Origin of the sequence: Bacillus sp. JJ664 (genome assembly GCF_036962205.1) — a bacterium.
Taxonomy (GTDB): domain Bacteria; phylum Bacillota; class Bacilli; order Bacillales; family Bacillaceae_G; genus Gottfriedia.
The window spans coordinates 1-52,674 of sequence record NZ_JBALMS010000061.1 but is presented as its reverse complement, the minus strand read 5'-3'; the positions used below and the strand labels follow the sequence as shown (position 1 = coordinate 52,674).

Annotated in this window: 54 protein-coding genes and 2 tRNA genes; 55 read left to right on the top strand and 1 reads right to left on the bottom strand. The window is 34.5% G+C overall.

Features of this window, described 5'->3' with window-relative positions; genetic code table 11:
- The first annotated feature begins 251 nt into the window (after nucleotides 1-251).
- From V7056_RS11375 to rsmI, 10 genes are all read left to right on the top strand, one after another.
- Nucleotides 252-440, top strand: a complete 189-nt coding sequence (locus V7056_RS11375) for a sigma factor G inhibitor Gin (RefSeq protein ID WP_499701997.1) — start codon at nucleotides 252-254, stop codon at nucleotides 438-440.
- A gap of 372 nt (nucleotides 441-812) precedes the next feature.
- Entirely contained in the window at nucleotides 813-2,231 is a 1,419-nt protein-coding gene (locus tag V7056_RS11370) for an aminotransferase class I/II-fold pyridoxal phosphate-dependent enzyme (RefSeq protein ID WP_499701995.1), read from the top strand.
- Between the two features lie 11 nt (nucleotides 2,232-2,242).
- The gene (tmk, locus tag V7056_RS11365) at nucleotides 2,243-2,872 is read left to right on the top strand and encodes a dTMP kinase (protein WP_499701994.1); all 630 of its coding nucleotides are present in this window, start codon (nucleotides 2,243-2,245) and stop codon (nucleotides 2,870-2,872) included.
- Between the two features lie 96 nt (nucleotides 2,873-2,968).
- Nucleotides 2,969-3,409 (top strand): YaaR family protein, encoded by a 441-nt coding sequence (locus tag V7056_RS11360; RefSeq protein ID WP_499701992.1) that lies wholly within the window; start codon nucleotides 2,969-2,971, stop codon nucleotides 3,407-3,409.
- 12 nt (nucleotides 3,410-3,421) lie between these two features.
- Nucleotides 3,422-4,417, top strand: a complete 996-nt coding sequence (gene holB, locus V7056_RS11355; RefSeq protein WP_499701990.1) for a DNA polymerase III subunit delta' — start codon at nucleotides 3,422-3,424, stop codon at nucleotides 4,415-4,417.
- Between the two features lie 3 nt (nucleotides 4,418-4,420).
- Nucleotides 4,421-5,248, top strand: a complete 828-nt coding sequence (locus V7056_RS11350; protein WP_088004002.1) for a PSP1 domain-containing protein — start codon at nucleotides 4,421-4,423, stop codon at nucleotides 5,246-5,248.
- A 12-nt stretch (nucleotides 5,249-5,260) separates the two neighbouring features.
- Nucleotides 5,261-5,620: a DNA replication initiation control protein YabA gene (yabA, locus tag V7056_RS11345; RefSeq protein WP_142283146.1), complete on the top strand. Its 360-nt coding sequence runs from the start codon at nucleotides 5,261-5,263 to the stop codon at nucleotides 5,618-5,620.
- Nucleotides 5,621-5,817: 197 nt separating this feature from the next.
- On the top strand, nucleotides 5,818-6,555 hold the full coding sequence (locus V7056_RS11340; protein ID WP_499701987.1) for a tRNA1(Val) (adenine(37)-N6)-methyltransferase: 738 nt from the start codon (nucleotides 5,818-5,820) through the stop codon (nucleotides 6,553-6,555).
- Complete coding sequence (locus V7056_RS11335) at nucleotides 6,542-6,805, top strand: GIY-YIG nuclease family protein (protein ID WP_499701985.1); 264 nt, start codon at nucleotides 6,542-6,544, stop codon at nucleotides 6,803-6,805. The genes V7056_RS11340 and V7056_RS11335 overlap by 14 nt, the downstream gene beginning before the upstream one ends.
- Nucleotides 6,805-7,683 carry a 16S rRNA (cytidine(1402)-2'-O)-methyltransferase gene (gene rsmI / locus V7056_RS11330; RefSeq protein ID WP_499701999.1) on the top strand — a complete coding sequence of 293 codons (879 nt, stop codon included), beginning with the start codon at nucleotides 6,805-6,807 and terminating at the stop codon, nucleotides 7,681-7,683. The genes V7056_RS11335 and rsmI overlap by 1 nt, the downstream gene beginning before the upstream one ends.
- 129 nt (nucleotides 7,684-7,812) lie before the next feature.
- Here the strand turns inward: rsmI and V7056_RS11325 are convergent, their stop codons facing one another.
- Nucleotides 7,813-8,100, bottom strand: a complete 288-nt coding sequence (locus V7056_RS11325) for an AbrB/MazE/SpoVT family DNA-binding domain-containing protein (protein ID WP_088004009.1) — start codon at nucleotides 8,098-8,100, stop codon at nucleotides 7,813-7,815.
- Nucleotides 8,101-8,404: 304 nt separating this feature from the next.
- Here V7056_RS11325 and metG point away from each other — a divergent pair, with 304 nt between their 5' ends.
- From metG to lysS, 45 genes are all read left to right on the top strand, one after another.
- Nucleotides 8,405-10,384 carry a methionine--tRNA ligase gene (metG, locus tag V7056_RS11320; RefSeq protein WP_499701983.1) on the top strand — a complete coding sequence of 660 codons (1,980 nt, stop codon included), beginning with the start codon at nucleotides 8,405-8,407 and terminating at the stop codon, nucleotides 10,382-10,384.
- A gap of 423 nt (nucleotides 10,385-10,807) precedes the next feature.
- Nucleotides 10,808-11,578, top strand: coding sequence for a TatD family hydrolase (locus V7056_RS11315; protein WP_499701981.1), 771 nt, complete (start codon nucleotides 10,808-10,810; stop codon nucleotides 11,576-11,578).
- 183 nt (nucleotides 11,579-11,761) lie between these two features.
- Entirely contained in the window at nucleotides 11,762-12,970 is a 1,209-nt protein-coding gene (locus V7056_RS11310; protein WP_499701979.1) for a resuscitation-promoting factor, read from the top strand.
- A 295-nt stretch (nucleotides 12,971-13,265) separates the two neighbouring features.
- The gene (rnmV, locus tag V7056_RS11305) at nucleotides 13,266-13,820 is read left to right on the top strand and encodes a ribonuclease M5 (protein ID WP_499701977.1); all 555 of its coding nucleotides are present in this window, start codon (nucleotides 13,266-13,268) and stop codon (nucleotides 13,818-13,820) included.
- Nucleotides 13,820-14,695: a 16S rRNA (adenine(1518)-N(6)/adenine(1519)-N(6))-dimethyltransferase RsmA gene (gene rsmA / locus V7056_RS11300; RefSeq protein WP_499701975.1), complete on the top strand. Its 876-nt coding sequence runs from the start codon at nucleotides 13,820-13,822 to the stop codon at nucleotides 14,693-14,695. The genes rnmV and rsmA overlap by 1 nt, the downstream gene beginning before the upstream one ends.
- A gap of 220 nt (nucleotides 14,696-14,915) precedes the next feature.
- Nucleotides 14,916-15,791, top strand: coding sequence for a sporulation peptidase YabG (gene yabG, locus V7056_RS11295; RefSeq protein ID WP_499701973.1), 876 nt, complete (start codon nucleotides 14,916-14,918; stop codon nucleotides 15,789-15,791).
- 206 nt (nucleotides 15,792-15,997) lie between these two features.
- Nucleotides 15,998-16,267: a biofilm formation stimulator Veg gene (gene veg / locus V7056_RS11290; protein ID WP_069033953.1), complete on the top strand. Its 270-nt coding sequence runs from the start codon at nucleotides 15,998-16,000 to the stop codon at nucleotides 16,265-16,267.
- A 91-nt stretch (nucleotides 16,268-16,358) separates the two neighbouring features.
- Nucleotides 16,359-16,538, top strand: coding sequence for a small, acid-soluble spore protein, alpha/beta type (locus tag V7056_RS11285; protein WP_088004024.1), 180 nt, complete (start codon nucleotides 16,359-16,361; stop codon nucleotides 16,536-16,538).
- Between the two features lie 164 nt (nucleotides 16,539-16,702).
- Nucleotides 16,703-17,572, top strand: a complete 870-nt coding sequence (gene ispE / locus V7056_RS11280; RefSeq protein ID WP_499701970.1) for a 4-(cytidine 5'-diphospho)-2-C-methyl-D-erythritol kinase — start codon at nucleotides 16,703-16,705, stop codon at nucleotides 17,570-17,572.
- 53 nt (nucleotides 17,573-17,625) lie between these two features.
- Complete coding sequence (purR, locus tag V7056_RS11275; RefSeq protein ID WP_499701968.1) at nucleotides 17,626-18,462, top strand: pur operon repressor; 837 nt, start codon at nucleotides 17,626-17,628, stop codon at nucleotides 18,460-18,462.
- A gap of 51 nt (nucleotides 18,463-18,513) precedes the next feature.
- The gene (locus V7056_RS11270) at nucleotides 18,514-18,885 is read left to right on the top strand and encodes a RidA family protein (protein WP_499701966.1); all 372 of its coding nucleotides are present in this window, start codon (nucleotides 18,514-18,516) and stop codon (nucleotides 18,883-18,885) included.
- Nucleotides 18,886-19,102: 217 nt separating this feature from the next.
- Complete coding sequence (gene spoVG / locus V7056_RS11265) at nucleotides 19,103-19,393, top strand: septation regulator SpoVG (RefSeq protein ID WP_056474486.1); 291 nt, start codon at nucleotides 19,103-19,105, stop codon at nucleotides 19,391-19,393.
- 132 nt (nucleotides 19,394-19,525) lie between these two features.
- Nucleotides 19,526-20,884: a bifunctional UDP-N-acetylglucosamine diphosphorylase/glucosamine-1-phosphate N-acetyltransferase GlmU gene (gene glmU, locus V7056_RS11260; protein WP_499701963.1), complete on the top strand. Its 1,359-nt coding sequence runs from the start codon at nucleotides 19,526-19,528 to the stop codon at nucleotides 20,882-20,884.
- Nucleotides 20,885-20,923: 39 nt separating this feature from the next.
- Complete coding sequence (locus V7056_RS11255; RefSeq protein ID WP_499701961.1) at nucleotides 20,924-21,877, top strand: ribose-phosphate diphosphokinase; 954 nt, start codon at nucleotides 20,924-20,926, stop codon at nucleotides 21,875-21,877.
- A 96-nt stretch (nucleotides 21,878-21,973) separates the two neighbouring features.
- Nucleotides 21,974-22,537 (top strand): aminoacyl-tRNA hydrolase, encoded by a 564-nt coding sequence (gene pth / locus V7056_RS11250; protein WP_499701959.1) that lies wholly within the window; start codon nucleotides 21,974-21,976, stop codon nucleotides 22,535-22,537.
- 92 nt (nucleotides 22,538-22,629) lie between these two features.
- Nucleotides 22,630-22,863: an anti-sigma-F factor Fin gene (locus V7056_RS11245; protein ID WP_499701957.1), complete on the top strand. Its 234-nt coding sequence runs from the start codon at nucleotides 22,630-22,632 to the stop codon at nucleotides 22,861-22,863.
- 125 nt (nucleotides 22,864-22,988) lie between these two features.
- Complete coding sequence (gene mfd / locus V7056_RS11240) at nucleotides 22,989-26,519, top strand: transcription-repair coupling factor (RefSeq protein WP_499701955.1); 3,531 nt, start codon at nucleotides 22,989-22,991, stop codon at nucleotides 26,517-26,519.
- Nucleotides 26,520-26,711: 192 nt separating this feature from the next.
- On the top strand, nucleotides 26,712-27,248 hold the full coding sequence (gene spoVT / locus V7056_RS11235) for a stage V sporulation protein T (protein WP_499701953.1): 537 nt from the start codon (nucleotides 26,712-26,714) through the stop codon (nucleotides 27,246-27,248).
- 376 nt (nucleotides 27,249-27,624) lie between these two features.
- Nucleotides 27,625-29,214 carry a putative polysaccharide biosynthesis protein gene (locus tag V7056_RS11230; protein ID WP_499701951.1) on the top strand — a complete coding sequence of 530 codons (1,590 nt, stop codon included), beginning with the start codon at nucleotides 27,625-27,627 and terminating at the stop codon, nucleotides 29,212-29,214.
- 18 nt (nucleotides 29,215-29,232) lie between these two features.
- Nucleotides 29,233-30,687 (top strand): bifunctional methyltransferase/pyrophosphohydrolase YabN, encoded by a 1,455-nt coding sequence (gene yabN, locus V7056_RS11225; protein WP_499701949.1) that lies wholly within the window; start codon nucleotides 29,233-29,235, stop codon nucleotides 30,685-30,687.
- 23 nt (nucleotides 30,688-30,710) lie between these two features.
- A complete protein-coding gene (locus V7056_RS11220; protein ID WP_088004050.1) occupies nucleotides 30,711-30,980 on the top strand; it encodes an RNA-binding S4 domain-containing protein in 270 nt (89 codons plus the stop codon).
- Between the two features lie 87 nt (nucleotides 30,981-31,067).
- A complete protein-coding gene (gene yabP, locus V7056_RS11215) occupies nucleotides 31,068-31,376 on the top strand; it encodes a sporulation protein YabP (protein ID WP_088004052.1) in 309 nt (102 codons plus the stop codon).
- Nucleotides 31,373-31,984 carry a spore cortex biosynthesis protein YabQ gene (gene yabQ / locus V7056_RS11210; protein WP_499701946.1) on the top strand — a complete coding sequence of 204 codons (612 nt, stop codon included), beginning with the start codon at nucleotides 31,373-31,375 and terminating at the stop codon, nucleotides 31,982-31,984. Before yabP ends, yabQ begins: the two co-directional genes overlap by 4 nt.
- Nucleotides 31,985-32,362: an FtsB family cell division protein gene (locus tag V7056_RS11205; protein WP_499701944.1), complete on the top strand. Its 378-nt coding sequence runs from the start codon at nucleotides 31,985-31,987 to the stop codon at nucleotides 32,360-32,362.
- Between the two features lie 84 nt (nucleotides 32,363-32,446).
- Nucleotides 32,447-32,917, top strand: a complete 471-nt coding sequence (locus V7056_RS11200; RefSeq protein ID WP_088004059.1) for a S1 domain-containing RNA-binding protein — start codon at nucleotides 32,447-32,449, stop codon at nucleotides 32,915-32,917.
- 189 nt (nucleotides 32,918-33,106) lie between these two features.
- Nucleotides 33,107-33,183 (top strand) — tRNA-Met (locus V7056_RS11195).
- Between the two features lie 10 nt (nucleotides 33,184-33,193).
- A tRNA-Glu gene (locus tag V7056_RS11190) sits at nucleotides 33,194-33,265 on the top strand.
- Nucleotides 33,266-33,670: 405 nt separating this feature from the next.
- Nucleotides 33,671-36,145, top strand: coding sequence for a stage II sporulation protein E (gene spoIIE, locus V7056_RS11185; RefSeq protein WP_499701942.1), 2,475 nt, complete (start codon nucleotides 33,671-33,673; stop codon nucleotides 36,143-36,145).
- A gap of 78 nt (nucleotides 36,146-36,223) precedes the next feature.
- Nucleotides 36,224-36,961, top strand: a complete 738-nt coding sequence (locus V7056_RS11180; protein ID WP_499701940.1) for a VWA domain-containing protein — start codon at nucleotides 36,224-36,226, stop codon at nucleotides 36,959-36,961.
- Entirely contained in the window at nucleotides 36,924-37,934 is a 1,011-nt protein-coding gene (gene prkT, locus V7056_RS11175) for a serine/threonine protein kinase PrkT (protein WP_499701938.1), read from the top strand. The genes V7056_RS11180 and prkT overlap by 38 nt, the downstream gene beginning before the upstream one ends.
- A gap of 72 nt (nucleotides 37,935-38,006) precedes the next feature.
- Nucleotides 38,007-39,395, top strand: coding sequence for a tRNA lysidine(34) synthetase TilS (gene tilS / locus V7056_RS11170; RefSeq protein ID WP_499701936.1), 1,389 nt, complete (start codon nucleotides 38,007-38,009; stop codon nucleotides 39,393-39,395).
- 9 nt (nucleotides 39,396-39,404) lie between these two features.
- A complete protein-coding gene (gene hpt / locus V7056_RS11165; RefSeq protein WP_499701934.1) occupies nucleotides 39,405-39,944 on the top strand; it encodes a hypoxanthine phosphoribosyltransferase in 540 nt (179 codons plus the stop codon).
- Nucleotides 39,945-40,024: 80 nt separating this feature from the next.
- Nucleotides 40,025-41,947, top strand: a complete 1,923-nt coding sequence (ftsH, locus tag V7056_RS11160) for an ATP-dependent zinc metalloprotease FtsH (protein ID WP_499701932.1) — start codon at nucleotides 40,025-40,027, stop codon at nucleotides 41,945-41,947.
- Between the two features lie 173 nt (nucleotides 41,948-42,120).
- Nucleotides 42,121-42,885, top strand: a complete 765-nt coding sequence (locus V7056_RS11155; protein WP_464961728.1) for a type III pantothenate kinase — start codon at nucleotides 42,121-42,123, stop codon at nucleotides 42,883-42,885.
- 13 nt (nucleotides 42,886-42,898) lie between these two features.
- The gene (gene hslO, locus V7056_RS11150; protein WP_499701930.1) at nucleotides 42,899-43,774 is read left to right on the top strand and encodes an Hsp33 family molecular chaperone HslO; all 876 of its coding nucleotides are present in this window, start codon (nucleotides 42,899-42,901) and stop codon (nucleotides 43,772-43,774) included.
- A 155-nt stretch (nucleotides 43,775-43,929) separates the two neighbouring features.
- Nucleotides 43,930-44,850, top strand: coding sequence for a cysteine synthase A (cysK, locus tag V7056_RS11145; protein WP_499701928.1), 921 nt, complete (start codon nucleotides 43,930-43,932; stop codon nucleotides 44,848-44,850).
- A 129-nt stretch (nucleotides 44,851-44,979) separates the two neighbouring features.
- The gene (pabB, locus tag V7056_RS11140; RefSeq protein WP_499701926.1) at nucleotides 44,980-46,395 is read left to right on the top strand and encodes an aminodeoxychorismate synthase, component I; all 1,416 of its coding nucleotides are present in this window, start codon (nucleotides 44,980-44,982) and stop codon (nucleotides 46,393-46,395) included.
- Nucleotides 46,392-46,979: an aminodeoxychorismate/anthranilate synthase component II gene (gene pabA / locus V7056_RS11135; protein WP_499701924.1), complete on the top strand. Its 588-nt coding sequence runs from the start codon at nucleotides 46,392-46,394 to the stop codon at nucleotides 46,977-46,979. The genes pabB and pabA overlap by 4 nt, the downstream gene beginning before the upstream one ends.
- The gene (gene pabC / locus V7056_RS11130; protein WP_499701922.1) at nucleotides 46,976-47,842 is read left to right on the top strand and encodes an aminodeoxychorismate lyase; all 867 of its coding nucleotides are present in this window, start codon (nucleotides 46,976-46,978) and stop codon (nucleotides 47,840-47,842) included. The genes pabA and pabC overlap by 4 nt, the downstream gene beginning before the upstream one ends.
- Nucleotides 47,843-47,844: 2 nt before the next feature.
- Nucleotides 47,845-48,681, top strand: a complete 837-nt coding sequence (gene folP / locus V7056_RS11125) for a dihydropteroate synthase (RefSeq protein WP_499701920.1) — start codon at nucleotides 47,845-47,847, stop codon at nucleotides 48,679-48,681.
- Nucleotides 48,681-49,046 (top strand): dihydroneopterin aldolase, encoded by a 366-nt coding sequence (gene folB / locus V7056_RS11120; RefSeq protein WP_088004091.1) that lies wholly within the window; start codon nucleotides 48,681-48,683, stop codon nucleotides 49,044-49,046. Before folP ends, folB begins: the two co-directional genes overlap by 1 nt.
- Nucleotides 49,039-49,536, top strand: coding sequence for a 2-amino-4-hydroxy-6-hydroxymethyldihydropteridine diphosphokinase (gene folK, locus V7056_RS11115; protein ID WP_499701918.1), 498 nt, complete (start codon nucleotides 49,039-49,041; stop codon nucleotides 49,534-49,536). Before folB ends, folK begins: the two co-directional genes overlap by 8 nt.
- Nucleotides 49,488-49,688, top strand: coding sequence for a helix-turn-helix domain-containing protein (locus tag V7056_RS11110; RefSeq protein ID WP_088004095.1), 201 nt, complete (start codon nucleotides 49,488-49,490; stop codon nucleotides 49,686-49,688). The genes folK and V7056_RS11110 overlap by 49 nt, the downstream gene beginning before the upstream one ends.
- 37 nt (nucleotides 49,689-49,725) lie before the next feature.
- Nucleotides 49,726-50,724, top strand: coding sequence for a tRNA dihydrouridine synthase DusB (gene dusB, locus V7056_RS11105; RefSeq protein WP_499701916.1), 999 nt, complete (start codon nucleotides 49,726-49,728; stop codon nucleotides 50,722-50,724).
- Nucleotides 50,725-50,856: 132 nt separating this feature from the next.
- The gene (gene lysS / locus V7056_RS11100) at nucleotides 50,857-52,338 is read left to right on the top strand and encodes a lysine--tRNA ligase (RefSeq protein ID WP_499701914.1); all 1,482 of its coding nucleotides are present in this window, start codon (nucleotides 50,857-50,859) and stop codon (nucleotides 52,336-52,338) included.
- Nucleotides 52,339-52,674 lie beyond the last annotated feature (336 nt).

Sequence of the window (52,674 nt, the reverse complement as noted above, 5' to 3'; positions counted from 1 at the left end):
TGAAAAACATCAGCTATTAAGCTGATGTTTTTTTGTGTTAACCGGCATAAATATTGTAAATGATGCCTTTTTATCAAAGTTGAGTAAAGAACATTATTATAAAAAAGCACCAATTAAAAGAATTATCATATATTACAGCAAAATGGGCCTCTAATTGTATAAAAAGTTTTAAATTTGCAAAACTAAGTAATAGACAAAATTGTTTAATCAATATGACTATTTCGCAAAAGACTTTTTAAGGAGGAATAAGGGTGAGTACAATTTTAAAATGTGTAATATGTGAAGAGAAAAAAGAAAATGGTATTCAGGTCATTCATGCATTTATTTGTGATGAATGTGAAAAAGAGATTGTTAAGACAGAAACGAATGCACCAACGTATAATACGTTCGTAGAAAAATTAAAAAGCATCAATACAAGAATCGAAGAGATTGTTAACTAGAAGAGTTGGAAATAGAGTTGAAAAGTAAATGCTCCAGTTAACATGTAAGGTGAACGATTAATAGTAGTCTAAGCATGAGTAGTAAGTTAAAATAAGAATACAAGATGAAGGACCGATTACAAAATACAAGGTACCTCTACCATATGAAGTGACTGGAGAAGACGATTTCATCGATCAGATCTTATTTCGGGAATTGGAGAGTACAAGTATAGTAAATCGGTTTTTTATTTGGAAAGAAATTGTTAAATCAATTACGATAAAATGATTAAGTAATAAAGAAAAATTAAAAGTATGCGCCATTCTTTGTTTTATAAAAATTAATACTTAGTAACTACAAATATATTACTGATTCGTATAAAGGAAGCGTTAAAGATGAAAGAAATGCCACTTGTGAATGCACTACAACATTTTATAAAAAAGGAACCAATTTCATTTCATGTCCCGGGACATAAAAATGGGACACATTCATTTATACATGAGTTAGGCATGCCTAATTTATTACAATTTGATGTAACTGAATTAAATGGGTTAGATGATTTGCATTATCCTACTGAAGTGATTGAAGCGGCAGAAGAACTTCTTTCAACTGCTTACGGATCTGATAAAAGCTACTTTTTAGTAAATGGATCCACAGTTGGAAATTTAGCATCAATATTAGCATTATGTGCTGAAAATGATGAAGTAATCGTTCAACGAAATTGCCATAAATCAATTTTTCATGGTCTATCTCTTGCAGGTGCAAAACCCATTTTTTTACCTTTAGATATTGATCAAGAGTTGGGCCAACCACTAGGTGTAAATATAGACCAATCAAATGAAATCATAAAAAAATACCCAAATGCGAAGGCTGTCATTTTGACCAATCCAAATTATTATGGGATGTCTCAGGATTTAGATGGATTAATTAATTTAGCTCATACTATGGATATACCGGTTGTAATTGACGAAGCACATGGTGCCCATTTTACGATAGGGGAGCCATTTCCTAGAGATGCATTGGCTATGGGGGCTGATATTGTCATTCAATCGGCACATAAAACACTTCCTGCTATGACAATGGGTTCATATTTACATATTAAATCATCAATTATTTGTTCTGATAAAATTAAGGAAATGCTTAGAATGCTGCAGAGCAGTAGCCCTTCATATCCAATCATGGCATCACTTGATTATTCCAGAAGCTTTGTAGAGAGTTTTACAAGTGAAAAGGTTATTAAACTAAAGAATCAAATTCATTCCTTTATGAATTTGATTCATGAGTTGCCAACTATACAAATAGTAGAAACGAATAACTTATTATACAAGCGAGATTTGTTAAAACTGATTTTGAAGAGTACAGAAGGACACACTGGAAAACAACTTCAAGCTATTTTTGAGGAAGAGGGCATATATGTCGAACTGTCAGACTGGGCGCATGTTCTATTGATCTTACCATTAGATGAAAAATGGAAATATGAAGAAAATTTTAAACACATCAAAAATGTTTCCAAAAGATTAACAAAGATTGATCAAAAATTTTACCCTACAAAAGTACCGAATATTAATAGTGCTGTGTCACATAGTTATGCCTCTTTAAAAAGAATGAAAAAAACTTTTATTGATTTAATAGAAGCAACAGGTAAAATATCTGCAGAGAATATTGTCCCATACCCGCCTGGTGTCCCTGTCTTATTACAAGGTGAAACGATTACGAAAGAACATATTGAATATATTACAGAGATTCATCAATATGGTTTAACGGTTCATAATTTAATCGAAAAAGAAGAATTACAAATTGAAGTTTATATTTAGGGGGAAATAGGTTGGAATCTTTATTTATTACGTTTGAAGGTCCTGAAGGTGCTGGGAAAACGACAATCATAAATATGGTTACGGAAGAGTTTCAAAAAAGGGGTTTACATTTTATTTCTACACGTGAGCCAGGCGGAATCCGTATCGCTGAAAGTATAAGAAATATTATTCTAGACCCAGAAAATACAGAGATGGATATAAGGACTGAAGCTCTCTTGTATGCAGCTGCTCGTAGACAACATCTAGCAGAAAAAGTCTTACCTGCTTTAGAAGAGGGAAAGATTGTACTTTGTGATCGATTTATTGATAGCTCTCTTGCATATCAAGGTGTCGGCCGAGGAATTGGAATTGACGAAATATATCAGATTAATGAATTTGCAATTAATGGACTAATGCCGCATGTAACAATCTACTTCGACTTAGACCCGAAAATAGGTTTACAAAGAGTACATCAAGCAGATGAACGAGAAATAAATAGATTAGATCTAGAAGAACTAGATTTTCATTTAAAAGTACAAAGTGGGTATTATGAAATCATAAATAGAGATCCAAATCGTTTCAAAGTAATTGATGCTTCTAAATCAATTGAAGAAGTATATGAAGCAACTTTACAAGCCATTTTAGAAAAAATTGGTCATTAAAAATAAATAAATTTGTTAAATCATTACATGAACATAAATTTATTGAACTGGTATAATAGAGTATAAGTAAGTTTTCTACTTAATGGAGGTTCTTAAGTGAAAATCGATCAAAACTTAGTAGCGAAGTTAAATAATGAAAGAAAAGATTTAAAACAAATTCAATCTAATTCTGCTAATTTCCATACTTTAGTTAAAAAGAATGAATCAAAGCTTCAGATAGAGCAGTTGAATCGTTTAATCGGAGAGATTGAGGTTCAAGGAGAACGTTTAGCAAAAGGAAAAAATTTACGAGATTTGGCTCGTTTTAAACAATTAGTGAAACGTTTCTTAAAAGAATCAGTAGATTATGGCATGGAAGTATCTGAGCAAATTAGCTGGGGTGCAGGAGGTTCTATGTCTTCGCTACAAATTGTAAAATTAATCGATGAGAAGTTAATTGAATTAACGAACGATATGATGAAGAACGAAAGAGATAGTATCCATTTATTGAATGCAATTGGAGAAATAAAGGGACTATTAATTAATTTATATACATGAGTAGGTGTAAAGATGAAGACGTCTTGGGAGGAGTTAAGCGAGCGACAACCAGTTGCCACTAAAATGTTGAAAAATGCAGTATTAAAAGACAGAGTGGCTCACGCTTATTTATTCGAGGGCCCAAGAGGAACTGGGAAAAGAGAACTTGCTTTGTATTATACAAAAGTATTATTATGTGAAAATGTAATAGATGCAAATCCATGCGGTAACTGTAGAAATTGTAAGCGTGTTGATTCAGGTAATCATCCAAATGTTTATATAATCGAACCAGAAGAAACTTCTATTAAGAAGCATCAAATTCAACAACTTCAAGAAGAGTTCGCAAAAACGGCTGTCGAATCGAATCGAAAAATATATATAATCGATCATGCTGACAAAATGACCACTAATGCCGCTAACTCTTTATTGAAATTTTTAGAAGAACCAGTTTCTATTACAACGGCATTTTTATTAACAGAACAGGTACAACAAATCTTACCAACAATCCAGTCACGATGCCAATCGATACACTTTAATCCGCTACCGGTGAGATTTTTTGAGGATCATTTACATCAAAAAAATTTACAACCTGCGCTAATCCCTTTGCTAGCAAGAATCACCAATAGCGAACAAGTTGCTGTTCAAATCGCACAAGAAGAATGGTTTGCACAAGCAAGAGCTTTAGTGATAGAATTATATGAAGCATTAGTAACAACTAAAAAAGATAGTCTTTTAGTTATACAACAAAATGTTCCTAAACATTTTGATACGAAAGAACAAGTACAATTAATGCTTGATATGCTTGTATTAGCCTTTAAAGACATGTTATATATATATGCTGAACAAGATAATAATATAGTTTTTCGCTCTGAAGAAGCTTTAATGAGACAAGCATTAAACCGCTATTCATTAGAAAAGATTACTACTTGTTTGGAAAAGATTCTTGATGCTAAAAAACGATTAACATCTAATGCAAATATGGTGTTAGTTTTAGAGCAAATGATTATAGAGTTACAGGAGGGATTGTAGGTTGTGTACGAAGTAGTTGGGGTACGGTTTAAAAAAGCAGGTAAAATCTATTATTTCGACCCAAATGGATTAGCAATCCCTAAAGATACTTTTGTCATCGTTGAAACGGTGAGAGGGATTGAATTTGGAAAAGTAGTTGTTTCAAATAAAAAGGTCGGAGAAAATGACGTAGTCCTTCCATTAAAAAAAGTTATGCGATTAGCTGATGAGCATGATCGTATGATAGTAGAAGAGAATAAACAATCAGCTAAAGAAGCTTATGAGGTTTGTTCTAGCAAAGTTATGCAACATGAACTAGATATGAAACTAGTTGATGTAGAATATACGTTTGACCGAAATAAAGTCATCTTTTATTTTACAGCAGATGGTAGAATAGACTTTAGAGAGTTAGTAAAGGATTTAGCAGCTGTATTCCGTACGCGAATTGAATTAAGACAAATTGGTGTTCGTGATGAAGCTAAAATGCTTGGTGGAATTGGCCCATGTGGAAGAATGCTATGTTGTTCTACGTTTTTAGGCGATTTTGAGCCAGTTTCTATTAAGATGGCTAAAGACCAAAATCTATCTCTTAACCCGGCAAAAATTTCAGGACTATGCGGTCGATTAATGTGCTGCTTGAAGTATGAAAATGATGAGTATGAGGCAGCTAAAGAACAGCTACCAGATTTAGAAGATATCATTGAAACTTTGGAAGGCCCTGGAAAAGTAGTAGGATTAAACATCTTAGAACGAGTTATTCAAGTAGAATTGATTAAAAAAGAACGCGTTGTGGAGTATACCCTGGATGATTTAATTCACGAGGGAGTCGTTTCAATACAAACCACAGATTAAGAGGTGGTAAGATTGGACAAGAAGAATATATTCTTATCTCTATCCAATATGGAAGAACAAATTCAAGATTTATCAAAACAGCTTAGTGAGTTAAAACAGTATATTGCTGAGCTTCTAGAAGAAAACCACTACACTAAAATTGAGAATGACCATTTGCGTCATCGCTTAGGTTTAGATCAACGTGTGGAAAAAGAAGAACAAGTAAAAGACTCAAAGAAGAAAAAAGTACAAAAAGACAAAGATGTCGGTGAGGGCTACGATAATTTAGCTAGACTTTACCAAGAAGGCTTTCATATATGTAATCTTCATTATGGGAGTGTACGTCACGATGAAGACTGTCTGTTTTGTTTATCTTTCTTTGACAAAAAGTAATAGTAGGCTATTCCAGTAGAAGCGAAGGATTACCATATATAATGTACATTTCTTATTTAGACATAAGAAAGATTACTATGGTGATTTGACGAAATTTCACATGGAATAGCCTCTTTTTTATTGTTTTCTACTTATTTATTTAAATTAAGGAAATCATATAAAATAAACATTTGTGTGATTTTTGAAAGGAATATAAAATGCTTAAAGGTGACGAACGACTAGATTATTTATTAAAAGATGATTTGAGGATTATCCAAAGCCCATCTGTTTTTTCATTTTCTTTAGACGCTGTTCTTTTATCAAATTTTACATACGTGCCAATTCAAAAAGGTACAATTGTCGATTTGTGTTCGGGAAACGGCGTCATACCATTAATGTTACATAGAAGGTCTCATGCAAATATAATTGGTGTGGAAATTCAAGAACGATTATATGATATGGCTACGAGAAGTATTGAATATAACAACTTAGAGCAAAAAATTAAGATGATACATGATGATTTGAAAAATGCGCCAAACCTAATTGGTAGGGAATTTGTAGACGTTGTTACATGTAATCCACCATATTTTCAAGATGTACCAACATCTGAACAAAATTCAAATGAGCATTATGCAATTGCAAGACATGAAATTAAAACAAATCTAGAAGAAGTAATATACGCTAGTAAACTTTTATTAAAACATGGCGGAAAACTTGCCATGGTTCATCGACCAGGTCGCCTGTTAGATATTGTTACGACAATGAGAAATCATGGAATAGAGCCAAAAAGAGTTCAATTTGTTTACCCAAAAGTGGGGAAGGAAGCAAATACTTTACTTATTGAAGGGATTAAAGGTGGAAAAGCAGACTTAAAGATTCTGCCACCAGTTTATGTGTACGAAGAAAATAATGAGTACACTGCAAATATGAAGGAAATGTTATATGGACAACAGTAAGCATTTTTTATATGTATTAGAATGTAGTGATTCAACACTATATGCAGGGTACACAACAGACTTAGATCGTCGACTTAGGCAGCATAATGAAGGAAAGGGTGCTAAATATACTCGAGGTAGAGTTCCGGTGAAGTGTATTTACCAGGAAGAATACAAAACGAAAAGAGAAGCAATGCAAGCGGAGTATGCTTTTAAACAATTATCAAGGATAAATAAAGAACGATATATGAGAGAAGGAAAAGAACAATGATAAAAAGCCAAAAGAGCTTTTTAAATGAAGAAGTAGGATGCTTATATTTAATACCAACGCCTATTGGGAATCTTGAAGATATGACTTTTAGGGCAATTCGTATCTTAAAGGAAGTAAATTACATAGCTGCTGAAGATACTCGAAATTCTAAAAAGCTTTGCAACCACTTTGAAATAACTACACCATTAATTAGTTATCATGAACATAATAAAGAAAAGGTTGGCACTAAAATCGTCGAAGATTTAAAGAAAGGCATGAAAGTAGGGTTAGTTAGTGATGCTGGTATGCCTTGTATATCAGATCCAGGGTACGAGCTAGTGAATCTTTGTTTAGAAGAGGGTATTTCAGTAGTGCCACTACCAGGTGCGAATGCTGCATTAACTTCATTAATATCTTCGGGGCTACCGACTGATTCTTTTTTATACATAGGCTTTTTACCTCGCCAAAAAAAGGACAAAAAAAAACACCTAGAGTTACTAAAAGGACAACGCAGTACAGTGTTACTTTATGAATCACCGCACAGATTGAAGGAAACATTACAATCTATTTTTGAAGTATTAGGTGAACGGAAAATTGTATTGTGTAGAGAGTTAACTAAAAAGTTTGAGGAATTTTTACGTGGTTCAGTCAGTGATGCAATTGAGTGGGCGGTTAATGAAGAAATACGTGGTGAATTTGTCATCGTAATGGAGGGCGCTTCTGAAGAAGAGGTTGCCAATCATCAAGAGGAATCCTGGTGGGAAACTCTGTCCATAAATGAACATGTCGATTGGTATATTAATGAAAAGGACGAATCAAGCAAGGAAGCAATCAAGCTAGTTGCGAAGGATCGCGCTTTACATAAAAGAGATGTTTATGCGGAATACCATGGTTTATAATATTTGCGTAAAATGAAGTTAGGCTGTCTTAATTTAAATGTAAATTCTCTTATCATTTATACGAATGAATCATGTGAGATGATTGATTTGTAGAGGAGAATGCAATTAAATCAGGCAGCCTCTTCAAAGTTAATTTTTTATGTCAGATAAAAACTGTTCAATTTCAAATTTCAGTAATTCTGCACCTTTTTTACTTAGTACAATTTTACCTTCTGCTATTTCAAGATTGTGATTAGAGATTTCTCCAGTCATCAAGCAAGTCATATTTGGTTGGTATTTTTTTAGGACAATACGATCCTCTTCTACAAATATTTCGAGAGTATCTCTTTCTGTGATGTTAAGTGTTCTACGAAGTTCGATCGGTATGACTACACGCCCTAATTCGTCTACTTTTCGAACAATGCCTGTTGATTTCATGATTAGCCCTCCTAAAATAATATTAAATGTAATATATCAAAAAATGTAACAGTATAAGGGAATTTAGTACTTATGGTTACATAATGATTAAATAGAATAGTGAAGCATAAAAAATATGTATATTTACGAGAAATAATAGAAATAGATGTTACTATTGTGTAAAATTTAACTTAGAAAAATAAGTATGATTTTGTGAAAAGATGGAATATGCAGACAACTCAATTTTCATTTTATAATGAAATGCAAAATCATGCGAATAATTTAGTGTCAATATTTAGAATTTATTGAAGGAGGAGATTTAGGAATGAGTAAAAAAACTTTTTATATTACTACTCCAATTTATTATCCGAGCGGAAAATTACATATAGGTCATGCATATACAACTGTTGCTGGGGATGCGATGGCTAGATATAAAAGACTGCAAGGATTTGATGTGTTTTATTTAACGGGGACGGATGAGCATGGTCAAAAAATTCAACGTAAAGCTGAAGAGTTAAACGTCTCACCTCAAAAATACTTAGACGATATTGTTGTTGGGATTAAGGACCTCTGGAAGAAATTAGATATCTCTTATGATGATTTTATTCGTACAACAGAAACAAGACATAAGGATATTGTTGAGAAAATATTTAAACAATTACTTGATCAAGGTGATATCTATTTAGATGAATATGAGGGTTGGTATTCAGTACCAGATGAAACATATTACACAGAAACGCAACTTGTTGATCCAATTCATGACGCTGACGGGAAAGTAATCGGTGGGAAAAGTCCTGACAGCGGTCACCCTGTTGAGCTAGTTAAAGAAGAGTCTTATTTCTTTAAGATGAGCAAATATGCCGACCGACTGTTAAAATACTATGAAGAAAATCCTGAGTTTATACAACCAGAATCACGCAAAAATGAAATGATAAATAACTTTATAAAGCCAGGCTTAGAAGATTTAGCTGTTTCTAGAACTTCATTCGATTGGGGTGTAAAAGTTCCAGGAAATGCAAAACATGTTATTTATGTTTGGATAGACGCTTTATCTAATTATATTACAGCGTTAGGTTATGGGACTGACAACGAAGAACTATATAAAAAATATTGGCCGGCAAATGTACATTTAGTGGGTAAAGAAATTGTACGTTTCCATACTATTTATTGGCCAATTATGTTAATGGCATTAGATTTACCTTTACCAAAGAAAGTTTTTGCACACGGTTGGTTATTAATGAAAGACGGTAAAATGAGTAAATCAAAAGGAAATGTTGTCGATCCAGTTACTTTAATAGATCGTTATGGATTAGATGCGCTACGTTACTATTTATTACGCGAAGTACCATTTGGTTCAGATGGAATATTTACGCCTGAAGGCTTTGTTGATCGTATTAATTTTGATCTAGCAAATGACTTAGGTAATTTATTAAATCGTACAATTGCAATGATTGAAAAATACTTTGACGGAAACATCCCTTCAGTGAAAGGGACAGTTACTGAGTTTGATGAAAATCTTCAACAAGTTGCTAAAAATACTAAAATATCAGTAGAAGAAGCAATGGAGAATATGGAGTTTTCAGTTGCATTAACTCATATTTGGCAATATGTTAGCCGTACAAATAAGTATATTGATGAGACACAACCTTGGGTACTTGCTAAAGATGAAAGTAGAATTGAAGAATTAGCTTCTGTTATGGCACACTTAGCAGAATCATTACGCCAAGTAGGTATTTTATTAAAGCCATTTTTAACACAGACTCCAGCGAAGATATTTGCTCAATTAGGTTTAACGAATGAAAGTATCTTAACTTGGGCAAGTCTAAGTGAGTTTGGTGCAATAAATGAAGGGATAAAGGTACAAAAAGCAGAACCAATATTCCCTCGTTTAGAAACTGAGCCAGAAGTTGCTTATATAAAGGAACAAATGCAAGGTACTGTAAAACCTGTAGAGGAAAAAGTAGAAGTAGAAGATACTACTCCTGAAATTACAATCGATGATTTCTTTAAAGTGCAGTTAAAAGTTGCAGAAGTAAAAGAAGCAAGTGCTGTAAAAGGTGCAAAAAAACTTCTAAAACTGCAATTAGACTTAGGAAATGAATCAAGACAAGTCATCTCAGGAATAGCAGAACACTATGAGCCAGCAGATTTAGTTGGTAGAAAAGTTATCTGTGTAACGAATTTAAAACCAGCTAAGTTAAGAGGAGAATTATCTGAAGGTATGATCCTAGCAGGCAGTATAGATGGAAAGCTTTCTCTTGCAACAATTGATCAATCTCTACCAAACGGTACGATTATTAAATAGTGTTACTAAGAAGAGTGTTTCGTGTAAAACTATACATGGAACACTTTTTCTTATTGAGTTATTTTTCTAAAATAATTGTTATTCTATGTAGAATTTTGCGTAAAAATTTAAGTTACTTAGAATAATCCAATATTTTGTAGGTTTTTGGAATGAAGCAGTAGCCGGTTTGTTAGAATGTGTCATTATATGAGGAAAATGTTACAGATAGATTACAATCATGAAATTAAAAAAATTGTCTTATTTTGAGAAGCGCACTAGGAAAGTCCTTCTATTTCATAGGATTAGCTTAAAAGACCTATTAAAAAAGGATTAGAAAATCGTTAATTTAAGACATTTCTTTTTGTAACGGAATTGTTAACTGTGCGTTAGGTAAGAAATTTTATAGCATGTTAGACTAAATTTCATAAGCGAAGGAGATATAAAATGCTTTTCGATACACATGTTCATTTAAATGCAGATCAATACAAGGAAGACCTTGAGGAAGTAATTAAACGATCTCTTGAAGCTGGAGTTGTTCATCAAGTAGTTGTTGGCTTTGATAGACCAACTATTACAAAGGCTATGGAGTTAGTAGAGGAATACGATTTTCTTTACGCAGCTATTGGCTGGCATCCAGTTGATGCTATTGATGCAACTGAAGAAGATTTTGAATGGATTAAAGAGTTATCTAAACATCCAAAAGTAGTAGCAATAGGTGAAACAGGTTTGGATTATTATTGGGATAAGTCACCTAAAGAAATTCAACAAGAAGTCTTTCGTAAACAAATTCGACTAGCGAAAGAACTGAAATTACCTATTGTTATACACAATCGAGACGCAACTGAAGATATTGTTACAATATTAAAAGAAGAAAATGCATCAGAAGTAGGCGGCATAATGCACTGCTTCGGCGGTAGTGTGGAGACTGCAAAAGAATGTATCAATATGAACTTCTATATTTCATTAGGAGGTCCTGTTACATTTAAAAATGCAAAAAAACCAAAAGAAGTAGCGACTGAGATTCCGTTAGAAAATTTATTAATCGAAACGGACTGTCCATACTTAACCCCACACCCGTTTAGAGGAAAAAGAAACGAACCTAGCTATGTATCACTTGTTGCTGAAGAAATTGCACGTTTAAAAGACATTCCAGTTGAAGAAGTTCAAAAGAGAACGTTTGATAATGCGTGTAAAGTTTTTCAGATTAACAAATGATGTTATGAACTTTTACGAATAGATACTATTTGTCACAGTTCACGTATGAAGAGTTGAAGGATTTGTCGAAAAAAAACTCTTCTACTTCTAAATCTAGTAAACATACATTCAGTAGAGTAGAAGCTAGTTAATAGGTTTGGAGCTAGTCAATCTTTTTTCTCATAGTAAAGGAGGAGTAAAATCGTGATAGACGCGAATAGGTTACTTTCTAGACTTGGGAGTAGTAAAAAACTAGCAGTACAACTTGCAGGAGCTTTAGTTTTCACTGGATCAGTAGGTACAGGAGCATATGAGGGACTTAAAGAACAGGTAACTCTTGAGGTAGACGGGAAAGAACAGGTTATTCAAACACATGCTAATACTGTGGCTGAATTATTAAAAGAACAAAATGTAACAATCACAAATCAGGATGAAATCTATCCATCTGCTAAGTCAAAAATAACAGATGATATGGATATCATTATCCAACATGCGAAACCTGTAAAGCTTACAATTAATGGGCAAGAGAAAGTGATTATGACAACTGCTCAAACTGTCCAAGAATTATTAAGCGAAGAAAAAATTAAAGTAAATCAGGATGATGTAATCATGCCTGCATTAACAACACCATTAGAAGAAAATGAAGAAATTAGTTATGAAAAAGCTTTTCCTTTAGTACTTAATGATGGTGGAAAACCGAAAAAAGTATTTTCAACTTCGACTACTGTCGCTGACTTTTTAGATAAACAAAACATTACTTTAAATGAATATGATCGAGTTGAACCAGCGATTGATGAAACGGTTGAACAAAACGATACAGTTAGAGTAATACGCGTTGAAAAGGTCAACGATGTAGTTGAAGAGGAAGTAGATTATCAAGAAAAAGAGAAAAATGATTTTTCAATGTTTAAAGATGAATCAGCGGTTATTACTGAAGGTGTAAAAGGTCTTGTAAAACGAAACTTCGAAATTATTAAAGAAAATGGTAAGGTAGTTTCTAAAACGATTATCGATGAAGAAATTTTAAAAGAACCAGTTGATCGAGTAGTAGCTGTAGGTACAAAATCTGTGCCAGCATCTAGTGCATTGGTAAAGTCTAGTGCACCGAAAGTAAAAGGTAAGGTAAAAGAAATGTATGTAGAAGCTACAGCATATTCTCCTTATGACGCTGGTATGAGTGGTATTACGGCTACTGGTATTAATATCCGTAAAAATCCAAATACCAAGTTAATTGCAGTTGACCCTGATGTTATTCCATTAGGATCGAAAGTATGGGTTGAAGGCTATGGCGTTGCTATTGCTGGAGATACTGGTGGTGCAATTGACGGACGTCGTATTGATATTTTAATGCCTACAAAAGACGAGTGTTTTGATTTCGGTCGTCGTACTGTTAAAATTCGTATTCTTGATTGATTATATTTAAAATAGGTTTCCTATTAATAGTCTGGCTTTATTAGCTTTCATTTAAAAGACTATTGTTTTTAATAGGTTCTATAGTCAAATAAACCAATTAATAAATTAGTTGACGAAAACCATAGGTATCCATTCCTATTTTGGAAATCAACAGTCATTTTTAAAATAAATATCGATGATTAGAAAAGTAGAAGGATAAGTCCTTCTGCTTTTTTTTATACTAAATTTAACATGATATGAAGTTTTCTTTTCCTTATGGTATGATTACATATACTTGAACTGTATGGAGGAACAAATGAAGATTAAAGAAATCATTGTTGTCGAAGGTAAAGATGATACAGCGGCAATAAAGAGAGCTGTAGACGCGGATACAATTGAAACGAGTGGCTCGGCGATCAATAAAGAAACATTAAAACTAATCAAACATGCACAAGAAACGAGAGGCGTTATCGTATTTACAGATCCTGATTATCCGGGACAACGAATTCGTTCAATCATTAAAGAAAATATCCCTGGCTGCAAGCATGCATTCTTACCAAAAGAAGAAGCAGTTCGTTCCGGTAAAAAAGGATTAGGAATTGAACATGCAACACGAGAATCTATTCGAAATGCATTGCTCCATGTAAAGCAAGAATTTGTAGAAGTGGTCTCTGACATTACGAAGGAAGACTTAGTAGATGCAGGTTTTATTGGACATCCAAAATCGAGTGAAAGACGAGATAAACTAGGAAAGCTTCTGAATATTGGTTATACAAATGGCAAGCAATTAGAGAAAAGACTGCAAATGTTTCAAATCTCCAAAGAAGATTTTGGACAGGCAGTAAAAAAAGTTTTAATGGAGGAAAAGTGATGAAGGATATTGCAACACCTAGTCGTACAAAAGAAATATTGGCTAAGTACGATTTTTTCTTTAAAAAAAATTACGGTCAAAACTTCTTAATTGATACAAATATACTTGAGAATATTGTAAGTTATGCAGACTTAACAGAAGAAAGTTGTGCAATTGAAATTGGTCCTGGAATAGGAGCCCTGACAGAGCAAATTGCGAAACGTGCAAAAAAAGTATTGGCGTTCGAGATTGATAATCGACTAATACCAATATTAGAAGATACATTATCTCCGTATGATAATATTCAAATCATTAATGAGGATGTATTAAAGGCAGATGTAGAAAAAGCTATTGAAGAATTTTTGCCAAATGAAAAGGATATAATGGTAGTTGCAAATCTACCTTATTATGTAACAACGCCAATTATCATGAAGCTATTAACGGAAGGATTACCGATTCGAGGAATTGTTTGTATGCTTCAAAAAGAAGTAGCAGATCGAATTTCTGCAAAACCAAGTACGAAGGATTATGGCTCACTTTCGATTGCCATTCAATTCTATACACATGCTTCCACAGTCATGACAGTGCCTAGAACGGTTTTCATGCCACAACCAAATGTAGATTCGGCTGTTATCAAACTAATCAAAAGAGATCAACCAGCAGCGGAAGTAATAGACGAAACATTCTTTTTTGAAGTGGTTAGAGCTAGTTTTGCGCAACGAAGAAAAACCTTAAATAATAATTTATTAAATAACCTTCCTTTACTGAAAAAGGACAAATCTAAACTTGAAGCTTGTTTAGAGGAAGCTGGAATTGAAGGGACAAGACGAGGCGAAACACTAAGTATTCAAGAGTTTGCTACGTTGAGTAATAGTTTATATAAAAGTTTAAAATAAATAGTAGCTAAGGACAGTAAGCAATGTATTCATTGTTCACTGTCCTTTTTTATGTCTAGCGCTATATTCTATGTTTGTTAGTGAGAATAGCATATAACACGCCTCCACGAGGTTCTGTTCCTTTTTAAAACCACTTATCACCCTTTTCTAGGTGGACACATAATCTAAAAAAAGAGAGCCAACTCGTAGTGTGTATTTAAGTCATTTTGGAGGGGAAGGCATGAATATTAATGTAGGAGATATTGTTGAGCGAGCATCTTATAAATATGACTTACTTTTTCGAGTAGTGGAGATAAAACAAGACGGAGATGAAGTAACCGCTATTTTATATGGTGACGATTTTCGTTTAATTGCTGATGCGCCTTTATCCGACCTGCGAGTAATCATTGAGTCCGAATATCGCGAAAAAGGTAGAAGATCGTCTGTTCAAATAGATGAAAATTATAAGTTATTTAAAAGAGAGGCATTAGAGCAAAAAGAGAAACGTAAATTTGAAGCCACAAATGGATTTCGTACTGAAGTAAATTTATTTCAAATACCTGGAAGAGTACTGCATATTGATGGCGATCCACTTTACTTAAAGAAATGTATCGAGATGTACAACAAAATGGGTGTACCTGTAGAAGGAATCTATTGTAAAGAAAGAGAGTTACCTTCAAAAATTGGTTATTATTTAGATCATTACCGTCCTGATATATTGGTTATTACAGGTCACGATGCATATACAAAAGCAAAAGGTCTTGTGACGGATTTAGAGGCATATCGACATTCGAAGTTTTTTGTCGAAGCAGTGAAAGAAGCAAGAAAGAAGGTTCCTTCATTGGATCATTTGGTCATTTTTGCCGGAGCATGTCAGTCACACTTTGAAGCAATTATAAGAGCAGGTGCAAATTTCGCTAGTTCACCAACACGGGTCAATATTCATGCTTTAGATCCAGTTTATGTGGTGGGGAAAATAAGCTTTACTTCTTTTATGGACCGAGTAAATGTATATGAAGTCGTCCGAAATACAATCACAGGTGAAAAAGGACTTGGCGGTATAGAAACCAAAGGGATTTTAAGGACCGGATTACCTTTTCAAACGATGGAAGAATAGTAAGAAGGATTTTCTACTTGAACGAAACATTTCGTTTGTAGAAAATCTTTTTTTATTTTCATACATAAAATAGCGGATTCTAACAAATATTATGGTGGTGAAGAAAATTTTTTATTGACATGTATCCTGTCTCGTTGGTATAATTTTATGTTTTGTTGACTTATTTTACATATGATGGTATACTTGTCAGAGTGAGGTGGTATGAAATGGCAAAAAAATTATCTGAAATAAAGGATACTTTAGATAGTCATGTTGGACAACGACTTACATTAAAGGCAAACAGCGGACGCAGAAAAACTGTAGAAAGATCCGGTGTATTAGCAGAAACATATCCATCCATATTTGTAGTACAACTAGATCAAGAAGAGAACGCATTTGAACGCTTATCTTTCAGTTATGCAGATATTTTAACAGAAACAGTTGAATTGTTTTTCTGTGATGACCATACAAGTGGACTAATGGCGAACGGACAGTAGACTAACTACTGTCTCTTTTCTTTTTATGACTAATGAAATAAAAAAATTTACATATACTAACCCTGTCGAAGTTGAAAAGGGGGTTGCTTTTTTGGGAAGAAGAAGAGGAATTATGTCAGAGAAGTTTAAAGAAGAGCTTGCAAAAGATTTAGGGTTCTATGACGTTGTTCAAAAAGAAGGCTGGGGAGGCATCCGAGCGAAGGATGCCGGCAACATGGTTAAAAGAGCAATCCAATTAGCTGAGTTACAATTATCAAATAAGCAACAGTAATAAATATTCACTTCGATAAAACCGAAGCTATTTGCTTCGGTTTTTTGTGACCTTTCGTAACAGAAAGTGAAGGGGTAAATGGTACTTTCATAATGGTAGATTTTTCTTATGAGTTAATTATGATACAATAGCAAAAAAGTAGTGTTCATAAGAAGGTGAAAATAATGAAGTTAATGGTAAAGGCTCCAGCGAAAATAAACCTTTCATTAGATGTCGTTGGTAAAAGAGACGACGGATATCATGATGTAAAAATGATTATGACGACAATTGATTTAGCTGATCGAATCGAGTTAGAGCTACTTCAAGAAGATAAGATTATTGTTACATCACATAATCGATATGTGCCTGATGATCAACGTAATTTAGCGTACCAGGCAGCAGTAGTATTGAAAGAGATGTTCGGAATTAAGCAAGGAGCTCATATTTTTATTACAAAAAACATTCCTGTTGCTGCTGGATTAGCAGGAGGAAGCTCAGATGCCGCAGCAGTGTTAAGAGGATTAAATAAACTTTGGAATCTCAATTGCTCACTAGATGAATTAGCTGAAATTGGTTCAAAGATTGGATCGGATGTATCTTTTTGTGTTTATGGTGGAACAGCAATTGCAACTGGACGTGGAGAAAAAATCCAACATATTGATACACCACCACCGTGTTGGGTGATTTTAGCAAAGCCAGCGCAAGGTGTGTCTACTGCAACTGTTTATCAAAAGCTTAAACTAGATGACGTGAAGCATCCAGACGTAGATAAAATGGTCCAAGCTATATCTGAAAAAAAATATGAAGATATTTGTGATTCTTTAGGTAATGTACTAGAATCCGTTACATTACAATTACATCCTGAAGTCGCAATGATTAAAGAACAAATGAAAAGGTTCGGTGCAGATGCAGTCCTAATGAGCGGTAGTGGTCCAACTGTATTCGGATTGGTTAGACATGATTCAAGAATGAACCGGGTTTACAATGGATTAAAAGGATTTTGTGACCAGGTTTATGCAGTTCGTCTGTTAGGTGAACGTGAAAAACTTGATTAAATACGAATATTATTATAAAATTTTTATAAAATATTCGTGATTTGAGGTGCTCCATGAAAATTAGAAGAAGCTCTCGTCTTGTAGGTATGACCCATTACTTATTACATCACCCACAACAGTTAGTATCATTGACGTTTTTTGCTGAACTATATGCCTCTGCAAAATCTTCTGTTAGTGAAGACTTGGGTATTATAAAGCAAACGTTTGAACAGCAAGGTATTGGAACACTCGTGACCGTTCCAGGAGCGGCTGGTGGGGTTAAATATATTCCTAGTATTAGTATTCAAGAAGTAAATTCGACAATAGAAGAACTTTGTAGCTTAATTCAAACCCCAGACAGATTGTTACCTGGTGGATATCTTTATATGACTGATATACTGAGTAATCCTAACTATGTAAATAGTGTTGGCCGTATGTTTGCTTCAATATTTGGTGACAAAAAAGTAGACTTAGTTATGACAGTTGCGACAAAGGGTATTCCTTTAGCGTATGCAGTTGCTAATTACTTAAATGTACCAGTAGTAATTGTTCGTCATGACAATAAGGTAACTGAAGGTTCAACGGTTAGTATCAATTATGTTTCAGGTTCTACAAAGCGTATTCAAACGATGACTTTGGCGAAACGAAGTATTGAAACTGGTTCAAATGTATTAATCATTGATGATTTTATGAAAGCTGGCGGCACAATTACTGGAATGAAGAATTTATTGAAGGAATTCCAAGCTAATGTTGCAGGGATTGGCGTTTTAGTAGAAGCGGTTAATATTGAAGAGAGATTAGTTGAAGATTACATAACACTTGTGAAATTATCAGAAGTGAATGAAAGAGAACAACTAATACGCGTAGAAAAAGGTAATTTCCTTGAAGAATCATTTATGAAATCAGAATAGTATCTCGAGCAATCGAGCTATTTGTCATAATATTAGAAGGGAAGAGAGAGAATGCAAATTATTCATACTGATCATGCCCCAAAAGCTATTGGACCATATTCACAAGCTTTGATAGCTAATGGTTTATTGTACACTTCTGGACAGATTCCATTACTTGTTGATGGGACAATTATTGAAGGCGGAATCGAAGAACAAACAAAACAAGTTTTTGCGAATTTAAAAGCAGTACTTGAAGAAGCTGGTACTGATTTATCAAAAGTAGTAAAAACAACTGTGTTTTTAAAAGACTTAACAACTTTTGCAGATTTCAATAGTGTTTATGAAGAATTCTTTAATGAACATAAGCCTGCAAGAAGCTGTGTTGAGGTAGCAAGATTACCAAAAGATGTGCTTGTTGAGATCGAATGTATAGCAATTGTGTAAAACCTGAAACTTTTTCAGGTTTTTTTTTATATTTTTTTCTAAATTCCTAAATTTTACATAAAAAATTCCGATAAATTACTTGAGGCCTCTTATTTAACAAATATTTTTAAAAAATCTAAAAATTTATTACATAAAAAATTTTCCAAAAAGAAGGAAATTTTTGATAACTGTTGAAACTAACTAGTATTGCTTAAAGATGATAAAGGTGGTGAACAAGATGGAAGTGACAGACGTAAGACTACGCCGCGTAAATACGGAAGGTCGTATGAGAGCAATCGCATCAATCACACTGGATCATGAATTTGTCGTTCATGATATTCGAGTTATTGATGGTAATAACGGTTTATTTGTAGCGATGCCAAGTAAACGTACTCCAGATGGAGAATTCCGTGATATCGCTCATCCGATTAACTCTTCAACTCGTAGCAAAATACAGGATTCTGTATTAGCTGAATATCACCGTGTAGGTGAGTTAGAAGAAGACTTTGAAGAAGCAGGTGCTTCTTAAAAATATGACTAAAAAGAACCCGTTAATGTATAATGGGTTCTTTTTTTATGGTATAATAACATGAATGTATATCGTTAAAAAATGTTAATAATTACATTTTAATTTATGTATATAGATTGATGGAGGACGAAAATGTCAAATAAATATGCGATTGTTCTAGCGGCAGGTAAAGGTACTAGAATGAAATCAAAATTATATAAAGTACTTCATCCTGTATGTGGTAAACCAATGGTACAACATGTTGTTGATCATGTAAAATCAGTAGGCGTACAAAATGTTGTCACTGTAGTTGGTCACGGTGCTGAATTAGTGAAAACACAATTAGGTGAATATAGTGAATACGCTCTACAGGCTGATCAGTTAGGAACTGCTCATGCAGTTATTCAAGCGGCTCCACTTTTAAAGGATAAAGAAGGTACAACTTTAGTAATTTGTGGGGATACACCATTAATTACACCTGAAACAATACAAGCACTTTTTGAAGAACATGAAAGATTACAGGCAAAAGCTACCATTTTAACTGCTCACCTTGAGGATTCGACAGGTTATGGTAGAATAATTAGGAGTAATGATGGATCAGTACAAAAAATTGTTGAACACAAGGATGCATCTCCTGAAGAATTAGCTGTTCAAGAAATTAATACTGGAACATATTGCTTTGACAATAAGGCATTATTCGAAGCCTTAAACGCAGTTAATAATGATAACTCACAAGGTGAATACTATTTACCAGACGTTATTGAAATATTAAAAGAACAAAATCAAATCGTAGCAGCATACAAAACACCAAATTTCGATGAAACATTAGGTGTAAATGATAGATATGCCTTATCAATGGCTGAAACACTAATGCGCAAAGTCATTAATAAGAAACATATGCTAAATGGTGTTACAATCATTGACCCAGCAAGTACTTATATTTCTGCGGATGCAGTAATTGGTGAAGATACAATTATTTATCCTGGCACAATGATTTATGGTAATAGTATAATTGGAACTGATTGTGTAATCGGACCAAATACTGAAATAATCGATAGTGAAATTGGGAATGAAACAAGCATTAAACAATCTGTAGTTCACGAAAGCAAAATTGGCGACTCAACAACAGTTGGACCATTTGCACATATTCGTCCAGCTACAACACTAGGTAATGAAGTTCGAATCGGTAACTTCGTAGAAACGAAAAAAGTTACATTCGGTAATGGCAGTAAAGCATCTCATTTAAGCTATATTGGTGATGCAGAGGTTGGCCAAGGCGTAAATATTGGTTGTGGTTCAATCACTGTTAATTACGATGGGAAAAATAAGTTTAAAACAATTATTGAAGATCATGTCTTTGTTGGTTGTAACTCTAACTTAATTGCACCTGTAACTGTGAAAAAAGGTTCATATATTGCGGCTGGATCTACAATTACTGATGAGGTTCCAGAAGATTCTCTTGCAATCGCAAGAGCAAGGCAAGTGAACAAAGAAGGATACTATAAAAATTAATTATAGATAAAAAGAAAAAAAGCGGAGGGTACACGAAACATGCCTAATCATTATCCAGACAAGCATTTAAAAGTATTTACTCTTAATTCGAATCCTAAATTAGCAGAAGAGATCGCAAAACACATTGGCGTAGAGCTTGGTAAATGCTCTGTTTCTCGTTTTAGTGACGGAGAAGTGCAAATTAATATAGAGGAAAGTATCCGTGGTTGTGATGTATTTATCATTCAATCAACTAGCTTTCCAGTAAATGAGAGCATCATGGAATTATTAATTATGATTGATGCGTTAAAACGTGCATCTGCAAAAACGATTAACCTTGTAATTCCATATTATGGTTATGCTCGTCAAGATCGTAAAGCTCGTTCACGTGAGCCGATTACATCTAAATTAGTTGCAAACCTACTTGAAACAGCTGGATCAACTCGAGTAATTACACTTGATTTACATGCACCACAAATTCAAGGTTTCTTCGATATTCCAATTGATCATTTATTAGGTGTACCTATCCTTTCTGACTATTTTAGAAAAAAACAGCTTGATGATATCGTAATCGTTTCTCCAGATCATGGTGGAGTAACAAGAGCGCGTAAAATGGCTGATCGCCTTAAGGCGCCTATTGCTATCATTGACAAACGTCGACCAAGACCAAATGTTTCTGAAGTTATGAATATTATTGGTAACATTGAAGGCAAAACGGCAATCTTAATCGATGATATCATTGATACAGCTGGTACGATTACCCTTGCTGCTAATGCTTTAGTAGAGCATGGAGCGAAAGAAGTATATGCTTGTTGTACACACCCTGTATTGTCTGGACCGGCACTTGATCGTATTGAAAACTCTTGCATTAAAGAATTAGTTGTAACAAATTCAATCTGTCTTGCTGAAGAGAAAAAAGCAGGAAAGCTTGTTGAATTATCTGTTGCTGGCCTACTTGGCGAAGCAATCATTCGTGTATATGAAGAGCAATCTGTAAGTACATTATTTGATTAATAGCTTGCATGTTGTCTGAAAGTATAAGAGGACGTAGCCCAAAGTGGTTACGTCTTTTCGTAATATCAGTACAGTTTGTTTTAGGGAGGTATAAAGATGAAGCTTTTTGTAGGGTTAGGAAACCCAGGAAGAGAGTATGAAAGAACGAGACATAACATTGGTTTTATTGCGATTGACGAATTAGCACATCGTCATGGAATACCATTAAATCAGCAAAAATTTAATGGTATTTATGGATCAGGAATGATAAATGGTGAAAAAGTATACTTACTTAAACCATTAACATATATGAACTTATCAGGAGAATGTGTTAGACCATTTATGGACTACTTTGATATTGATATCGAAGACTTAGTAGTACTTTATGATGAAATGGATATTCCAACCGGTAAGCTTCGTTTGCGTGGGAAAGGTAGCGCTGGTGGTCATAACGGAATTAAGTCTTTAATCCAACACTTTGGTACTCAGGAATTTCAAAGAATTCGTATCGGTGTAGACCGTCCAAGTAATGGAATGAGTGTTGTAAATCATGTACTCTCCAATTTTCATGAAGAGGAAGTAGCCGATGTAGTTGATGGTGTAAAGCGAGCTGCTGACGCATGTGAATACTTTTTAAAGCATCCATTTGTTGAAGTAATGAATCAATTTAATAAAAAATAAAAAACAGGAATTTGCGCCTTGGCATTGAATAAGTATAGTAAGTACAATCCATACTGTATATATGAATTTTATTATCGTATGGAGGCATCACGTTGGAATTATTAGAATGTCAGTGTAGATACTGCAACACGGTAATAGGTAGATTTGAAAAGAATCAATTACTACAATTAACCTCTTATTATTGCCATTCATTTGAAGCGGAATTAAGTGATTTTGTAAAATTTATTCAATCTCCTAACCAAGTTTTTCAAATTGTATGCGAGGATTGTGAAATGACACTTTCAGAATACCCACATTACCATCAATATAAAAATTTCATACATTAATTTGCCTTTGGTACCTACCTGAGGCGTTTTTCTGTTTTTTATTTCGAACAATGACAAATATGTTTCAACTAAGGGTATGTTTTTTTGAAATAGACTTAGATTGACTGTTAGGGGAGAATGACTTCGTGATTGGTTTAATTGAACAATTTAACCGGTATAATGATATAAAAAAAATAATAAGCGGTCTAAGAAACGGACTAAGAGAGCAATTAGTTACCAATTTAACTGGCTCTGCTAAAACCATATTAACTGGAGCAGTTTATAAGGAAACTAAAAAGACTCAATTAATCGTAACGAATAATCTTCTTCAAGCTCAAAAAGTTTTCGAAGATATAAAGTCTATATTGGGAGAAGAACAGGTTTTCTTATATCCAGCAAATGAACTGATTGCTTCAGAAATCGCAGTTTCAAGTCCTGAATTAAGATCACAAAGATTAATCGCATTAAATAGTTTAATGGCTAATAAAGCATCGGTCATCGTTACGCCTGTTTCAGGTTTAGTAGGCTATTTGCCATCACCAGAGCTATGGGCAAGCTATCAACTTCATTTTGAACTAGGTGAGGAAATAGATTTAACGACATTAGTATCTCAATTTGTACAAATGGGATATGTGAGAGTTGGAATGGTAGAAAGTAAAGGTGAGTTCAGCGTACGTGGAGGTATTTTAGATATTTATCCACTTACATACGAGGATCCTATCAGAATAGAATTATTTGATACTGAAATAGATTCGATCCGTTCTTTTTCTCCAGATAACCAAAGGTCAATCAATAAGTACGAAACTGTTCAGATTGGACCAGCAACAGAGAGAATTATCCCTAAAGCTGATTTACAATTAGGCGTTCAGCGAATTGAAGATGCGTTTAAATTTACACTTTCAAAAACGACTGACAAACAATTAAAAGAGACTTTGGTTGAAAAAGTGACGTATGATATTGAACAGTTAAAACAAGGTCAATTAATTGACCAAATATATAAGTACTTTGGGTTAATCTATGAAAAACAATTTAGTTTACTAGATTATATACCCAATGACGCAATCGTAATCGTTGATGAGATATCAAGGGTTCATGAAGTAGTAGAACAAATGAAGAAAGATGAGGCTGAGTGGTATACATCGTTATTAGCTGAAGGAAAAGCACTACAAGGTGTTACTTTCTCTCATGATTTTTTCCAATTGCTTCAGTCTAGAAAGCGCCAACAAATACATACTAGTCTATTTTCTAGAAGAGTTCCTCATACACATCCTGAACAAGTTGTGTCGATTCAATGTAAGTCAATGCAAGAGTTTCATGGGCAAATGAATTTGTTAAAAAATGAATTGGATCGTTGGAAGAAAAACAAATATACAATTGTAATGCTCGGCGAAAGTGATGAAAGAACTTTTAAAATAGAAAATATTTTAGAAGACTATAAAATGGAAGGCAAAATTGTTTCTTCTATTGATCAAATTAAGAGCGGCGAAGTGTATATTATGAAGGGTGAACTCCTTTCAGGTTTTGAACTCCCATTAGAAAAATTCGTCTTAATCACTGAGAGAGAGCTTTTTACAAAGAAAGCGAAAAAGCAAAAAAGAGTTAATACAAAACTATCAAATGCAGAACGAATTAAAAACTACTCTGAACTTAAAGTCGGGGATTATGTTGTACACGTTAATCATGGGATAGGTAAGTTTTTAGGAATTGAAACACTTGAGATAAATGGTATTCATAAAGACTATTTACACGTTAGATACCATGGTGATGACAAGTTATTTGTTCCAATCGAGCAAATCGATCAAGTGCAAAAATACGTAGGTTCTGAAGGTAAAGAACCAAAGATTTATAAGCTTGGTGGGTCGGATTGGAAAAAGGTTAAGAAAAAAGTTGAAGGCTCTGTTCAAGATATAGCAGATGATTTAATTAAATTATACGCAGAAAGAGAAGCGTCAAGAGGATATGCTTTCTCGCCAGATGGAGTAGAACAACAAGAGTTTGAATCTTCATTCCCATATCAAGAGACAGACGATCAAATTCGCTCTATTAGTGAAATTAAGAAAGACATGGAAAGAGAACGTCCTATGGATCGTCTATTATGTGGCGACGTAGGTTACGGGAAAACTGAAGTAGCAATTCGTGCTGCTTTTAAAGCGATTGTAGAAGGTAAGCAAGTAGCCTTTTTAGTGCCGACAACAATATTGGCACAGCAGCATTTTGAAACATTACGTGAAAGATTTCAGGATTTCCCAATAAATATAGGTTTATTAAATCGTTTCCGTTCCCGTAAACAACAACTTGAAACAATGAAAGGCCTAAAAGAAGGCTCGGTTGATATTGTAGTTGGAACGCATAGATTATTATCAAAAGATATAGTGTATAAGGATTTAGGTTTGTTGATCATCGATGAAGAGCAACGTTTTGGTGTATCACATAAAGAAAAGATTAAGCAATTAAAAGCAAATGTAGACGTTCTGACATTAACAGCAACACCGATACCACGTACACTTCACATGTCTATGCTTGGCGTTAGGGATTTATCAGTAATTGAAACACCGCCAGAAAATCGTTTCCCAGTTCAAACATACGTTGTAGAATACAATGCAGCATTAGTAAGAGAGGCGATTGAAAGAGAGTTGTCTCGAGACGGACAAATTTATTTCTTATATAACCGTGTAGAAGATATAGAACGTATGGCGGAACAAATTTCAATGCTAGTTCCCGATGCGAAAGTAGCAGTGGCACATGGTCGAATGAACGAAGGTGAACTCGAATCAGTTATGTATGCCTTCTTAGATGGGCAATATGACGTTCTAGTCAGTACGACGATCATTGAAACTGGTGTAGATATACCGAATGTAAATACGTTAATTGTGCATGATGCAGATCGTATGGGATTATCGACGCTTTACCAGTTAAGAGGAAGAGTAGGGCGATCAAACCGTGTAGCATATGCGTACTTTACGTATAAACAAGACAAAGTATTGACTGAGGTTGCTGAAAAACGCCTTCAAACAATTAAAGAATTTACTGAGCTCGGTTCAGGATTTAAGATTGCCATGCGTGACCTATCAATACGTGGAGCAGGTAATTTACTTGGGGCCCAACAGCATGGATTTATCGACTCTGTCGGATTTGACCTATACTCACAAATGCTGAAGGATGCAATTGAGCAACGTAGAGGCATTAAGAAGGAAGATCTAATTACTGTTGAAATAGATATCGAGGTAGACGCTTATTTACCTGATACTTATATTCAAGACAGTAAGCAAAAAATTGAAATGTATAAGCAATTTAGAAGAGTAGAGACGTTTGATGAATTAAACGATGTTCAAGATGAACTGATGGACCGATTTGGAGAATTCCCTGTAGAAGTTGGCTACTTATGTCAGGTTGCTCATATCAAGTTATTAGCTAACGCAGAGAAAATAGAACTGATTAAGCAAGCTAAATCAGAGGTTAGTATTTACTTCTCAGAAGCAGCAAGTGCAAATATTGATGGCGGAAAACTATTCAAGCTCTGCAGTTCTTATGGAAGAGGAATTGGACTTGGCATGGATGGTACTAAATTAAAAATTACACTAGATGTTAAAGGGAAAAAACCAGCTGACTGGTTAACAACACTTGAAGGACTAATTACCGGACTTAAAAATGTGAAAAAAGAAAGCGTAAATGCTTAACGAAATGTAGAAAAGTTACCAAAATGTGCTTACACTACTATAAATTTAGTAAAGGTGTCAAAAAATCTCACTTATTTTGTATAGAACGGAAGTTGTGAAGGATACTATCATTAATTAAGGGTGACCTTACCTCATTGTCACTCTCTTTCATAAACGTAGACAAGCAAGTAAGTGAGGAGGCGCTTTACAAGTATGAAGGCAACAGGAATTGTACGACGTATTGACGACTTAGGTCGAGTAGTAATACCCAAGGAAATCAGGAGAACTTTACGAATCCGTGAAGGTGATCCATTAGAAATATTTGTAGACAGAGATGGAGAAGTTATTTTAAAGAAATATTCACCTATTAGTGAATTAAGTGATTTCGCTAAGGAGTATGCAGATGCATTATACGATACACTGGGTCACACTGTTATCATAAGTGACCGTGATTCAGTAGTTGCAGTTGCAGGGGCTTCTAAGAAAGAATACTTAAACAAAAATATTGGTGATATTATTGAAAAAATCATGGCGGAACGAAATTCGAAAGTAATAAGTGAGCCTGGTGAAGCTTCTTTTATCGAAAGTGTAATTGAAAAATACCAATCCTATGCCGTAGGAGCAATCATCGCAAGTGGTGACCCCATCGGAGCAGTCGTTATCTTCTCCAAAGACAAAACGATCACAGAGGTTGAGAAAAAAGCAATCGACACAGCAACAAACTTCTTAGCAAGACAAATGGAGCAGTGAAAACGAAAAGTGGAGGCGACTGGTCAGCTCCGACAAGCATAAGAACAAGCACGGAGAAGGTGCTTTTTACCTTCTTTGGGATCGGTCTTATGACTCGAGGAGCTAGGAGCCGGAACTAGACACCACGAAAAGTGGAGGCGACTGGTCAGCTCCGACAAGCATAAGAACAAGCACGGAGAAGGTGCTTTTTACCTTCTTTGGGATTGGTCTTATGACTCGAGGAGTAAGGCGCCGGAACTGGAAAAAACAAAAAAGTAAACCATTCTTTTGCCAGATTTGGCGCAAGAATGGTTTTTCTTTTGGCAACTCTTTACATAAACCCCAATAATGTAATACATTAAAGGGTGAACCATCTATCAAAGGAGTTGTTATCCTTTTGCAAAAAGCTAAGCAGAAAGCAGCCTTACAAGGAGCTTTATTTATTACAATTGCATCTTTATTATCAAAGGTATTAAGTGCATTTTATAAAATTCCATATCAAAATATTGCTGGTGATTTAGGTTACTATATTTACCAACAGGTGTATCCTGTTTATGCAATTGCTTTAGCTTTTTCCACATATGGTTTTCCTTTAGTTTTATCATCTTATGTAGCTGAACGATTAGCAAAAAAAGATGAAAAGGGTGCCAAAGAGCTAGTGTATGCGACTTTTATGATGCTTTTATTGATTGGTACCTTGTGTTTTTTGACTCTATACATAGGGAGTAATAGCATAGCGCAGTTTATGCGTGACGAACATCTTGCTATGCTGATTCGAGTTGTCAGCGTTGGATTCTTATTTGTCCCAATTACATCGGCCTTCCGAGGCTACTATCAGGGTTTAGGAGATATGGGGCCAACTTCTATCAGTCAAGTAATTGAACAATTAATTCGTGTAATAACGATTTTAGTACTATCAATTTATTTAATGCAAACTACAGATAATCTTTATGTTGTAGGAGCGGGCGCAGTTTCGGGTTCAATATTGGGAAGCATCGCTGCAATATTATACTTCTTTTACTGGGTTTCTTTTAAAGGTTCCGGTTTAACGATTCCATCTTTCAGTTTAGTAAAGAAATATCGTTTTGAACTGAAAACAATCTTATATCAAGGAATCCTACTTAGCTTAAGTAGCTTAGTACTCGTATTTATACAATTTATCGATTCAATCTCCTTTTATCCACTTTTAGTGCAATATGGATATCATGTGGAAGGAGCTAAGTTAGTTAAAGGTATTTATGATCGAGGATTTCCGTTAATTCAACTTGGAGCCGTAATTGCTTCGTCATTTTCGTTAGCTTTAATACCGTATTTATCAAGGGAGTTAGTTAGAAAAGAACATTCTTCAATTAATAACCGAATTTCAGCGGCAATTAGAGTAAGTATTGTAGTTGGAGCCGCTGCAACTGTTGGGCTAGTTTCCATCATTCATCCGACAAATATTATGCTTTATCGAAATGATTTAGGTACAGATGTACTGTCGATTTTATGTGTTTCCATCTTTTTTGCAGGTATCTCAATTACAACTTCATCTATAGCACAAGGTCTTGGGAAAAGTTTGATTCCGGCATTAAATGTATTCGCAGGTGGATGTGTAAAATTCATTGGAAATGTTATTTTAATGGAGCAAATCGGTTCTAAAGGAGCGGCATATTCAACTGTTGTTGCATTAATCATTGTGACAATCTTAAATTTAGCTTATATTTATAAACTCTCAAAAGTAAAATTCTTTGGATTAATGTTTATTTTAAAGCTATTAATTTCCCTGGTGATTATGTATTGCAGTGTTCTTGGATATGAATATATTTATGAGAAGTATTCATTATTTATCAATCCGCTTCGTTTACGTATGTTAGTTGAAGCTTTAACATCGGCAGGCGTTGGAGCTATTGTTTTTACAATCATCTTAATCAAAATAAAACTATTTACTGTTGAAGAGCTGAGCTCGTTAATAAAAAGTAAAAAATTACAAAAATGGCTCTCTTAAAAGAACAGGAGGAGCAAAATGAACAAGATTACAGTTTTAGGCCTAGGTGCAGGTGATTTAAATCAGCTGCCATTAGGGATTTATAAAATACTACAAAAGACTGAAAATCTATTTTTACGAACAAAAGACCATCCTGTTATTCAAGAATTAGAGGCAGAGGGACTTACATATCAGTCTTATGACGCTGTATATGAAAAGCATGATCAATTTGAGGAAGTATATCAAGAAATTGTGAACTCTTTAGTGACAGAATCTAAGGAGAAACAAATTACATATGCAGTGCCAGGGCACCCACTTGTAGCAGAGAAAACAGTTCAATTGTTAATTGAATTAGCTAATCAAGGAAAAGTAGAAATAGATATTAAAGGTGGACAAAGTTTTTTAGATGCGATGTTTACTAGCTTGAAAATTGATCCGATAGAAGGCTTTCAATTCGTTGATGCCACTGATTTAGAGCAAGAATACATAACATTTAGACAGCATTTAATTATTTGCCAGGTTTATGACCAAATGACCGCTTCACATGCGAAATTAAAATTAATGGAGCAATTACCTGATGATTATGAAATAACGATTGTGACTGCAGCAGGTAGTGAATCTGAGCAAATTAGAACAGTGCCTCTATTCGAATTAGATCGTGATACTTCAATCAATAACTTAACGAGTGTGTATGTACCACCAGTAAAGCATGAAGCAGATTTATATCATCAATTTGAAACACTTCGTTCTGTAATTGCAACATTAAGGGGCCCTGAAGGGTGTCCTTGGGATCAAAAGCAGACACATGAATCTTTAAAGAAATATTTATTAGAAGAGGCGTACGAATTACTTGAAGCAATTGATGAGGAGGATGATGATCACATCATAGAAGAGCTTGGGGATGTATTGCTTCAAGTGATGCTACATGCTCAAATTGGAGAAGATGAAGGTTATTTCTCAATCCAAGATGTTATTAAAGGATTAGTAAGGAAGCTAATTTACCGTCATCCACATGTATTTGCAGATGTGAATGTAGAAGATGAAGAAGAAGTGTTAAAAAATTGGCAGGAATTAAAGCAAGCTGAAAAAGGCGACACTGTTACAACGATTTTATCTGGTATACCAAAAGAATTATCGGGTTTACTAAAGGCAGAAAAGCTACAAAGCAAGGCTGCAAAAGTAGGCTTTGATTGGAAAGAGTTACCGCCAGTTGTAGATAAGATCAAAGAAGAGCTAGCCGAGGTACTTGCAGCAATTGAGCTGAATGAGCAGTCAAAAATAGAGTCTGAATTAGGCGACTTACTATTTAGCATCGTTAATTTAGCAAGATTTATTGATGTAAATCCTGAGCAAGCAATTTTAAAAACCAATATGAAATTCACAAAACGTTTTCAGTTTATCGAATCAAAGCTGAATGAAATAAATAAAACATTTTCAGATGTGTCTCTTGAGGAAATGGATGAATTCTGGAATGAAGCAAAAGAGCTAGAGTAACTTGAGAATAAGGAGAGAGAAAAATGAGACTTGATAAATTTTTAAAAGTATCGAGAATTATTAAGCGACGTACACTTGCAAAAGAAGTAGCTGATCAAGGAAGAATTACAATAAATGGTACGGTTGCAAAAGCTTCTACAGAAGTAAAAGTTGGCGATGAGTTGAAGATTCGCTTTGGACAAAAAATTGTTACGGCAAAAATTAATTTATTAAAAGAAACAGTCCGCAAAGAAGAAGCTGATGCGATGTATTCAATTATCAGTGAAGAAAAACTAACTGATAGCTTGTTCTAAAATAGTTGTCCCTTCATATACTTGTACAAATAAAGCTGTATTGAATTTACATTCATACAAGTATGTTTACGTATATGGAGGGACGTTATGAATAATAATCCGTATGAGTTGAATGCGAAAAATACAAACCAGTTAATTGAACAGGATTTATCGTTAAAGAGTAGAAGATATTTAGAAATTACTGGTGTAAAACAAGTAGAAAGCTTCGATAGCGAAGAGTTTTTACTAGAAACAACCTTAGGTTTTCTGCATATTAAAGGCCATAACCTACAAATGAAAAACCTCGATGTAGAAAAAGGGCACGTGGCAATAAAAGGAAAAATAAACGAATTATGTTATATCGATGAATATAACTCGGGGAAAGCTAAAGGAATCTTTAGCAAGCTATTTAAATGAGCTTAAACGTTCAGTTTTACTCTATGGTGGCGATGGTCGGTATGGGTGCTTACCTTGGTATGGCGCTAGATACATACCATCGTTTTTTATATCGAGGTAGAAGTAATAAATATCTTGTTTTTGGTACGGATATTTTGTTTTGGATCTTTCAGTCATTACTAGTTTTTTATGCGTTGTATCTGGTGAACGAGGGAGCATTGCGTTTTTATCTACTTTTAGCATTATTATGTGGATTTGCTGCTTATCAAAGTTTACTAAAATCGATTTATAAAAAAATTCTAGAGTTTACGATCCAACTTGTGATTAGATTGTACCGTATAATCGTGAAGATTATTAATGCATTGATTGTCATACCAATTAAGTGGCTGATTCAGCTTGTGATTGTCATTCTTTTATTTATTTATGGTATCCTTATTCGACTAATCCATTTACTTTACAACGTTGTCCTATCAATTTTAATGTTTTTCGTCAGAGTATGTTGGTTTTTTGTGCCAAAACAAGTCAAAAACTATTTAGGGCGATTTAAAGGGATTTTAGAAAAATCAAAGAATATCTTCCTTACTACTATTAAAAAAGCAAAGAACCTTTTAGATAGGAGGAAGAAATAAGTGGAGCATGCTAGGAAGTTGGATGTAACTAGACAAGATTATGTTAAACAGAAAATTGTTTTAGTTGAGGAGCAATTCGATATTCCTAATAAAAGGAGTATAAAGAAGTTTTTCATGCGTGTTTCATGTTTCTTTATGTTTGCTATACCTATATGTTTATTATTACAATCGCATTTTGAATCACAACAGCTGCTTTATTCTTCAAAAATGAATCAGTTACAACAAGCTTCGGTAGAGTTAAAAGATACAAAAAGTGAGATCGAGGACTCTAATCATTTAATCAACCAATTGAGTGATGATGAGTTTATTATTGAAATGGCTCGAAAAAATTTATTTTTTTCAAAAGAGGGAGAAATCATCTTTCCCAATATTAAGTAATTATCGTTTCATTGACACTTGATTTTATTATTTTATATAATATAGTAAATCCAGTTAAACAACTTAAGGAGGAGCATTTTTTTTATGTCAATTGAGGTAGGCAGCAAAGTAAGTGGGAAAGTTACAGGAATAACAAATTTTGGTGCTTTCGTAGAGTTACCAGAAGGAGTAACTGGACTTGTTCACATTAGTGAAGTAGCTGACAACTATGTTAAAGATATTAATGAACATTTAAAAGTTGGCGATGAAGTCGAAGTAAAAGTTATCAATGTTGAAAAGGACGGCAAAATTGGACTTTCAATTAAAAAAGCAAAAGAACGTCCACCAGTAAAAGAGGGAGAGCGTGAGCAAAGACCTCGCACAAGTAGACCTGCATATGGTGGCGGTGGCGGTGGAAACCGTGGTAAAAACCAAAATCGTTCAGATCAACGTCCAGTTAAAGAAACATTTGATCAAAAAATGAGTAAATTTTTAAAAGACAGTGAAGATCGCCTAGCTTCTTTAAAACGCAACACAGAATCTAAGCGCGGTGGTCGTGGAGCTCGTCGAGGTTAATTTGCTACCTTGTCAGGACATAAATGATTATATAGAACACGCACTCAGTCATTGAGTGCGTTTTTTGTATGTAAGGAGTCGGTTGACATAAGGGATGAATTGAAAGTTAAAAAACATGTAATCTATGAAAAAATATATTGACGGGTATATTTACCCATGCTATTATAAATCTTGTCGTTTAAATAATATGGCGGTGTAGCTCAGCTGGCTAGAGCGTACGGTTCATACCCGTGAGGTCGTGGGTTCGACTCCCTCCGCCGCTACCATATATTTTACGGCCCGTTGGTCAAGCGGTTAAGACACCGCCCTTTCACGGCGGTAACACGGGTTCGAATCCCGTACGGGTCATATCTTCTAGAAAAAAACGTCTAGTCTCTAATAGGGGCTAGACGTTTTTTTATTATTTATTAAGTGTAACTCGCTGTGTTGGAAAATCACTCTAGTAATGGATTAAGTGATTTGAGCTGCCAGTGAAATTTATTTAGTCATTCACATCACCAGATATTCACATCCATATATCCTTATATTTTAATTCCTATTCTATTTTTTTATAGACATATTATTTATGAAATGCGCTTCTTTTACTTGATTAGAGTAATTCTGATGCTAAGTTTTCTCATAATTTGTAAAACAGTTGTAGGTTAAAGCTTTTTCCGTCGAAGGAAACTTTTATTATCCTTTGTCATTTTGACATATTCTTGCAATGGGACAAGTTAAAATATGGACATAAACTAAATCGGATGGGGTGGGAATATGTCTAAATTACAAAGAGGATCTTCTAATACTTCGCCAAGCTTGATCCCTATGAACGGATTTCAATCTATTTTTCGGCAGTCCTCTAAGTCGATAAAGCCTAAGTTAGAAAAAGCACTTTTTGATTGGGGACTATTAATCTTTATAACTGGTTTTCTATTAGGACGTGCGTTAATCTTATCAAATATTCTCCCTTTTGTTTTACCGTTTTTTGCCTCTGTATATATGATGAAACGCGAGCGCACAGGTGTAGCCTTTATCGCATTAATGGCAGGAGCAGCAACTGTCTCGCTTGAAACAGCTAGCTATGCGTTTTCTACAGTCATCTTATTCTTTATCCTCAATATTTTCTTTTCAAGAATTAAACGTCATTATGTGGGACTTGTCCCATTTCAAGTATTTTTATCAGTATTTCTAAGTCACTTACTAATTTCATATGCTTTTCAGCAAGAAGTATTGATGTATGATGTCTTAATGGCATCAGTTGAAGCTGGACTAAGCTTTATCTTAACGATGATATTTTTCCAAAGTGTACCTTTACTTGCCATACCAAAAAGAAAACAACTTTTAGGTGTTGAGGAAATTGTATGTCTGGTAATTTTATTGGCTTCAGTTGTGACGGGGACAACTGACTGGTATATTCAAGACCTTTCGATTCAACATATCGTTACAAGATATATCGTTTTGGTTTTTGCGTTTGTTGCAGGTGGAACAGTTGGATGTACTGTTGGTGTTGTAACTGGATTAATTTTAAGCCTTGCAAGTGTTTCAAGTTTATATCAAATGAGCTTGTTAGCATTTTCTGGATTATTAGGAGGATTGTTAAAAGAAGGCAAACGTCTAGGCGCAGCAGCGGGACTACTAATTGGTACTTGCTTAATTAGTTTCTATGCTGAAAAGCAATCAGATATCATCTTTTCAATCATAGAATCAGTTATAGCGATTTTGTTGTTTATTTTAACGCCTACAATTTTGTTAAAACAATTAGCGAAGTTAGTGCCAGGTACAGAAGAACATTCTACAGATCAACAACAATATCTTCGAAAGATACGTGATTTAACTGCTAATCGTATCAACCAGTTTTCGAATGTATTCGAGGCATTATCAGCAAGTTTTTCTCAACCAAGTCAATTTTCCAAAATTGAAGATGAATTAACGGATGAAGAGTTGTTTGTATGCAGCATTTCAAATAAATGTTGTAATAGTTGTTTAAAGAAAGACCATTGTTGGTCAAATAATGGTGATCGAACATATCAATACATGGCAAATATGATGGATCTTGTTGAAAATGACAAGCTCATTAAAAATGGTCAATTTATGAGGGAGTGGGAAAAGTATTGTCAGCGTTCATCAAAGATGGCAGACTTGATGAAGCAAGAAGTGTTTTATTTCCGAGCTAATCAACGACTAAAAAAGCAAGTCCAAGAAAGTAGAAGATTAGTAGCAGAACAATTAAAAGGCGTTTCAAAAGTAATGGTTGATTTTGCACAAGAAATTCAACGTGAAAAAGAGAACCATCAGTTGCAAGAGGATCAAATTCTTCAAGCATTACTAAACTTTGGAATCGACGTAAGCCAAGTTGAAATTTACAATTTAGAGCAAGGGAATATAGATATTGATATTCTTATACCTTTTGAGAATGAGTATGGTGAATGTCAAAAATTAATTGCGCCAATTTTATCAGATATTTTAAAAGAGACGATTGTCGTGTTAAAAGAAGAATCGGCTGCGATTCCGAATAGTGGACATTACTTAGTTACATTTGGATCTGACAAAGCCTATGTCATTGAAACGGGAGTAGCTACTGCTGCAAAAGGTGGAGGATTCATTTCCGGAGATGCTTTTAAAATCATGGATGTAGGAGCAGGAAAACATGCGATTGCAATCAGTGATGGAATGGGTAATGGCGAACGTGCTCATATTGAAAGCAATGAAACGTTAAAGCTATTACAAAAAATATTAAACTCTGGCATTGAAGAAACTGTTGCGATTAAATCAATTAACTCAATATTATCCTTACGTACAACCGAGGAGGTATTTGCTACATTAGATTTAGCGATGGTCGATTTACATGATGCATCAGCAAAATTCTTAAAAATTGGCTCATCACCGAGCTTCGTTAAGCGAGGTACACAAGTTATCAAAATAGAAGGAAGTAATCTTCCAATTGGAATTATCGATGACTTTGATGTAGAAGTTGTTAGCGAGCAATTAAAAGCTGGTGATTTATTAATCATGATGAGCGATGGGATTTTTGAAGGACCTAGACATGTAGAAAACTATGAAATGTGGATGAAACGCAAAGTAAGCGAATTAGAAACGGATGATCCTCAGGCAGTAGCTGAGTTATTACTAGAGGAGGTTATTCGATCAAATACTGGCGATATTAATGATGATATGACTGTAGTAGTTGCAGTTGTTAAACGAAATATGCCAAAGTGGTCGTCTATTGCATCATATAGTGCAATGGCATAGTAAATAAAATTAAATAAGGTTTATCCCCTCCCATATTTGGACAAAATGGTAACAACTTTTATGCGGAGGGGATTAAGTATGTATAAGGGAAAGTTAAAACAAATCTTATTAATTACGGATGGCTATTCAAATCACGGAGAAGATCCATTAGCGGTAGCTAGCTTAGCAAAAGAATATGGCATTACAGTAAACGTTATCGGTATTTTAGATGAACAATCTAAAAGTGGGGATGGTTTAAAAGAAATAGAAGATATTGCCATTGCTGGTGGAGGGATAAGTCAAATTGTTTATACTAAGCAACTCTCTCAAACAGTTCAAATGGTTACAAGAAAAGCAATGACGCAGACTATTCAAGGTTTTGTTAATAAGGAATTAAAACAAATATTAGGTTCAAGTAATTCAATTGAATCGCTTCCTCCATCAAAGCGTGAAGAAGTATATGAGGTAGTTGAAGATATTGGAGAAACTGTTAGTTTAGAAGTTATTATTTTAGTAGATACAAGTGCTAGTATGAAAGATAAATTAGAAACTGTAAAAGAATCATTATTTGATCTACAAATTAGCTTAAATTCACGAACTGGTGAGAATGCATTTTCATTATTTATATTTCCAGGGAAACATAATGATGTTGATAAAATACTCGACTGGACGCCTAAGTTGGAAAAGTTAAATACTATTTTTCCGAAGTTAACAATGGGTGGTCTAACACCGACTGGTCCAGCTTTACGAGAAGCTCTAAATTATTTTAATGACCAAAGCTATAGTAGGGGTAAATACGATGGTGATGATGAACAATCAATCGAATGGGCAGATTAATTTAGCGGCAGGAACTCTAATTACTGGTAAATGGAATAAAAATCAATATAAAATTAAGAGTCTATTAGGAAACGGAGCAAATGGTACCGTATATCTGGCTTTATCTAAAAACGGTGAAATTGCACTAAAGTTGAGTAAGGATTCTACAAATATAACGAATGAAGTTAATGTACTTAAAAAAATTACAAGGGTCCAGGGTTCATTCCTCGGGCCTTCTTTTATAGATGTGGATGACTATATAGATCCATATACGAAAGAAAGCTATTATTTTTATGTGATGGAATATGTTAACGGGGTTAGCTTACCTCAATTCATTGAACGAAATGGAATGGAATGGAGTAGCATATTTATTATCCAACTACTATCTTTATTATCGAAACTTCATGATAAGGGATATATTTTTGGAGATTTAAAAACCGACAATTTGCTAGTCACTAAAGAGCCATATAAAATTCAGTGGATTGATTTTGGTGGCGTAACCCAAATGGGACGTGCAGTAAAAGAATTTACGGAGTTTTTCGATCGAGGGTATTGGGGATTAGGCTCTAGGAAAGCAGAGGTCTCCTATGATTTATTTTCTGTATCGATGATTTTTATTCATTTACATTCTAAAAAGCAATTTTTGAAAAATGGACAAGGTATTAAACAAATTGAGCAATTCATTTATCAAACACCATCACTAAAACCTTATAAAGAATTTTTATTAAAGGGATTAGAAGGTAAATATACGAGTGCTGACCAAATGAAGCAGGATTTATTAATGCATGAACAGAAAATCACGAAAAGAAATCATCAAATGAATAAAGTATCTAAAACACCAAATACTCCCAATGTAACTAGATCCGGTCAATCAGCTACTAGGACTCATGTTAAAGTGATGCAAAAGAAAAAAAGAAGCCATTGGTTTGAAACCTCAACAATTGTTTTACTATTAGGTTTAGCTTATGCCTTGTATTTTTATTATCAGCTTTAATCATAGTACTCCAAGTGTAGTAATGATAACATATATATATATAATTTTGCTTTTCATTAGGAGTAGGGATAAATGGTTATAAATCAATTGAAGGATTTTATCAAACAAAATAAAATCCCATCAAAAAGTAGTATTGTCATTGGGGTATCTGGCGGACCAGATTCAATGGCATTGGCTCATGCACTTTTGTCAGTAAGAGAAGAGTATGATTTTTCATTAGTCGTTGCACATGTTGATCATATGTTTAGGGGACAGGAGTCATTAGACGATTTAGAATATGTAAGAAAATGGTGTCTCCTAAACAATGTTGTATTTGAAGGCGAAAGGCTAAATGTTAATCAATTTATAGAAGAAACTGGTTTAAGTTCTCAGCAAGCTGCAAGAGAATGTCGATATCAATTTTTTGATAAAATCATGACGAAATATCATGCAAATTATTTAGCGCTCGGTCATCATGGTGAAGATCAGATTGAAACGATATTGATGAGACTTGTTAGGGGGAGCTCAACAGTAGGTTATGCTGGAATAAGAGAAAGGCGTCCATTTAGTACAGGAGAGATTATACGTCCTTTTCTAGAGCTTAGAAAACACGATTTAATTTCTTATTGTCAAGAACATCAAATAACTCCTCGCCAAGACCCAAGCAACGCTAAAAATGTTTATACGAGAAACCGCTTTAGACATCAAGTACTTCCATTTATTTTTGAGGAGAACCCAATAGCCCATAAACGATTTCAAACGTTTAGCAGACAACTTCTTGAAGATGAGCACTATTTAATGGAATTATCTGTAGAAGCTTTGAATACAGTTATAAAAAATAAACAAAAACAAGCAGTTACTATTGATGTAGAACTGTTATTAAAAATGCCTATATCTTTACAAAGAAGATGTATTCAACTAATATTAGAATATGTTTACCTACATATCCCTAATGGCTTGACTCAAGGTCATATAAATTCAATTCTGACTTTGTTGACGAACGGAAAAACTGCCTGGGAACAGCATTTACCTGAAGGTTTAATCGTCACACGCTCTTATGATGAATGTTCATTTGCGTTCACGGATGTGAATGTGAAATATTATACTATTTCAATTGAAGAGCCAGGTATCTATGAAACGCCAAACGGTTTTACGTTTAAAATTGAATATATAAGCGAATATCATGACACAAAAAATGATATGTTTATTTGCTCAGTTAAGGATGTATCTTTTCCGCTCATCGTTCGAAATAGAAAGAATGGTGACCGAATGTCATTAAAGGGTATGAATGGGTCAAAAAAGATAAAAGATATATTTATTGATGAAAAAATGAAACTATCATTACGCAATGAATGGCCGATTGTTACCGATAGTCAAGATCAGATACTTTGGATTCCATTCGTAAAAAGATCTGCTTTTGAAAGAAATTTTTCGGTTGATGAACCACTTATTGCAATACAGGTCGTTTCAAAGAGTTTCTAGGAGGAAAAAATGAAACAAGACATTCAACAAGTATTAGTTAGTGAAGAGGCAATTCAAGAAAAAGTGAAAGAATTAGGTAAAGTCCTAACAGAAGAATACAAAGAACGCTTTCCACTTGTAGTGGGTGTTCTAAAAGGTGCTCTTCCTTTCATGTCTGATTTAATTAAACATATCGATACATATATTGAAATCGATTTTATGGACGTTTCAAGTTATGGACATAGCACAGTTTCTTCTGGTGAGGTAAAAATCGTCAAAGATTTAAACACTTCTGTCGAAGGAAGAGACGTCATTATTCTAGAAGATATTATTGATAGTGGTCTTACATTAAACTATTTAGTTGAATTATTTAAACACCGTAAAGCTAATACAGTAAAGATTGTAACTTTATTAGATAAGCCAAGCGGTCGTAAAGCAAACATTGAAGCAGATCTTGTAGGTTTTGAAGTGCCTGATGCTTTTGTAGTTGGATATGGTTTAGATTATATCGAGCGTTATCGAAATCTGCCGTATGTTGGTGTTTTAAAGCCTGAAGTTTATACGAAATAAGTCAAGTTTTATTCGTTTGTTTACATAGTATAACTATGCTACTATATAAGGTAATCAAATCGAAAGAGAGGAGGTTTGGAATGAATCGAATTTTCCGTAATACAGTCTTTTACATATTAATCTTCTTAGTTGTGATCGGCGTTGTTACATATTTCAATGGGTCCGAATCTCAAGTAAAGAAAGTAAGTTACGATAAATTTTATAATTCGTTACAACAAGGTGAAGTTGAGTCATTATCATCTCAACCAAAAAATGGAGTATACATAGTAAGAGGTCAGTTTGAAGGTGCGAAAAAAGGAGAACTATTCCAAACACAAGTACCAATCAGTGACGAAACAACTAAGATAATTAACGAGGCAATCAAAGATAATAAATTAAGAGGAAAAGTAGAGTTAAACCAAGCTGAAACAACAAGTGCTTGGGTTCAAATACTTACTTCGCTAATTCCATTTGTGATTATTTTCATTTTGTTCTTCTTCTTGATGAATCAAGCTCAAGGTGGCGGAAGCCGTGTAATGAACTTTGGGAAGAGCAAAGCACGTCTTTATAATGATGAAAAGAAAAAAGTGCGTTTTAAAGATGTTGCAGGTGCAGATGAAGAGAAACAAGAGCTTGTCGAAGTTGTTGAATTCTTAAAAGATCCACGTAAATTCTCTGAACTTGGTGCAAGAATTCCAAAAGGGGTACTATTAGTAGGACCTCCGGGTACTGGTAAAACATTATTAGCGAGAGCTGTAGCTGGAGAAGCTGGCGTGCCATTCTTCTCAATCAGTGGTTCTGATTTCGTTGAAATGTTTGTTGGGGTAGGTGCTTCTCGAGTTCGTGATTTATTTGAAAATGCGAAGAAAAATGCGCCATGTATCATTTTCATTGATGAGATTGATGCAGTAGGTCGTCAACGTGGTGCTGGTTTAGGTGGAGGTCACGATGAGCGTGAACAAACACTTAACCAATTACTTGTAGAAATGGATGGTTTCGGTGCAAACGAAGGAATCATTATCATTGCTGCAACAAACCGTGCCGATGTATTAGACCCAGCATTATTACGTCCGGGTCGTTTTGACAGACAAATTACAGTTGATCGTCCAGATGTAGTGGGTCGTGAAGCAGTATTGAAGGTTCATTCAAGAAATAAACCATTAGATTCTGAGGTAGATTTAAAAGCAATCGCGCAAAGAACTCCTGGGTTTTCTGGTGCTGACTTAGAAAACTTATTAAACGAAGCGGCTTTAGTGGCTGCTCGTCGTGATAAAAAGAAAATTGATATGCTTGATATTGACGAAGCTACTGACCGAGTAATCGCTGGTCCTGCTAAGAAAAATAAAGTTATATCTGCAAAAGAACGTAAAATTGTTGCCTTCCACGAAGCTGGTCATACAGTAATCGGCCAAGTGCTTGATGAAGCTGAAATGGTACACAAAGTAACAATCGTACCTCGTGGTCAAGCTGGTGGTTACGCAGTTATGTTACCAAAAGAAGATCGTTACTTTATGACGAAGCCAGAATTACTAGATAAAATTACAGGTCTACTTGGTGGACGTGTAGCTGAAGAAGTAGTATTTGGTGAAGTAAGTACAGGAGCTCATAATGACTTCCAACGTGCAACTGGTATCGCTCGTCGTATGGTTACTGAATTTGGTATGAGTGATAAATTAGGTCCACTTCAGTTCGGTCAATCTCAAGGTGGTAATGTATTCCTTGGAAGAGACTTTAATAATGAGCAAAATTACAGTGATAAGATTGCTTATGAAATTGATGTGGAAATTCAAACAATTATTAAAGATTGTTACAAAAACGCGACTGAAATTATCAAGAAACACCGCGATAAATTAGATTTACTTGCTAACACTTTATTAGAAGTAGAAACGTTAGATGCTAAAGGAATTAAGAGTCTTTGGGAACAAGGTACACTTCCTACATCTACAGCTGCTGCTGACGAGGTTAAAGTTAACATTGCTCCTAAAAAGGACGATGAGCCAACTGAACCAAAAATTACAGAATAAAAATAGAGAGTGTCTATCCAGACACTCTTTCTTTTTTTGTTCTCAAAGCATCTATTTTTAATCTGATCATAACTTGTGTTATCATATTTTTTATAGTGATAAAAATGAAGTATGAAACGAAAAATATAAAAAAATATCGGTTTTATTTCTGAAATGGAGAGTCGGTGGATATTATGTTATTTGTAATAGATGTTGGAAATACAAATACTGTTCTTGGTGTTTATCAAGAAGATGAATTAATACATCATTGGAGAATCGAAACAAATCGATATAAAACAGAAGATGAATATGGCATGGTGATTGGTTCATTATTACAATATGCAGGGATACAATTTGATGAATTTCACGCTGTGATTATCTCATCAGTTGTACCACCTATCATGTTTTCGTTAGAAAGAATGGCAACGAAATATTTTAAACAAAAACCATTAATTGTCGGTCCTGGAATTAAGACAGGCTTAAACATTAAATATGATAATCCGAAAGAAGTCGGTGCGGACCGTATTGTAAATGCTGTAGCTGGAATTGCGCAATATGGTAGTCCTCTAATTATTGTAGATTTTGGTACAGCTACTACATATTGTTATATTGATGAAAATAAAAATTATATTGGTGGAGCAATTGCACCAGGAATTAATATTTCCACAGAAGCACTTTATACAAAAGCATCTAAGTTACCACGTATTGAATTAACTAGACCTTCAAATATTGTTGGTCGTACAACAGTTGAGGCGATGCAGGTTGGTATCCTTTATGGTTATGTTGGTCAAGTTGAAGGTATAGTGAAACGAATGAAAGAACAAGCAAAGGTAGAACCTACTGTAATAGCAACTGGTGGTCTTGCTTCTCTAATATCTAAAGAATCGGATATTATTGATGTAATGGATCCATATTTAACATTAAAAGGACTACATTTAATTTATAAACGAAATTCATAAAAAGGAGTTCATCATGAAGGATTATTTAGTAAAAGCATTAGCTTTTAATGGTGAGGTACGTGCATATAGTGTTAGATCAACAAACATCGTAAGGGAAGCACAAGAACGTCATGATACATGGTCAAATGCATCTGCAGCTTTAGGTCGTACGTTAACTGCTGGAGCTATGATGGGTGCGATGCTTAAAGGTGAGGAAAAACTAACGCTTAAAATTGAAGGTAACGGTCCACTTGGACATATTTTAGTTGATAGTAATGCAAAAGGTGAGGTTCGTGGCTATGTTGCAAATCCACATGTGCAAACTGAACTAAATCAATTTGGAAAAATTGACGTTGCAAAAGCAGTTGGTACAGTAGGTACAGTTTCTGTAGTAAAGGATATTGGTATGAAAGAGCCATTTACTGGTCAAGTACCAATTGTATCTGGTGAGCTAGGAGAAGATTTCACTTATTATTTTGCAGTATCAGAACAAACTCCGTCATCTGTAGGTGTAGGTGTTCTAGTAAACCCTGATCACACGATTTTGGCTAGTGGAGGATTTATTATTCAAATCTTACCTGGTGCAAACGACGAGTGTATTACAAAAATTGAAAACCGCCTAAAATCAATTAAACCAGTTTCTAAATTAATTGAAGAAGGACTTACTCCAGAAGAACTTCTATATGAAGTATTAGGTAAAGAAGAAGTACGAATCTTAGAAACAATGGATGTAAATTTCCAATGCCAATGTTCTAGAGAAAGAATAGAAGGGGCATTAGTTAGTATCGGTAAAAAGGAATTACAACTTATTTTAGAAGAAGATGGTGAGGCAGAAGTTAAATGTCATTTCTGTAACGAAGCTTACCATTACTCAGAAGAACAACTAAAAGAGTTAATCAACCAAATGTAAGCACAAAATTTAGGAATTTGTCAGATATACAATTCATAATTTGTTATGTAGACATACAAGTTTGTGAATTGTATAAATTGTTTGACAGATTCTTTTCTTTTTATAATAATGTATATTAAACAGGTCAATATACTTGGGATTAGGAGTGAAGGGAAATGAAGGTTGCAAATTCGGTTTATGAATTAATCGGTCAAACTCCAATAGTGAAACTTAACAGATTTGTAGAAGAGGACAGTGCGGAAATTTACTTAAAACTGGAATTTATGAATCCAGGTAGCAGTGTAAAGGATCGCATTGCTTTAGCGATGATTGAGGATTCAGAGAAAAAAGGCTTATTAAAACAAGGCGACACAATTATTGAACCAACTAGTGGTAACACGGGAATTGGACTAGCGATGGTTGCTGCAGCAAAAGGTTATAAAACAATATTAGTAATGCCAGAAACGATGAGTATTGAAAGACGCAATCTTCTACGTGCTTATGGAGCAGAATTAGTATTAACACCTGGTCCAGAAGGTATGGGTGGAGCAATTCGTAAAGCTGATGAGCTTGCAAAAGAACATGGATACTTTGTTCCGCAGCAATTTAAAAATCTATCCAATCCTGAAGTACATCGTTTAACAACGGGTCCTGAGATAGTTGAACAAATGGGTGAGCAATTAGATGCATTTGTTTCAGGTGTTGGTACAGGTGGTACAATTTCTGGAGCAGGAGCAGTATTAAAAGAAGCTTATCCAGGTATAAAAATTGTAGCTGTTGAGCCTGAAGATTCACCTGTTTTATCAGGTGGTAAACCGGGACCACATAAAATTCAAGGAATAGGTGCAGGATTTATTCCAGACATTTTAAATACTGAAATTTATGATGAAGTCATTCAAATTAAAAATGATGTAGCAATGGAGACTGCAAGAAAAGTAGCAAAAGAAGAAGGAATCTTAGTTGGTATTTCTTCTGGAGCAGCTATATATGCGGCACAACAAGTTGCTAAAAAGCTAGGAAAAGGTAAGAAAGTGCTAGCTATTATTCCAAGTAATGGTGAACGTTACTTAAGTACAGCGTTATATCAATTCGAGTAAAATGTAATTTTAAACAATCCCTTTGCATCAATGCAGAGGGATTTTTTGTTATCCAATGAAATGCTTTGATGTATAGTTCCTAATTTTTGTGTAAAATGAAAAAAGGAAGCAATCAGAGGGGGATTTCACATGAAGTATGAAATATTTTCAAAAGTATTAAATTTTAACAAATCTTTCTTCAATCACTTTGTAGAGATGGCCAAAGATAAAAAGAATGCCGTACTACTTGAGAGTGGACGTGATGGAAGATATTCTATTATGGCATCAAATCCCGTTGCAAAAATTTATGGCAAAAATAATAAGTTAACAATAGAAGATCATTTAGGAAAAACTGAAGAGAGCGGAAATCCGATTGATCTGGCGAAAAAATATTTAACGAAATTCACGATCGACAAGCGCGATGATTTACCTCCATTTCAAGGTGGAGCGATTGGGTATTTCACATATGACTGCAATCGTTATATCGAAGACATTCCGAATCTTGCAGAAGATGTTTATAACATACCTGATGTATATTTACTTATATTTCATGAGGTTATCATTTTTGACCACCAAGACCAGTTAATGTATCTAATTGTAATTGAAGAAACTGAAAATAAAGAGATTGCGTTAGAAAAGCTAGAATCACTAGAAGCATTCTTTGTAAAAGAAGTGGAAAAAGTAAACATAGATAGAAAAAGCTCCGAACAACTTCAAAAAACAGTTTATATGTCTGAGGAAACCTTTACTGAGGCTGTAGGGAAGGTAAAGGATTATATTGGTGCTGGTGACGTGTTTCAAGTGAACTTATCGGTTCTTCAATCAGAAACATTGGTAACAGATCCAATTTATATTTACGAACAATTAAGAGAAATCAATCCATCTCCGTATATGTCATTTTTAGAATTTGATGAATTTCAAATTGTAAGTTGTTCACCAGAGCTACTTGTAGCAAAGAGAGGCCAAGAAGTTTGGACAAGACCAATCGCTGGTACAAGGTCTCGTGGTAACACACCAGAGGAAGAAGCTCAATTAATGGAAGAACTACGTTCAAATGAAAAAGAACAGGCTGAACATATTATGTTAGTTGATTTAGAACGTAATGATTTAGGGCGAGTATGTAAATATGGCTCGGTTGAAGTGGATGAATTATTAGTGATCGAGAAATACTCACATGTTATGCATTTAGTTTCTAATGTACGTGGAGAATTAAATGAAGATAAAGATTCATTCGATTTGCTAAAAGCAGTATTTCCCGGGGGAACAATTACAGGTGCGCCTAAAATCCGTACTATGGAGATTATTGAGGAGCTCGAGCCAACAAAACGAGGTATTTATACAGGTTCGGTTGGATGGGTTAGTTTTACAGGTGATATGGAGTTAAATATTACAATCCGTACAATGATTACGAAGGATCAACAAGCATATGTGCAAGCAGGAGCAGGCATCGTAATTGATTCTAATCCTAAGCATGAGTATTTGGAAAGCTTAAAGAAAGCTCAAGCGTTATGGACGGCAAAGAGTGTAAGTGAACAAAAAGCTAAGTTAGGTGGTATACAAGCATGATTTTAATGATTGATAACTACGATTCTTTTACTTACAACCTTGTACAATATTTAGGTGAACTAGGTGAAGAACTGGTTGTAAAAAGAAACGATGAAATCACTTTAGAGGAAATAGAAGCAATGGCCCCTACTTATTTGATGATTTCACCAGGACCATGTACACCAAATGAAGCAGGTATTAGTTTAAAAGCCATAGAATACTTCGCAGGTAAAATGCCTATCTTGGGCGTATGTTTAGGTCACCAGGCGATTGCTCAAGTGTTCGGTGGTGAAGTAATCCGTGCTAAAACACTTATGCATGGTAAGACTTCTTCTATTACTCACGAAGGTATGGGATTATTTAGTGATTTGCCATCTCCGATTGATGTGACGAGGTATCACTCTTTAATTGTTGATGATAAAAGCTTCCCAAATCAATTACAAGTTACCGCTTGGACAAGTGATGGAGAAATAATGGCATTAAAACATAAAACCTTGCCTATTGAAGGCGTTCAATTTCATCCTGAATCAATTATGTCTCAGTTTGGAAAAGAGATGCTTAAGAACTTTTTAGAGTTATATAAACCATCTAGGAGTAAAGTATGAAGATTTATTTCAATGGAGATTACTTGAATGATTTTGAAGTGAAAATTTCTCCATTTGATCATGGCTTTTTATATGGATTAGGTGTGTTTGAGACCTTTAGAATATATGATGGACACCCATTCCTATTATTCGATCACCTTAATCGTTTAAGACAGTCATTAAATGAATTAAATATTGAGTGGAACATGTCAAATGAGGAAATACAAGATATATTAATTCGATTAGTTGAGATGAACAATTTAAAGAATGCATATATTCGTTTAAATGTTTCAGCAGGCGATGGAGAGATTGGTCTATATACGGGAATATATCAAAAACCAAATACAATCATATTTGTTAAACCAATGCCCCCTTCAAACATTACCGAAAAGGAAGGGGTCATTCTACATACACCAAGAAATTCTCCTGAAGGTAAAGAAAGATTAAAGTCACATCATTATCTAAATAATATTATTGGGAAGAAAGAAATTGGTAACTCTCCTTGTTTGGAAGGAATTTTTCTAACGAAGGATGGATACATTTCTGAGGGGATCGTTTCAAATATCTTTTTTATAAAAAATGGTAAAATGTATACTCCTCATATCGATACTGGAATATTAAATGGGATTACAAGACAATTCGTAATGCATTGGTCAAATGTTAACGGCATTTTGTGTGAAGAAGGTTTCTTTACTGAAGCAGAGTTGATTGATAGTGATGAGATTTTTATAACAAACTCAATTCAAGAAATGATTCCAATTACGACAATTGATAAACATGGTTATGCCTTACATGAGAACAGTCTTATTTATAAACTTCAAAAAGATTATCGTAACTATACATCACGTTTATTCAGCAGATATGAAATAGAAAGGAGTGAATAATCATGAGAAGAGCGAGAACACCTTTGCTTTGCGGGAATTATTCATTACCGATACAAGATGAAACAATTATTATGGGGATTTTAAATGCCACGCCAGACTCATTTTCCGACGGTGGCAAATATAACGAAGTAGAACTAGCGATTCAACATGCAAAGAAACTAATTGCTGATGGAGCGAAGATTATAGATGTAGGCGGAGAATCTACAAGACCTGGAGCGGCAGTGGTCAATGAAGAAGAAGAGATTAAACGGGTTGTTCCGATTATAAAAGCTCTGTCTAATGAAATAGACGTTCCGATTTCAATAGATACATACAAATCTGAGGTAGCGAAACAAGCGTTAGAAGCTGGTGCAACAATCATTAATGACGTTTGGGGAGCAAAAAAAGATCCTCGTATTGCAGAGGTTGCAGCATCTTACCAAGTTCCAATTTGTTTAATGCATAACCGAACAAATGAAAATTATTACAGTTTAATGAGCGATTTGATATGTGATTTAGTTGAAAGTATCCAGATTGCAAAGCGTGCTGGTGTAAAAGATGAGATGATTATTCTTGATCCGGGCATCGGATTTGCAAAGACAGCTAAACAAAATTTAGAGGTGATGAATCAATTAGAGCAGATTAAATCACTAGATTATCCAGTCTTACTTGGTACTTCGAAAAAAAGATTTATTGGACAAGTCCTTGGAACTGAAGTCGATGAGCGGATGGAAGGGACGGGAGCGACTGTTTGTCTTGGTATAACAAAGGGTTGTGAAATTGTTCGAGTTCATGATGTTCTACCGATTTCTCGAATGGCTAAAATGATGGATGCAATGTTACAGATAGGAGATCAATAATGGATAAAATTTATGTAACAGGGATGAAATTCTATGGGTACCACGGTGTTTATAAAGAAGAGAAGACACTTGGTCAACGATTTAATGTGGATTTAATTGTCGAATTAGATACAAAAAAAGCAGGAAAAACCGATGATTTGGCGTATTCAGTAAGTTACGCAGATTTATTCAAGACATGTGAAGAAGTCGTTCAAGGTAAACCATATGATTTAGTTGAGGCAGTAGCTGAAGAGGTGGCTTCACAAATATTACATACTTATGATCTAATTCAACAATGTACAGTGAAAGTGATTAAACCAGATCCGCCGATACCAGGTCATTATGATTACGTAGCAGTTGAAATAACAAGGGGTCGTCATGAATAATCAATCATACATAAGTTTAGGTACAAATATAGGTGATCGAGTAGGTTTCCTTAAAAGAGCAATACAAGAAATCGGGCAACATGAAAGTATTATAGTTGAACAAGTTTCATCAATCTATGAAACAGATCCAGTAGGTTACGTTGATCAAGATTCATTTCTAAATTTAGTCATGAAAATTTCTACCAATTTAACGCCTTTACAATTGCTTGAAGTAACGCAGAATATAGAACAAAATCTTGGTAGAAAGAGAGAAATACATTGGGGTCCAAGAACAATAGACCTTGACATTTTACTCTATAATCAAGAAAATATAGAAGTTGAGCACCTAAGAATACCTCACCCTAGAATGTTTGAAAGAAGCTTTGTATTAATACCTTTAAAAGAAATTAACCCATCGCTTAAGGTTGAAAATAAATTGTTAGAAGACAAAGGGGTACGATTATGGAAGCAGAAAAATGGGGGAGAAGAATTAGGGCTTTTAGAAAGTTAAAAGGCTATACCCAAGAAGGTTTTGCAAAAAATCTAGGCGTATCCGTTTCAGTTCTAGGAGAAGTAGAACGTGGGAATCGTATGCCATCAGAACAGTTTTTGCATGAATGTGCAAAACAATTAAAAGTAAGTGTAGAGGAACTATCAATATAGATTGTAAGTTTTAAATGCAATGGGAGGAGGATGGGATGTGCTGAAAATTGGTGACATCGAGATGAAAAATCCCGTCGTACTAGCACCAATGGCTGGGGTATGTAACTCGGCTTTTAGATTAACTGTAAAGGAATTTGGCGCAGGATTAGTTTGTGCTGAAATGGTAAGTGATAAAGCGATTCTTCGCAATAACAAAAGAACATTAGATATGCTTTATATGGATGAACGTGAAAAACCATTAAGCTTACAAATATTTGGTGGCGAAAAATCATCGTTAGTAGAAGCTGCTAAGTACGTAGATGAAAATACAAATGCAGATATTATTGATATTAATATGGGTTGTCCTGTACCCAAAATAACAAAAGTCGATGCGGGTGCTAAATGGTTATTAGACCCTAATAAGATTCATGAAATGGTTTATGCAGTAGCTCAAAATGTCAGTAAACCAGTAACTGTTAAAATGCGTCTTGGTTGGGATGATGATCATATATATGTAGTCGAAAATGCAAAAGCTGTTGAAGCTGCTGGCGGAAAAGCTGTTGCAGTTCATGGTCGTACACGCTATCAAATGTATGAAGGTAAATCTGATTGGAGCTGGATTAAAGAAGTTAAAAATCAGGTTTCAATTCCAGTTATCGGAAATGGTGACGTAGAAACGCCTCAAGATGCTAAGCGTATGTTAGATGAAACTGGCTGTGATGGCGTAATGATTGGTCGAGCGGCACTAGGGAATCCGTGGATGATTTATCGTACGGTTAAGTATCTGGAGTCAGGCATTTTAATGCCAGAGCCAGCGCCACGCGAAAAAATTGATGTGTGTCTGTTGCATATGGACCGATTAATCGAATTGAAAAATGAACATGTTGCTGTATTGGAAATGAGAAAACATGCTGCATGGTATTTAAAAGGCATGAAAGGTACTACAACAGTTCGTAACCAAATCAACGAAGTGAATACTCGTGAAGAAATGGTTAATCTATTAACGGCTTATGTTAATGAAGTAGAAGCAAAAATGGAAGCTGTTGAAGCTTTGTAAGTTTGACAGGTTTCCCTTGACAAAATATAATATGATATAGTAAACAAAACTGCCAGTTAGATTCCTGGCAGTTTTTCTATTAAAATCATATTGTATTTATATACTTATTAATAAAAACGTGGAGATGAGAAGATGAGTCACGAAGAATTAAATGACCAAGCCCTGATTCGTAGGGAAAAATTGAAAACTCTTGAAGAAAAAGGAATCGATCCTTTCGGTAAAAAATTTATACGTTCACACTCTTCAAGCGAATTATTAGCACAGTTTGATCAATTTTCTAAAGAAGAATTAGAAGAAAAAGCAATTATTGTTTCATTCGCAGGACGTGTAATGACGAAACGTGGTAAAGGGAAAGCTGGATTTGCACACGTACAAGATTTAAATGGACAAGTTCAAATCTATGTTCGTAAAGATGCTGTGGGTGAAGAGAGCTACGAAATCTTTGATATTACTGACCTAGGCGACATTGTTGGTGTTAGTGGTGAAGTATTTAAAACAAATGTTGGAGAATTATCTATTAAGGTAAAGGAATATACTTTCCTATCAAAAGCATTACTACCACTTCCAGATAAGTTCCATGGTTTACAAGATGTGGAACAACGTTATCGCCAACGATACTTAGATTTAATGAACATGGAAAGTCGTCAAACGTTCATTTCTCGTAGTAAAATCATTCAATCAATGAGACGTTATTTAGATGATCAAGGTTATTTAGAAGTTGAAACGCCTATGTTGCATGCGATTGCAGGTGGAGCTTCAGCTAGACCGTTTATCACACACCATAACGCACTGGATATGGAATTATATATGCGTATCGCTATTGAGTTACACTTAAAACGATTAATCGTAGGCGGACTTGAAAAAGTTTATGAAATCGGTCGTGTATTCCGTAACGAAGGTATTTCAACTCGTCATAATCCAGAGTTTACTATGATTGAATTATATGAAGCGTATGCAGATTATCAAGATATCATGGAACTGACTGAGAACTTAATAGCTCATATTGCTAAAGAAGTTTTAGGTACAACAACGATCCCTTATGGTGAGTATACAGTTAACTTAGAGCCAAAATGGACAAGACTTCATATGGTTGATGCGATTAAAGAAGCTTGTGGAGTAGATTTCTGGCCTGAAATGTCAGTAGAACAAGCAAGAGATTTTGCTAAAGAGCATAATGTAGAGATTAATAACAATATGTCTGTAGGACATATCATTAATGAGTTCTTTGAACAAAAAGTAGAAGAAACATTAATTCAACCTACATTTATTTATGGTCACCCGGTTGAAATTTCACCGTTAGCGAAAAAGAATGCGGATGATCCTCGTTTCACAGATCGTTTTGAATTATTTATTGTAGCTCGTGAGCATGCAAATGCATTCACGGAGCTAAACGATCCAATTGATCAAAAACAACGCTTTGAAGCACAATTGAAAGAACGTGAGCTTGGAAATGATGAAGCGCATATGATGGATGACGATTATATAGAAGCATTAGAACATGGTATGCCACCAACTGGAGGATTAGGTATTGGTATCGACAGACTAGTTATGTTGTTAACTAACTCGCCTTCAATTCGTGACGTATTATTATTCCCGCTTATGAGACATAAATAATCTGAGACATAAATAATTTAGAGCCTGGCTGACTAAACAGCAATTGTTTAGTCAGCTTTTTTAATTCTGTATGTCTATTAAACATCGTTGTTGAGGTTAAACTTAAATTACTTTTTAAAACATATTTTGCATGTTAAATAAAATGTGGATTCTGAATAAAAAGAATTTATATTTAGGTATTGTGTTTATGATTTTTTGGTGTTATATTATTAAACGTTGTCACATTAAAACGGTGTCGATGACAAATAAATAAAATTAAAAAAACGTTGACAACATTTGAAAGAAAATGTTATGATGTTTAAGTCGCTTACGAGCGAAAAAGTGAACTTTGAAAAC

What these genes read in the sequence shown, in the direction of transcription:
- V7056_RS11370 (WP_499701995.1), top strand. Translation starts at nt 813, where the DNA reads ATGAAAGAAATGCCACTTGTGAATGCACTACAACATTTTATAAAAAAG.
- holB (WP_499701990.1), top strand. Translation starts at nt 3,422, where the DNA reads ATGAAGACGTCTTGGGAGGAGTTAAGCGAGCGACAACCAGTTGCCACT.
- V7056_RS11340 (WP_499701987.1), top strand. Translation starts at nt 5,818, where the DNA reads ATGCTTAAAGGTGACGAACGACTAGATTATTTATTAAAAGATGATTTG.
- V7056_RS11335 (WP_499701985.1), top strand. Translation starts at nt 6,542, where the DNA reads ATGGACAACAGTAAGCATTTTTTATATGTATTAGAATGTAGTGATTCA.
- V7056_RS11325 (WP_088004009.1), bottom strand. Translation starts at nt 8,100, where the DNA reads ATGAAATCAACAGGCATTGTTCGAAAAGTAGACGAATTAGGGCGTGTA.
- metG (WP_499701983.1), top strand. Translation starts at nt 8,405, where the DNA reads ATGAGTAAAAAAACTTTTTATATTACTACTCCAATTTATTATCCGAGC.
- V7056_RS11315 (WP_499701981.1), top strand. Translation starts at nt 10,808, where the DNA reads ATGCTTTTCGATACACATGTTCATTTAAATGCAGATCAATACAAGGAA.
- rnmV (WP_499701977.1), top strand. Translation starts at nt 13,266, where the DNA reads ATGAAGATTAAAGAAATCATTGTTGTCGAAGGTAAAGATGATACAGCG.
- rsmA (WP_499701975.1), top strand. Translation starts at nt 13,820, where the DNA reads ATGAAGGATATTGCAACACCTAGTCGTACAAAAGAAATATTGGCTAAG.
- yabG (WP_499701973.1), top strand. Translation starts at nt 14,916, where the DNA reads ATGAATATTAATGTAGGAGATATTGTTGAGCGAGCATCTTATAAATAT.
- veg (WP_069033953.1), top strand. Translation starts at nt 15,998, where the DNA reads ATGGCAAAAAAATTATCTGAAATAAAGGATACTTTAGATAGTCATGTT.
- ispE (WP_499701970.1), top strand. Translation starts at nt 16,703, where the DNA reads ATGAAGTTAATGGTAAAGGCTCCAGCGAAAATAAACCTTTCATTAGAT.
- purR (WP_499701968.1), top strand. Translation starts at nt 17,626, where the DNA reads ATGAAAATTAGAAGAAGCTCTCGTCTTGTAGGTATGACCCATTACTTA.
- V7056_RS11270 (WP_499701966.1), top strand. Translation starts at nt 18,514, where the DNA reads ATGCAAATTATTCATACTGATCATGCCCCAAAAGCTATTGGACCATAT.
- spoVG (WP_056474486.1), top strand. Translation starts at nt 19,103, where the DNA reads ATGGAAGTGACAGACGTAAGACTACGCCGCGTAAATACGGAAGGTCGT.
- glmU (WP_499701963.1), top strand. Translation starts at nt 19,526, where the DNA reads ATGTCAAATAAATATGCGATTGTTCTAGCGGCAGGTAAAGGTACTAGA.
- V7056_RS11255 (WP_499701961.1), top strand. Translation starts at nt 20,924, where the DNA reads ATGCCTAATCATTATCCAGACAAGCATTTAAAAGTATTTACTCTTAAT.
- pth (WP_499701959.1), top strand. Translation starts at nt 21,974, where the DNA reads ATGAAGCTTTTTGTAGGGTTAGGAAACCCAGGAAGAGAGTATGAAAGA.
- spoVT (WP_499701953.1), top strand. Translation starts at nt 26,712, where the DNA reads ATGAAGGCAACAGGAATTGTACGACGTATTGACGACTTAGGTCGAGTA.
- yabN (WP_499701949.1), top strand. Translation starts at nt 29,233, where the DNA reads ATGAACAAGATTACAGTTTTAGGCCTAGGTGCAGGTGATTTAAATCAG.
- V7056_RS11220 (WP_088004050.1), top strand. Translation starts at nt 30,711, where the DNA reads ATGAGACTTGATAAATTTTTAAAAGTATCGAGAATTATTAAGCGACGT.
- yabP (WP_088004052.1), top strand. Translation starts at nt 31,068, where the DNA reads ATGAATAATAATCCGTATGAGTTGAATGCGAAAAATACAAACCAGTTA.
- yabQ (WP_499701946.1), top strand. Translation starts at nt 31,373, where the DNA reads ATGAGCTTAAACGTTCAGTTTTACTCTATGGTGGCGATGGTCGGTATG.
- V7056_RS11200 (WP_088004059.1), top strand. Translation starts at nt 32,447, where the DNA reads ATGTCAATTGAGGTAGGCAGCAAAGTAAGTGGGAAAGTTACAGGAATA.
- spoIIE (WP_499701942.1), top strand. Translation starts at nt 33,671, where the DNA reads ATGTCTAAATTACAAAGAGGATCTTCTAATACTTCGCCAAGCTTGATC.
- V7056_RS11180 (WP_499701940.1), top strand. Translation starts at nt 36,224, where the DNA reads ATGTATAAGGGAAAGTTAAAACAAATCTTATTAATTACGGATGGCTAT.
- prkT (WP_499701938.1), top strand. Translation starts at nt 36,924, where the DNA reads ATGGTGATGATGAACAATCAATCGAATGGGCAGATTAATTTAGCGGCA.
- tilS (WP_499701936.1), top strand. Translation starts at nt 38,007, where the DNA reads ATGGTTATAAATCAATTGAAGGATTTTATCAAACAAAATAAAATCCCA.
- hpt (WP_499701934.1), top strand. Translation starts at nt 39,405, where the DNA reads ATGAAACAAGACATTCAACAAGTATTAGTTAGTGAAGAGGCAATTCAA.
- ftsH (WP_499701932.1), top strand. Translation starts at nt 40,025, where the DNA reads ATGAATCGAATTTTCCGTAATACAGTCTTTTACATATTAATCTTCTTA.
- V7056_RS11155 (WP_464961728.1), top strand. Translation starts at nt 42,121, where the DNA reads ATGTTATTTGTAATAGATGTTGGAAATACAAATACTGTTCTTGGTGTT.
- hslO (WP_499701930.1), top strand. Translation starts at nt 42,899, where the DNA reads ATGAAGGATTATTTAGTAAAAGCATTAGCTTTTAATGGTGAGGTACGT.
- cysK (WP_499701928.1), top strand. Translation starts at nt 43,930, where the DNA reads ATGAAGGTTGCAAATTCGGTTTATGAATTAATCGGTCAAACTCCAATA.
- pabB (WP_499701926.1), top strand. Translation starts at nt 44,980, where the DNA reads ATGAAGTATGAAATATTTTCAAAAGTATTAAATTTTAACAAATCTTTC.
- pabA (WP_499701924.1), top strand. Translation starts at nt 46,392, where the DNA reads ATGATTTTAATGATTGATAACTACGATTCTTTTACTTACAACCTTGTA.
- pabC (WP_499701922.1), top strand. Translation starts at nt 46,976, where the DNA reads ATGAAGATTTATTTCAATGGAGATTACTTGAATGATTTTGAAGTGAAA.
- folP (WP_499701920.1), top strand. Translation starts at nt 47,845, where the DNA reads ATGAGAAGAGCGAGAACACCTTTGCTTTGCGGGAATTATTCATTACCG.
- folB (WP_088004091.1), top strand. Translation starts at nt 48,681, where the DNA reads ATGGATAAAATTTATGTAACAGGGATGAAATTCTATGGGTACCACGGT.
- folK (WP_499701918.1), top strand. Translation starts at nt 49,039, where the DNA reads ATGAATAATCAATCATACATAAGTTTAGGTACAAATATAGGTGATCGA.
- V7056_RS11110 (WP_088004095.1), top strand. Translation starts at nt 49,488, where the DNA reads ATGGAAGCAGAAAAATGGGGGAGAAGAATTAGGGCTTTTAGAAAGTTA.
- lysS (WP_499701914.1), top strand. Translation starts at nt 50,857, where the DNA reads ATGAGTCACGAAGAATTAAATGACCAAGCCCTGATTCGTAGGGAAAAA.